Raw genomic sequence first — 56,036 nt, forward strand, 5'->3', positions numbered from 1 at the left:
GCCAAACCAGCTGCCAAGCCAGTCGCTAAAACCGCTGCTGCCAAACCAGCCGCGAAGCCAGCCGCTAAAACCGCTGCTGTCAAACCGGCTGCCAAGCCAGCCGCTAAACCTGCTGCTGCTAAACCAGCCGTGAAGCCAGCCGCCAAGCCAGCGCCCGCAAAGCCAGCCGCTCCAGCAGCACCCACTGCCACCCCGGCAGCCGCCACCGCTCCAACTGCATCGGCCAGCAGCACCCCTGCACCGGTAGCGCCAAGCACCACCCCAACTAGCGCTTCCTAAGTGTTGGTGGCCATGACGCGCAATTGCAGCAGCGCGTCGTGGTCAAGGTTGGCGGCTTCGGTCGCCAGGCCTTCAAGCCAGCCTTGCTGACCCGGCACCTCATTGATCGGCCATGTCTGCGCCAGCGCTTCCAAGCGCGCCAGCAACGTTCTTTCGGCCTCCAGCTCCAGTGTCTTGATCTGCTCGCGTAGCGATGCCAATTGCGCATCCTGCTGGGCCAAGGCTCGCCATTGCACGCGCACTTGTCGTAGCGGTTCGACTACCTGCACCCGCCACGGATGAGCCATCTGTTGCAGTGCCAGAACGCGTTCGGGCTTGTACGCCACACCACGTTGCTCCAGCCAAGCACCACACAACAACAGGCACACGTCTGCCCCTTGCTCCTGCAAGCGCAGGCACGCGGCCTCCACGCCCGGGCGGGCATAGGTCGAAAGGGCAAAGCTCCACAGGTCAGCGCACATATTCACACCCAAGCCAGCGGCCAACGAAGCTGGTAGACTCCGCCGCCATTATGATCCGACTTCAAAGCCTAACATTACAGCGTGGCCCGCAACGTCTTCTTGAAGACGCCGAGCTGACCCTGCACGCCGGTCACAAAGCCGGCCTGATCGGTGCCAACGGCGCCGGCAAATCCACGTTGTTCGCCCTGTTGCTGGGGGAGCTGACCCCGGATTCCGGGGACTGCCTGCTGCCTGCCGACTGGCGCATTGCCCATATGCGCCAGGAGATCGACACCCTGGACCGTATCGCCATCGACTACGTGCTCGATGGCGACCTGCGCCTGCGCCAGGTGCAACACGACCTGGCTGAGGCCGAAAAAGCCCAGGACGGTGCCGCCCAGGCGCGCCTGCACTCGGAGCTGGACAGCGCCGACGGCTACACGGCCGACGCTCGCGCTCGCAAGATGCTCGCTGGCCTTGGGTTTACCAACGAACAGATGGACCGCCCGGTCGCCGACTTCTCCGGTGGCTGGCGCATGCGCCTGAACCTGGCTCAAGCGCTGATGTGCCCCTCTGACCTGCTGCTGCTCGACGAACCGACCAACCACTTGGACCTCGATGCGATCCTGTGGCTGGAAGATTTCCTCAAGAGTTACCAGGGCACCTTGCTGCTGATCTCCCACGACCGGGATTTCCTCGACGCCGTGGTCGATAACATCGCCCATGTCGAACAGAAGAAAATCACCCTTTACCGTGGCGGCTATACCGCGTTCGAACGCGCCCGCGCCGAACGCCTGGCCCAGCAGCAACAGGCCTTTGAAAAGCAACAGGCGCAACGTGCGCACATGGAAAGCTACATCGCTAGGTTCAAGGCCCAGGCTACCAAGGCCCGCCAGGCCCAGAGCCGGATCAAGGCCCTGGAACGCATGGAAGAGCTGTCGGCGGCCCACGTCGATTCGCCGTTCGACTTTGTCTTCCGTGAGTCGGTGAAGATCTCCAGCCCGCTGTTGGACCTCTCGGACGCTCGCCTTGGCTATGGCGACAAAACCATCCTTGAGAAGGTCAAGCTGCAGCTCACGCCGGGCGCACGCATCGGTTTGCTCGGCCCGAACGGCGCAGGCAAGTCGACACTGATCAAGAACCTTTCGGGTGAGCTTGAGCCGCTGGCCGGTCGCCTCACTCGTGGCGAGAACACGGTGGTGGGTTACTTCGCCCAGCATCAACTGGACTCGCTGGACGCCAAGGCAAGCCCGTTGTTGCACCTGCAACGCCTGGCGCCGACCGAGCGCGAGCAGACCCTGCGCGACTTCCTTGGCGGTTTCGACTTCCGTGGCGCGCGCATTGACGAACCTGTGCTGAATTTTTCCGGTGGCGAAAAAGCCCGACTGGCCCTGGCCCTGATCGCGTGGGATCGCCCGAACCTGTTGCTGCTCGACGAGCCGACCAACCACTTGGACCTGGAAATGCGCCTGGCGCTGACCATGGCCCTGCAGGAGTTCAGCGGTGCGGTATTGGTGGTGTCTCACGACCGTCACCTGCTCAAGAGCACCACCGACAACTTCCTGCTGGTGGCCGACGGTAAGGTCGAAGAGTTCGATGGCGACCTGGACGACTACGCGCGCTGGCTGACGGAGTACCGCCTGCGCAATGCGCCGGCCAGCAACACGCCGGTCAACCCGGACAAGACCGACAAGAAAGCCCAGCGCCAGGCCGCCGCCGCGCTGCGCCAGCAGTTGGCGCCGCACAAGCGTGAGGCCGACAAGCTGGAAGCCGAACTGGGCAAGGTGCATGAGCGCCTGGCCAAGATCGAAGCCAGCCTGGGCGACAGCGCCGTGTACGAGGCGGCGCGCAAGGACGAGCTGCGTGACCTGCTGGCCGAACAGGCCAAGCTCAAGGTGCGCGAGGGGCAGTTGGAGGAAACCTGGATGGAGGCCCTCGAATTGCTCGAAACCCTGCAAGCGGAGCTGGAGGCGCTGTCCTGATGGAGGCGTTGCAATTACCGGTACCGGTGCAATGGATCGAACCCATCTGGATCGGCGTGCAAATCCTGCTGATCCTGCTGGCTGGCTACCTGGCTCAGCGCTTCGTCGCAAAAGGCCTTACGCGCCTGGGTGAGCGCTACCCGTTCCCGCCGCAATTGCTGATGCCCCTGCGGGGCGGCTTGCGCTGGCTGATCATGGGCAGTGCGCTGATCTTTGTGCTGGGCCGCCTGGGTGTGTCTGCCACGGTGTTGTGGACGGCCCTGTCGGGGTTTGTCGCGGTGGCGGCCGTGGCGTTCTTCGCCATGTGGTCGGTGCTGTCGAACCTGCTGTGCGCGATCCTGATCTTCACGGTCGGGCCGTTTCGCCTCGGTGATATCGTCGAGTTGGTGGACACCGTCGACAAACCGGGCGTGAAGGGCCGGGTCGTGGCGATCAACTTGCTCTACACCACGCTGATCGAAGTCGAGGAAGCCGGGACCAACAGCGCGATGGTGCAGGTGCCCAATAGTCTGTTCTTCCAGCGTTCGGTACGCCGTTGGCCCGGCTCTGGCACTAATATCCTGTAGGCGCGAGCAAGCTCGCTCCTACAGAAATCTATAGCCAGCCTTTGGTCGCTGGAGTTAGCTTAAGGCACAACCGCTAACTCCCTTACGAGGTGTGCAATGGCTCTCGATACATGGCTGGCCTTTTTCCTGGCCAGTTGGATCATCTCCCTTTCTCCTGGCGCCGGTGCCATCGCCTCGATGTCCAGCGGCCTGCAATACGGTTTTGTGCGTGGCTACTGGAACGCCATCGGTCTGCAACTGGGCCTGGCGATGCAGATTGCGGTGGTCGCCGGTGGTTTGGGTGCCATTCTGGCGGCCTCGTCTACTGCGTTCTATGCGATCAAATGGTTTGGCGTGGCCTACCTCGTGTATCTGGCCATCAAACAATGGCGTGCCCTGCCCATGGACATGACCGATGACGCCGCCGTGCGCCCGATCGGCAAACCGATGGCGATGATGTTCCGCGGCTTCCTGGTTAACGCCAGCAATCCCAAGGCGCTGGTGTTTATGCTGGCGGTGCTGCCGCAGTTCGTGAACCCGCAGGCGCCGTTGTTGATCCAGTACCTGATCCTCGGTGCCACTATGATCAGCGTCGATATGATCGTGATGGCGGGCTACACAGGGTTGGCGTCGAAAGTCTTGCGCCTGTTGCGTACGCCCAAACAACAGAAACGCGTAAACCGCACTTTTGCTGGCTTGTTTGTCGGCGCTGCCGGTTTCCTGGCGAGCCTGCATCGCGCCACGGCCTGACCAAGCGACTGGCTCAAAAATGTGGGAGCGGGCTTGCTCGCGAATACGGTATCAGTCAAAGAAAATAGTGACTGAAGCACCGCGTTCGCGAGCAAGCCCGCTCCCACATTGGTTTTAGGGCGATATGAAATAACACCTTGAGTCGAATCCATTAAAGCTCAACAATAGTGTTACTTCGTATTTCCACTTGAGATTCATTCATGACCGCCCCTTTCCGCTTTCTCGCCTGGCTGCTGTTGCCGGCGTTGCTGTCGTGCAGCTTCAATCTGTTGGCCGCGACCGCCGAGGGCGCGCCGCAAGCCCTGCATTTGCTGGACTACATTGGCGCCGACTACCCACCCACGGTGGAGGCGGGCAAGGTGGTGGATGACTCGGAATACCGTGAACAAGTGGAATTTCTCGGGGTGTTGCAGGGGCTGGTGGCGGATTTGCCAGACAAACCCGAGCGCGCCGAGCTGATAAAGGGCGTTGATGAACTGCTGGCCGCGGTCACTGCCCACCAGGATGGCGCAAGCGTTGCCCGCCAGGCCCGTCAATTGGGTGCCAAGCTGGCCGTGGCGTATGAAGTCAGCCAGGCCCCGGCCATCACGCCGGACCCGACGCGCGGCGCGCCGCTCTACGCCCAGCATTGTTCGGTGTGCCACGGCACAGCAGGTGCCGGCGATGGCCCCGCAGGCATGGGCATGACGCCACCACCCGCTAACCTGCGCGATGCCACGCGCCTGGATCGCCTGAGCCTCTACGCGATCTACAACACCCTCGGCCTGGGCGTGGAGGGCACCGACATGCCGTCGTTCGCTGACCAATTGGACGACCGCCAGCGCTGGGACCTGGCAACCTATATCGCCGGCTTCACGGCCGACCCGGCCGCCGCCAAAGGCGAGCAGACATTCAACCTTGCCGACCTGGCCCGTCAGACCCCCAATGAAGTGCTCGCCGCTGACGGCCCTGGCGCTGCCGCGACATTCCGCGCTCAACGTGCCCAACCGCCGCAGGTTCAGCGTGGCCCCGCGCAGTTGCTCGACTACACCGCCGCCACCTTGGACAAGAGCCTCGCGGCCTTCCGCAACGGCGACCATGAGCAGGCTTACGATCTATCCGTCGCGGCCTATCTGGAAGGCTTCGAACTGGTGGAAAGCTCCCTGGATAACGTCGATGCCAATGTGCGCAAAGACACCGAGAAGGCCCTGATGGCCTATCGGCAATCGTTGCAGGACGGCTTGCCTATCGAGCAGGTGCAGCAGCGCTTGGACTTGGCCAAAGGCAAACTCACTGAATCGGCCGGTTTGCTGGGCGGCGATGGCCTGAGCTGGTCGTTGAGCTATATCTCCGGCTTGCTGATCCTGCTGCGCGAAGGCCTGGAAGCGATTCTGGTGCTGGCAGCGATCCTCGCCTTTCTGCGTAACACCGGCCAGCAATCGGCGGTGCGCAGTGTCAACGTCGGCTGGGGCCTGGCGCTGTTGGCAGGCTTGGGTACCTGGGCTTTGGCGGCCTATGTCATTGACGTCAGCGGTGCCCAGCGTGAGTTGCTTGAAGGCTGCACGGCGTTGTTCGCCAGTGTGATGGTGCTGTGGCTCGGCGTGTGGATGCACGACCGGCGTCACGCGGCAGCCTGGCAGGACTACATCAAGAGCAGCCTGGTGGGCGGCGGTGGGCGTTTCGGTTTTGCCGTGCTGGCGTTCTTCTCGGTGTACCGCGAACTGTTCGAAGTCATCCTGTTCTACGAAACCCTGTGGCTGCAAGCCGGCCCTGCCGGGCACAACGCGGTGCTGGCCGGTGGTGCCACGGCGTTGGTGCTGCTGGTGGGCCTGGCCTGGGTGATCCTGCGCGGTTCGGCGAAGTTGCCCCTGGCGCTGTTCTTCGGCATCAACGCCGCGCTGCTGTGTGCGCTGTCGGTGGTGTTTGCCGGGCACGGTGTGAAAGCCTTGCAGGAAGCAGGCATCTTCGGCACGCGGCCGGTGGCGTTCTTTGACTTCGACTGGCTGGGCATCCACGCCGATGCGTACTCGTTGGGGGCACAGGCCGTGGCGATCCTGGCGATTGTGGTGTTGTATGGCCGTAGCCGCCTGACCGAAAAGCGCCGGGTGGCGGCGTAGCATGCGCGTGTGGATCGACGCCGACGCCTGCCCTCGGGCGGCCAAGGACCAAGTGGTGAAGTTCGCCCTCAAGCGCCAGTTTGAGGTAGTGCTGGTGGCAGGGCAAAGCCAGATCAAACCGAGCTTTGCCTGTGTGAAGCTGATCGTGGTGCCCAGCGGGCCGGATGCCGCCGATGATTACCTGGTGGAGCACGCCGTGCCCGGCGAACTGGTGATTTGCAGCGACGTGCCCTTGGCCGACCGCTTGGTGAAGAAGGGCGTGACGGCCCTTGACCCGCGTGGCAAGGAATTCAGCCCAGCGAACATGAGCGAGCGGTTGGCGGTGCGTAACCTGTTTACCGACCTGCGCGAGCAAGGCCAGATGGGCGGCGGCCCACCGCCCCACAGCGAAAAGGACAAGCAGGCGTTTGCCAATTCGCTGGACCGAATCCTTACCCGCTTGATGAAACCACTGTAGGAGCGAGCAAGCTCGCTCCTACAGAAAGAGGGCGTCAGTCGTTCTCGTGAGTCAACTCCAACACCCGATCCACCAGCTTGTTGATGCCTGACGCCACCTCGCTGATGTTCTTGCCCAGCATGTAGGCCGGCGTACTCACCAGCTTGCGCGCCTGGTCTTCGACGATGTCCTCCACGGTGCATTCGAGGTGGGTGGCGCCCATCTTGTCCAGGGCTGCGGCGGTGCTGGCATCGTTGCCGATGGTGCAGGTCACGCCAGGGCCGTAGATCTTGGCGGCCAGGGCCGGCGAAATGCAGATCAACCCCACCGGCTTGCCCGCTTCGGCAAAGGCTTCAGCCAGTGCCAGCACCTGAGGGTTGATGCTGCAACCGGCGCCTTCCACGGCAAAGTTCGACAGGTTCTTGGCCGCACCAAACCCGCCCGGCACGATCAGCGCGTCAAAGTCTGCGGCGTTGGCTTGGCCTATATCCTTCACGGCGCCGCGGGCGATACGCGCGGATTCCACCAGCACGTTGCGCGACTCGGGCATTTCTTCGCCCGTGAGGTGGTTGATCACGTGCAACTGCGCAACGTCGGGTGCAAAGCATTCCACTTGAGCGCCGCGCTGGTCCAGGCGCAGCAGGGTGATCACGCTTTCATGGATCTCTGCGCCGTCGTACACGCCACAGCCGGAAAGGATCACTGCAATCTTTTTGCTCATGGGCATTTCTCCTGATTCATGGCGTTAAATGTCTACTAATTTGTAACCTGTTGCCAATGGGATCTCACGTCGCTGCACCTAATCTTGATGTAACAAAAATAGACCGGACTAGCCCATGGACTTCGTGCCTTACGCAGTACCGTTTTTTATCGCCCTGATTGTGGTGGAGTTGCTGGCCGACCGTTGGCGCGGCGCGCGCAACTACCGAGTGGCGGATGCCATCAACAGCCTCAGCACCGGTGTGCTGTCCACCACCACCGGCTTGCTCACCAAGGGTGTGGGCCTGCTGACCTACGCCTTCGCCCTCAAGCACCTGGCGTTGTTCGAGTTGCCGACCCAGAGCGTCTGGACCTGGGTATTCGCTTTTGTGTTTTATGATTTCTGCTACTACTGGCTGCACCGCATGGGGCATGAACGCAACATCCTGTGGGCCGCGCATTCGGTGCATCACCAGAGCGAGGACTACAACCTCAGCACTGCCTTGCGCCAGACCAGCACCGGTTTCCTGCTGAGTTGGATCTTCTACTTGCCCCTGGCGGTGGTTGGTGTGCCGCTGGTGGTGTTTATCAGCGTAGCGTCGCTCAACCTGCTGTATCAATTCTGGGTCCATACACGCCATGTTCCCAAGCTCGGCTGGGTCGAATGGTTTTTCGTCACACCGTCCAATCATCGGGCCCACCATGCACAGAACGCTCTCTACATGGATCGCAACTACGGCGGGGTGTTCATTATTTGGGACCGGCTGTTCGGCACCTTCCAAGAGGAAGACGATAACGAACCGGTGATTTTCGGCGTAACCACACCCCTGGCCAGTTGGAATCCGCTGTGGGCCAACCTGCAGTTTTATGCGCAGCTCTGGAGCGACGCCAGGCGTACTGAGCGTTGGTGGGACAAGCTGCGCATCTGGTTCATGCGCACCGGTTGGCGGCCGGCGGACGTCAAGGCCAAGTACCCGATGGCCAAGCCGGACCTGAGCCAGTTCCGCAAATTCGAGGTGCCGCTGGACGTGCGCCACCAGGTCTACATCGCCTTGCAGTTTGCGGCTTATGTGGGGTTTGGCAGCTATCTGATGAATGTGGGTGAGGGCTCGCCCACCTCGGCGCTGGTCCTCGGTTGGGGCGCGATGGCACTGGGATTGTTTACCCTGGGGGTTGCGCTGGAGAATCGCCCATGGGCACTGAAGGCCGAGCTGGCGCGCCTGGTGCTGAATGTTCCCTTGGTATGGCTGGCGCCGCTGGCAGGGTTGTGGCCCGCCAGCAACCTGGGCTGGCTGGGCCTGGCGAGCTACAGCCTGCTCAGCCTCATCGGCCTCTACTGTTGCAGAAGCCGGCTTACTCGGTGGGTGTCTTAGGCGTTTCGATCGGGGCTGGCTCGTTAGCCAGCCGAGCCTTGGCCTCGGCACAGGCTTGGCGGGCGATGCGGGCATTCTTGAAGCGACGGCGCAGCCACAGGCCAAAGCCCAGCACCAGCAAGGCGCCCAGTACCCACAGCTCGTATTTCTTGACGCTGCCGAGCATCCCTTCCAGCACCGCGCCAAAGTGGTAGGCCGCCGCCCCCAGTGCCGCGGCCCAGATCGCCGCGCCAATACCGTTGAGGACCAGGTAGCGCAACGGTGGATAGCCGGACAGGCCAATCGCCACGGGCATCACCGTGCGCAAGCCGTAGACGAAGCGGAAACTCAATACCCAGATATCCGGATGCTTGCGGATATGTTCCAGCGCCTTGTCGCCCATCAATTGCCAGCGCGGCTTGCGCGCCAGCAACTTGCGGCCGTGCTTGCGCCCCATGTAGTACCAGAGCTGGTCGCCGGCGTAGCTGCCAAAAAAGGCAACGACCACCACCAGGTTGATATCCATGTAGCCACGGAACGCCAGGAAGCCTGCGAGTACAAGGATGGTCTCGCCTTCGAAGAACGTGCCGAGAAAGAGGGCAAAGTAGCCGAAGTCATGCAGAAATTGTTGAAGCATGGTCTAGGGTGCTGGCGAAATGAACGCGCAGCCTACGCCTTCACGAAGATTCATGAAAGTATCGAGATGTGTCACGAAGTGAACAATTCCTATGCAAATGACGAATGGGACTACAGGTCGCGTCGATAAGCACAACTGTCATTCATTCGTCATAATGGCCGCTTATAACTGCAACGCTCGCCCGTAAACACGGGCTCAGGAGTCTGTCGTGAGCTTTACCCCTGCCAATCGCCTGTTCCCTGCCACCCGTCTGCGTCGCAATCGTCGTGATGATTTTTCTCGTCGCCTGGTACGTGAAAATGTACTGACCACGAATGATCTGATCCTGCCGGTTTTCGTGCTCGACGGCGAAAATCGCCGGGAAGCGGTGGCGTCGATGCCGGGTGTGGAGCGTCTGACCATTGATTTGTTGCTTGAAGAAGCGGCGAATTGGGTCGAGTTGGGCATTCCGGCGCTGGCGCTGTTTCCGGTGACCCCGGCGGAACTCAAGTCCCTGGACGCCGCTGAAGCCTGGAACCCCGACGGGATTGCCCAGCGCGCCACCCGTGCCTTGCGCGAGCGCTTCCCGGAGCTTGGGGTGATCACTGACGTGGCCCTGGACCCGTTCACCACCCACGGCCAGGATGGCATTCTTGACGAAGACGGTTATGTGCAGAACGACATCACCGTCGATGCACTGGTCAAGCAGGCGTTATCACACGCGGCTGCGGGCGCCCAGGTGGTTGCACCGTCGGACATGATGGACGGGCGCATCCAGGCGATTCGCGAAGCCCTTGAGCTGGCCGGTCACGTCAATGTGCGGATCATGGCCTACTCGGCCAAATACGCCAGCGCCTACTACGGCCCATTCCGCGATGCGGTAGGCTCGGCGCTGAACCTGGGCAAGGCCAACAAGGCCTCGTATCAGATGGACCCGGCCAACAGCCAGGAAGCCCTGCACGAGGTGGCTGCCGACCTGGCCGAAGGCGCCGATATGGTGATGGTCAAGCCGGGGATGCCCTACCTTGACATTCTTTACCGGGTCAAAGAGGAATTCAAAGTGCCGACCTTTGTCTATCAGGTCAGCGGTGAATACGCCATGCACATGGCGGCCATCCAGAATGGTTGGTTGAGTGAAGGGGTGATCCTCGAATCCCTGACTGCCTTTAAACGTGCCGGCGCTGATGGCATTCTGACCTACTTCGCCGCCCGCGCCGCCCAATTGCTTAGAGAGCAACAATAGCCCTCACAGGAACACTCGATGAATACCGAAGGACTCTCAGAAGTTGCCGTAAAAGACGCTCACCCGGTGGTTGAACAAGTCGCCCAGACCCCGCCGGAGCTGGAGCCCGCACCGCCTGCGGTGGTGGCCGAAGCGCCTGCGCCGGCGCCGGTGGCCGTGGTCACCAACCTGGATGACAGCAGCCTGTACATCCACCGCGAGTTGTCACAACTGCAATTCAACATCCGCGTGCTTGAGCAGGCGCTGGATGAGTCCTACCCCTTGCTGGAGCGGCTGAAATTCCTGCTGATCTTCTCCAGTAACCTGGACGAGTTCTTCGAGATCCGTGTTGCCGGCCTCAAGAAGCAGATCACCTTTGCCCGTGAACAAGCCGGTGCCGATGGCCTGCAACCGCACCAGGCCCTGGCGCGTATCAGTGAGCTGGTGCACGGCCATGTAGACCGCCAGTATGCGATCCTCAACGACATCCTGCTGCCGGAGCTGGAAAAGCACCAAGTCCGCTTCATTCGTCGTCGTCACTGGACCGCCAAGATCAAGACCTGGGTGCGCCGTTACTTCCGGGACGAGATTTCGCCGATCATCACGCCTATCGGCCTCGACCCGACGCACCCGTTCCCCTTGCTGGTGAACAAGAGCCTCAACTTCATCGTCGAACTCGAAGGTATCGACGCTTTCGGCCGCGATTCGGGCCTGGCGATCATCCCGGCGCCGCGTCTGTTGCCTCGGATCATCAAGGTACCGGAAGAGGTAGGGGGCGCTGGCGACAACTATGTATTCCTGTCATCGATGATTCACGCGCACGCCGACGACCTGTTCCAGGGCATGAAGGTCAAGGGCTGCTACCAGTTCCGCCTGACCCGTAACGCCGACCTGGCGCTGGACTCCGAAGACGTTGAAGACCTGGCACGTGCCCTGCGCGGCGAACTGTTCTCACGGCGCTATGGCGATGCGGTGCGCCTGGAAGTGGCGGACACCTGCCCGAAACATCTGTCGGACTACCTGCTCAAGCAGTTCAACTTGGCAGAATCGGAGCTGTACCAGGTCAACGGCCCTGTGAACCTCACGCGCCTGTTCAGCATTACCGGCCTGGACAGCCACCCGGAGCTGCAATACAAGCCGTTCACGCCGCAGATCCCGAAACTTTTGCAAAACAGCGAGAACATCTTCAGCGTGGTGAGCAAGCAGGACATCCTGCTGCTGCACCCTTTCGAGTCGTTCACCCCGGTGGTCGACCTGCTGCGCCAGGCTGCCAAGGACCCGCACGTCCTGGCCGTGCGCCAGACCCTGTACCGCAGCGGCGCGAACTCGGAAATCGTCGATGCGCTGGTGGATGCGGCGCGTAATGGCAAAGAAGTCACTGCGGTGATCGAGTTGCGTGCGCGTTTCGACGAAGAGTCCAACCTGCAACTGGCCAGCCGTCTGCAAGCGGCCGGTGCGGTGGTGATCTACGGCGTGGTCGGCTTCAAGACCCACGCCAAGATGATGCTGATCCTGCGCCGTGAAGCCGGTGAGATCGTGCGCTACGCCCACTTGGGTACCGGTAACTATCACGCCGGCAACGCCAAGCTCTACACCGACTACAGCTTGCTGACGTCCGACGACGCGCTGTGCGAAGACGTCGGCAAGTTGTTCAGCCAGTTGATCGGCATGGGCAAGACCCTACGCATGAAGAAGCTGTTGCACGCGCCGTTCACGCTCAAGAAGGGCATGCTCGACATGATTGCCCGCGAGACCCAGTTTGCCCTCGATGGCAAGCCGGCGCACATCATCGCCAAGTTCAACTCGCTGACCGATCCGAAGATCATCCGTGCTCTGTACAAGGCCAGCCAGTCCGGTGTGCGCATCGACCTGGTGGTACGTGGCATGTGCTGCCTGCGCCCCGGCATTGTGGGCGTGTCGCATAACATCCATGTGCGCTCGATCATCGGCCGCTTCCTGGAGCACACCCGCGTGTTCTACTTCCTTAACGGCGGCGAAGAACAGATGTTCCTCTCCAGTGCCGACTGGATGGAGCGCAACCTCGACAAGCGCGTGGAGACCTGCTTCCCGGTGGAAGGCAAGAAGCTGATCATGCGGGTCAAGAAGGAGCTGGAAAGCTACCTCACCGACAACACCCACAGCTGGAGCCTGCAGTCGGATGGTCGCTACGTGCGTAACACCCCGACCGGCAACCAGAACCCGCGCAGCGCGCAGGCGACATTATTGGAGAAGTTGGGTAGCCCGATTCTGACGGTGAACTAGCCCAGGCATACGCAACTCCATGTGGGAGCGGGCAAGCCCGCTCCCACATTTGTTTTGCAGTGGGCTTTAGCGCAGGTTCAGGCTGAACCCCACCCGTGTCAGCCATTCCGCTTCCTGGGCGAAGTCCGCCTGGGTCAGCTGATTTTCATCCAGCCAGCCTTTGGGGAACATCACTTCCAGGCTATCGCCATCGGCGTGCAGTTTGACCTGGGGCATTTCCTGGGTGCCGCGGATGTGGTGGAACAGGATCGCAAAGCGCAGCAGCGCGCACAGGCGGATCAGCTTGATGCCGTCTTTACCGAATTCGGCAAACTTGTCCTTGGGAATATTACGGCGATGGCCGCGTACCAGCAGCGCGAGCATCTGTTGGTCTTCCCGGGAGAAACCGGCCAGGTCCGAGTGTTCGATCAGGTAGGCGCCGTGCTTGTGATAATGGTAGTGGGCGATGTCCAGGCCGACTTCATGCACCTTGGCTGCCCAGCCGAGTAACTCGCGCCAGACGCCGTCTTCCAGGTCCCAGTCCTCGGCCACCTGGTCGAACGCGTGCAGGGCTTTGCGCTCCACGCGTGCGGCTTGTTCCAGGTCAACGTGATAACGCTCCATCAGCGAGCTGAGGGTGCGCTCGCGCACGTCTTCGTGGTGGTGCCGGCCCAGCAGGTCGTAGAGAACGCCTTCGCGCAGGGCGCCGTCACAGTGGTCCATGCGTTGCAGTTCGAGGGCGTCGAAGATGGCTTCGAGAATTGCCAGGCCCGCAGGGAAAATCGCACGGCGGTCGGGCTTGATGCCATCGAAGTCGATTTTCTCTGCATCCCCCAGCTTGAACAACTTGCGCTTGAGCCACGCCAAGCCCTCGGCGTTCACCTCGCCGGTGCCATGGCCACCGGCTTTCAAGGCCAGGCCGATGGCACGGATGGTGCCGGACGAGCCGATGGCTTCATCCCAGGTCAGTCGGTGCAAGGCGTGTTCGATGCTCATGATTTCCAGACGCGCTGCGGTGTAGGCCTGGGCATAGCGCGCCGGAGTGATCTTGCCATCCTTGAAATAACGCTGGGTGAAACTCACGCATCCCATCTGCAGGCTTTCACGCAGCAGCGGTTCGAAACGCTGGCCGATGATGAACTCGGTGCTACCGCCGCCAATGTCTGCCACCAGGCGTTTGCCGGGCGTATCGGCCAGTGTGTGTGACACGCCGAGGTAGATCAGGCGAGCCTCTTCACGGCCCGAGATGACCTCCACCGGATGCCCGAGGATTTCCTCGGCGCGATGGATGAACTCGTTGCGGTTGCGGGCCTCGCGCAAGGCATTGGTGCCAACGATACGCACTGCGCCAGGGGGCATGCCGTTGATCAGTTGCGCAAAACGCTTGAGGCAATCGAGGCCGCGCTGCATGGATTCTTCATTGAGCTTGCGCTCGTCGTCGATCCCGGCGGCCAGTTGCACTTTTTCGCCGAGCCGCTCAAGGATGCGGATCTCACCGTTCTGGGCCTTGGCCACGACCATATGAAAGCTGTTGGAGCCCAGGTCGATGGCGGCGATCAAGGACAGATTCTTGGCTTGGGATTGCGGCATGGTTTGAGGATCTCGGTCGATAACCTTGCCATCGTGCCACGATCGACCGCTGACGCCAACGCGTTGTGCTTCGGTAATTGGACCGATGCTGTCTGTAGGGAAATCTCTGGGAAGTGTAGGGCAGCTTCGCAAGCTTTAAACGAATAGGTAATCCGATACCGTGAGGCGTTTTAACTGTATGTCGTCGTAAGTTGTGTATGACATTGCTTACAGTGATCGGGGCTGTAGATCATGCGATTTCAGTCAGAGGACTACTTTGCTGATCGATTAAAACCGTTGCCTAATTTAATACGGCCCACAGCAAATACCGTGTTGTCTGATTTTTTTGCCAGGCACCAAGGCGCCAGACTGTCATTCGGCAATTCTGCCTGGGTGTTATTTATTTATAGTTTTGTGTTACGGAAGATAAAGCGTTGAGCGACGGAGTCGCTAAAACCAAAATAAAGAACGCCTGTTAATTCCTAATGACAGGACGAGCATGAAAAAAATTATTGGATTAACCGTCGGTATGGTGTGCCTGGCTGCAACCCTCAATGCCCAGGCAACCACCAGTGCGCAGTTGGTCGTCAGGGGCACCATTACACCTGCTGCCTGCAACCTCAGCCTGGCGGGCAGTGGCATCATCGACTACGGCACGATTCGCTCGGGCGAATTGTCCCAAACAGCGTTTAACCCGCGCGAAGAGAGGACCACTTCGCTGGTGATCAATTGCGGCACCACGCCTGCCAGGTTCGGGCTCACGTTTACCGACCTGCAAGCGGGCAGCAAGGTGACGGGCATCCTCGGCGCGGGCTTCACCGAAGCACAGAACTATGGTTTGGGTATGGTAGGCGCCCGGCGTACCGGTGGCTATTCGGTGACTCTCAAGGACCTCAGGTCCTCCGGCACAACGCTGTTTCCGATCATGCGCAGCGGCCTGGGGGCCTGGTACAACAGCGATGGCAAAGTGGCCCAGTCGCCGAGCCAGTACTCTTGGCGTAATGGCACGACGATTACCCCTGCCGCTATCAGCCAATTGACCGGTACGCTCGCGGTGAAAGCGGTAATCAACAAGGCTCGGGATCTGGATTTAAGCCGCGACATTTCCATTGATGGGCGCGCCACGCTTGTATTGAGTTACATCTAAATAACTGAAAGCAGCCGATCAAGAAACTAACCCTTTCTTATTGGCTGTTTTTCTATGGCTGCGCGATTGCCAATCGTCAACGGCATGAGTTGAGGGGAATACTGAGTGCGTGGTTTTTTAATAAGTTGTGTATGGCTGTGGCATCTTTTTTTTAGTGCTGTTGCCACCGCCGACGGTATGTTGCCGGAAACAACAGTGGTGGTGCTTTATGAAGAGGACGGCGAAGCCACCCTGAGTATCAAGAACACCGATGCGGGGCCCGCGCTGCTGCATTCCGTGGTTGAGAATGTGCCTGAAGACCTGGAGCCGCTACTGATTGTCACACCGCCAGTTACCCGTGTTGAGGCAGGCGACACCCAGCTGGTGCGTTTTATCAGCACCCTGAAACAGCCGCTCAAGACCCAGCGGCTCAAGCGCGTGTCGTTTGAGGGCATCCCCCAGGCGCGGGCTGCGGGTGGTGCGACCATTGGCATCACCCTGCGGCAGAATTTGCCGCTTATCCTGCACCCCCAAGGCCTGCCGCGACACCATACGCCGTGGGAATTGTTGACCTGGAAGCGCGTCGGGGACCGGCTCAGCGTCCACAACGACAGCGCCTATGTGGTGCGCCTGGCGCCAGATGTGCAGCTGCTGCCACAAGGCACACTGGCGACATTGCCGCGCACTTACATCTTGCCGGGTGAGGCATTGGTGGCGAAGGGCGAAGGTACTCTGGGCAATGTGGCTCAAGTAGAGGTCCAGCCCGCCACGGTCTACGGGTTTTCGGTAGACAGCTACCGAGCGCCGGTCATCACCGATGAAGGTTGATCGGTTCATGAGGCTTCCTTCGAGGCGCGACATTGCCGGTACTGCCTGGCCCGGTCGATCCACGTTATCCATCGGCTTTGCGGCGCTCTGGAGTCTGCCTGGTATGGCGACCGCGCTGGAACTCGGGGAAGGGTTTGACCTGGCGGCCCTCACAACCCACGGCATAGACCCCAAGGTTGCCGATTACTTTCGCAGTGCGGCGCGCTTTCGCGAAGGTGTCCAGGTGGTGGGGTTGCGGGTCAATGGCAACCCGCTTGGGCGGGTGGATGTCCGGTTTGGTTCGCAGGGTGAGTTGTGTTTCACCTCAGGTTTACTTGAGAAGGCCGGGCTGGTTAAACCCGGCGCAATCCTGCAGCCCGGCGCCAGGCCCGACCAGGCCTGCCATGACTTTCTCGGCGCATTCCCGGCGACGATGGTGCGGCTGCGCCCCGGCAACGACGAAGTGGTGCTGGTGGTGCCGACCCAGGCCTTGCGCGAACCCCAGTGGGAAAGCGGGAATTTTTCCCACGGCGGCGCGGCAGCGTTGTTCAACTATGACGTGCTGGGTTACGACAGCCATTTGCGCAGTGGGCCCAGCCGGTTCGTGTCGGCTTATACAGAGGCGGGCTTCAACCTCGACGACTGGATTGTCCGCAGCCGCCAGTTCTATGTGTCTGACAACGGCCAGACCCGTACCGAACACTTGCACGCTTATGCCCAGCGGGATATCGCCGGGTTGCAGTCGACGTTCCAGGCAGGCCAGATCTCCAGCAATAACCCGTTGTTTGGCGGGATCCAACTGTCGGGCGTGCAGTTCTCCCCCGATGGGCAGGCCAGAACACCCGCAGGCGGCAATAACGCAGTGGTCGAGGGGTTGGCCCAAAGCCAATCGCGGGTCGAAATACGCCAGTCCGGTGTGTTGGTCCACAGTACGTTGGTGCCTGAAGGACCGTTCCGGCTGACGGGCTTGCCCCTGCTTAACACCACCAGCGACCTTGAGGTCAGTGTGATTGACGTGCGGGGTGCCAAGCGCAGTTTCGTGGTGCCGGCGGCATCGTTCGCGGGGGCTACCCCGGCGGCGCCTGGATACTATTTGTCGGTGGGCGAGTTGCGCAGAACGGCGGGTGAGGAAGGGCCTTCACCGGTGATCGCCATGGGCAGTGGTACCTGGGGGCTGGGGAGCCACTCGTCTGCGGGTTTTGGCTTGTTGAGTACCGATGACTATTGGGCGGCAGGGGGCACCCTGAGCAGCGTGTTTTTCCAGCGGGTTTCTGTCAACGCACGCCATAACCTGTCCCGGGACAGCCAGAAAGCCGTGTCCGGCTCACGCAGCAGCCTGTCACTGAGCAGCCCGGTCGGGGCCAATATCGACGTCAACCTCAGCGCCACTACCCAGACGCGTGGTTACCGTGAAGTCACTGAAGTGGGCCAGTCGCTCAGGGCCGATGATCTCGATTCCCACTTTAAAAACCAGTACACCGCGGGCGTGAGCTGGGCCGACCCCACGCTGGGCGTATTTTCTTTGAATTACACCCGCAGCGCTCAGTTTGGCGGGCAAACCAGCGAGCATGTGTTTGCCTCATGGAACAAGTCGTTTGGCCATGCCGATGTGGCGCTGATCGCTGATTCACAGGTAGGGGGTTCACGGGCTGGCCGTGACGCCACCTATACAGGCAGCCGGCGTGATCGTGCCGTGGATAACGATGTGTCCGTGCGGTTGCAGGTCAGCGTGCCGCTGGGCGGCGATCGCCGTGTGAGCAGCTACACCAGCCGCCGTGGGGAGCAATTTACCGCGGGCACTGCACTGAGCGAGCGGGTCAACGAGTATATGAACTACGAAGTGGGAGTTGAGCGTGACATGCGGGCCAGGGAGCAATCGTTGCGTGGGCAAGTGGACTTGTTGCCACGCTATACGCGAGTGGGCCTGGGCGTTAGCCGTGACCCGCTGGGCACCAGCTACACCGGCCAATGGCAGGGTGGTGCGGTGGCTCACGAAGGCGGGCTGACCTTTTCGCCCTACAGCGTGCAGGACACGTTCGGCATCGTCTCGGTCGGCGATATCGGCTCGGCGAAAGTCGAGACGCCACAAGGCCCGGTATGGACCGACTTCAGCGGCCAGGCGGTAATCGCCGGCTTGCCGGCCTACACCAACAGCCGCGTCCAGGTGCAGACCCCTTCCTTGCCCAAACGGGTGGACCTGAAAAACGGCACCCAGGTCCTTGCAGCAGGCCGAGGCTCGTTCAATAACGTGGATTTTGACGTGGTGAAAGTACGCCGGATGCTGGTAACCGCCAACGATCAGCACGGCCGACCATTGCCTCAGGGCGCCTCGGTCTTGGGCAAGGGCAATCGCTTCATCACCAGTGTGGTGGGCGAGGGCATGATTTTCCTCAACGACGTCTCCGAGTCGCAAAGCCTGAAAGTTTCATTGCCGGACTCTTCCACTTGCCTGTTGCACATCGACCCCGAGGCCAAGCCTGACAATGACAAATTCTATGAAGCGGTATCGGCTGTGTGCCAGGGTAGTTAAGCGTGCAAGCCTGCCCTTGGCCCTGTTATGCATGTTGCTGGCAGCACTTGATGCGCAAGCTGAAAACTGTCGGCTATCGCTGAGCCAGTCGCGCATCGACTATGGGCCGATATACCGGGATGCAGTGGTTGAAAATGCCGCTGTGGTGCTGGCTACCCGCACGTTCAGCATGACCGTGCTCTGCGCGGAGCCGGCGGCAATGGCCCTGCGTTTTGTCGCAGCGCCTGCCGATGGGCAAGGGTTTCGGTTTGGTCGTGAGGGGCGTTTGCGCTTGCGTCTCAAGCATGCCCAGGTCGACGGGCGAGCAGTCGGCTGGTCGTCTGCTCAAGCACCTGATGAGTCGGCCAGCGGCCAGTTGTTACCCGGCCAGGCCTTGATTGCGCGAGTCTCAGGTGTGCCGGTGACAGGGCGCAGGCTCACCGCCCAGGTCGATATCGACACCGAACTGCCCTTCGACGCGTTGATGGTACGCACGCAGGCCCACCTTGAAGGGCAGGGCCGTTTCGAACTGGTTAGCCCGGCTGTTCCACCGAGCCAATGAAGTTAGCCAGCTCGGCCGTTTTCGGGTTGGCGAACAATACCTTCGGGTCACCGGTTTCATGTACCTTGCCCTGGTGCATGAACACGAGCTTGTCGCCGACCTCACGGGCAAAACGCATTTCGTGAGTCACCATGATCAGGGTCATGCCGTCCTGAGCCAGTTGGCGCACCACGCTCAGCACTTCATTGACCAGTTCGGGGTCCAGGGCTGAAGTGATCTCGTCGCACAGCAGCACCTTGGGCGACATGGCCAGGGCGCGGGCAATGGCGACGCGCTGTTGCTGGCCGCCGGACAGGCGATCGGGAAAGGCGTCGAATTTTTCGCCCAGCCCGACCCGGTCCAGCATCTGCCTGGCCAGTTGGGCGGCCTTGGCCTTGGGCACTTTCTGCACCACTTGCGGCGCCAGCATCACGTTCTCGCCCACGGTCAGGTGCGGGAACAGATTGAATTGCTGGAACACCATGCCGACCTTCTGCCGCAGGCTGCGCAGGTCGGCGCGGGCGGCGTCGAGGTATTCGCCATCGACTTCGATTACACCGTCGTTGATCGACTCCAGGCCATTGAGGGTGCGCAGCAAGGTGGACTTGCCCGAGCCGCTGCGGCCGATGATCGCGACCACCTGGCCTTCGTCCACCGTCAAGTCGATGCCCTTGAGTACGTGGTGATCGCCGTAATACTTATGCAGGGCAGAAATTCTAAGCAGAGGCATGCAGTCTCCTTTCCAGGTAGCGCGCACTGAGGGACAAGGGGTAACAGAGCAAAAAGTAACCGAGGGCCACCAGGCCGTAGACCATGAAGGGTTCAAAGGTGGCGTTGGCGAGCATGCCGCCCGTCTTGGTCAGTTCGGTGAAGCCGATGATCGAGGTCACGGCGGTGCCTTTGACCACCTGCACCGAAAAGCCCACCGTCGGCGCGACAGCAATGCGCAGCGCCTGGGGCAGGATCACATAGCGCAGTTGTTCAAGCGGGTTGAGGGCCAGGCTGGCCGAGGCTTCCCATTGGCCGTGGGCAATGGAATCGACGCAACCGCGCCATATTTCAGCCAGGTAGGCACTGGTAAACAGGGTCAAGGCAATTGCCGCTGCCAGCCAGGGCGATATGTCCACGCCAAGCAGGGCAACGCCGAAAAACACCAGGAACAGCTGCATCAGCAGTGGCGTGCCCTGGAACAGTTCGATATAGGTGCGGGCCATATTGCGTGGGAACGCTTTGCGGCTGATGCGCAGGGTCATCACCAATAAGCCGATCAGGCCGCCGCCCACAAACGCCACCAATGACAGCAACAGCGTCCATTGCAGGCCGGTCAGCAGGTTGCGCACAATGTCCCAGAACGAAAAATCACTCATCGGCTGTTCCTCATGACAAACCGTCGGCCGATCCAGTTGAGCAATTGGCGAATCATCAGCGCCATGCACAGGTACACCAGGGTGGTCAGGGCATAGGTTTCAAAGGCACGGAAATTACGCGACTGGATAAAGTTGGCGGCAAAGCTCAATTCTTCAGTCGCAATCTGCGAACACACCGCCGAACCGAGCATCACGATGATGATCTGGCTGCTCAGGGCGGGCCACACCTTGCCCAGGGCCGGCAGCAGCACCACATGGCGAAACGCTTCAAAGCGCGTCATTGCCAGTGCCGCGGCCGCCTCCAGTTGCCCCCGTGGGATGGCCTGGATGCCGGCACGGATGATCTCGGTGGAGTAGGCCCCCAGGTTGATCACCATCGCCAGCACGGCGGCTTGCCACTCGGTAATTTTCAACCCGAGGGATGGCAGGCCGAAGAAGATGAAGAACAGTTGCACCAGGAACGGCGTGTTGCGGATCAACTCGACATACACACCAAAGACCCACGCAAACGGTTGGATCTTCCACGCCCGTACCACGGCGCCGACAGTGCCCAGGGCCACGCCGAGGATGGCGCCAATGGCCGTCAGCTCAAGGGTGAACAGCGCGCCACGCAGGAGCAGGTCGGTATTGGCCAGCACCGGCACAAAGTCGAATTGATAGGCCATCTTTGAGCTCCGCGTCAGAGGTCGGCAGGCAGCGGTTCTTTGAGCCACTGCATCGCGTTTTTCCCAAGGCTGCCGTCAGCCTTGGCTGCCACCAGGATCTGGTTGACCTTTTCCAGCAGCGCCGGCTCGTTCTTGTTCACGCCTACGTACACCGGCGAATCCTTGAGTTTCACCTTCAGTGCCGGTACGCGCTTGGGGTTGCGTTCGCTGATGGCCACCATGACCACGTTGCCACTGGCGATCAGGTCGACCTGGCCGGCCAGGTAGGCGGCGATGGTGGAGTTGTTGTCTTCAAAACGCTTGATCGTGGCTTCCTTGGGCGCTACCGCGGTCAGCTCGATGTCTTCGATGGCGCCACGGGTCACGCTGATGGTCTTGCCCTTGAGGTCGTCGAGGCTGGCGATGGCGGCATCAGGCGGCCCAAACACGGCAAGGTAGAACGGCGCGTAGGCGTTGGAGAAGTCGATGACCTTTGCGCGCTCGGGGTTCTTGCCCAGGCTGGAAATAACCAGGTCGACTTTGCCAGTGGTGAGGAACGGTATGCGGTTGGTGCTGTTGACCGGCGTCAGTTCCAGCTTGACCTTGAGTTGGTCGGCCAGCAGCTTGGCGGTGTCGATGTCCAGGCCCCGGGGTTGCATGTCAGGGCCGACCGAACCAAACGGCGGGAAGTCCTGGGGGACGGCAACCTTCAGGGTGCCACGGGCGACGATGTCATCCAGACCACTCGCCTGGGCGGGTGCCTGGCTCAGCATCAGGCTGGCAAACAGGGCAGTGAGCAGGGCGCTGTAGCGCTTGGTCATGGCAACTCTCCGAAAAAGGCGAAGGAATTTTCTGAGTTTGCCCAGTGCACAGCCCATGCCAGCACCGTTCGGATCGTCTGCAAGGCTGATGTTTGTTGAGGTGCAGTGGTCTTACTGGTCTGAACAGTGGTCAGGTTTCCCGCACCCTTTTCGAGCGTTTGCAAAAAGCCGCGAGCGCCTTTGGGGCGTGGCTTGCAGCCAGCTATGAATAGTTTTACAACGGGTCACACACGCTATCGGGAACCCTGAGCTTTTTATGAATTCCATTGCCCAAGCCGTACCGGAAGCGGCCTTGCAGGCCATCCGCAAACTGATCAAGGAGCAAGGCTTTGGGCCGGGCGACGCGCTGCCATCCCAGCGCGACCTGGCCCTGCAATTGGGGGTGAGCCGGGCGTCGTTGCGTGAGGCGCTGTCGTCCCTCAGCGCTTTGGGCGTGGTCAACGTGCAGCCGGGCAAGGGCGTGTTCGTGCAGGACGTGCAAGAGGCACCGGGGTTCGCCTGGCCCTTCGCGGCGCAGGCCACGCCGCCGGATATCTTCCAGCTGCGCTACGCCTTGGAGGGGTTTGCGGCGGGGTTGGCAGCAGTGACACTGACCCTCGATGCACTGGACAGCCTGCAAGACAACGTCCAAGCCATGCGCAAAGTGCTCAAGGCGGGCGACTTCGAAGCGGCCGCCCGCCTGGACTTCGAATTTCATCAGCGTATTCTGCTGGCCAGCGGTAACCAGGCCATGGTGAGCATCCTGAGCGCCAGCGCCGAGGTGTTTCTGGAAAGTCAGAAGCTACCGTTCATCCGGCCGGAACGGGCCATGGAAACCTGGCAGGAACATCGCAGAATCCTGCGCGCCCTGGCCCGCCGCAACAGTACGGCGGCGCAGAAAACCATGCAGGAACATATACGTAATGCAGCGTTGCGTACGGGCATTGCGTTCATGACGCCCGCCACGCCGTGACAGAGTCATACCCACGCTCATTCAACCTCATAGCAAGACTCAATCAGACGCGGCTTCCTGAACAGGGGAAGGGCGGCTATGATGGGCAACGTTTTTTTTGCTTACAATCCGGAGACATCCATGAGCAGCGATCTTATCAAGCACGTCACCGACGCGACCTTTGAAGCCGAAGTCCTCAAGGCTGACGGCCCGGTGCTGGTTGACTACTGGGCTGAATGGTGCGGCCCTTGCAAAATGATCGCTCCGGTCCTGGACGACATTGCAACCACCTACGCAGGCAAGCTGACCATTGCCAAGCTGAACATCGACGAGAACCAGGGCACCCCGGCCAAGCATGGCGTGCGTGGTATCCCGACCCTGATGCTGTTCAAGAACGGCAATGTCGAAGCGACTAAAGTGGGTGCTCTGTCGAAGTCCCAGTTGCAAGCTTTCCTCGACGCGAGCCTCTAAGCGTCGTCAAAAAAGCCCCGCAAATTGCGGGGCTTTTTCGTAAAACAGGGCTAGACGCTCCGAAATCCAGGTGGTACATTCGGCCCCGCAGTGGTTTCTCCACTGCCCCCTGCAAGCCGTCGCCGACGCATTCCTTTTCGATTAGTACGCGATCCTGTCGCCTTCTCTGCGGCGCGGCCTCATTAAGCCAAAAGCTTAATTTCCCCCCTCCATAAATGATTACGTCATTCCTATATGAATCTGACTGAACTCAAGCAAAAGCCGATTACCGACCTGCTCCAACTGGCCGAAGAAATGGGCATAGAAAATATGGCCCGTTCGCGCAAGCAGGACGTGATTTTCTCCCTGCTCAAGAAGCACGCGAAAAGCGGCGAGGAAATCTCCGGTGATGGCGTGCTGGAGATTCTCCAGGACGGCTTCGGCTTCCTCCGCTCTGCAGATGCGTCCTATCTCGCCGGCCCAGATGATATCTACGTCTCGCCGAGCCAGATCCGTCGCTTCAACTTGCGCACCGGTGACACCATCGTTGGCAAGATCCGTCCTCCGAAGGAAGGCGAGCGTTACTTCGCCCTGCTCAAGGTCGACACGATCAACTTCGATCGCCCCGAGAACGCGAAAAACAAGATTCTCTTCGAGAACCTGACGCCGCTGTTCCCGACCGTGCGCATGAAGATGGAAGCCGGTAACGGCTCCACCGAAGACTTGACCGGTCGTGTGATTGACCTCTGCGCTCCAATCGGCAAAGGCCAGCGTGGCCTGATCGTCGCACCGCCGAAAGCCGGTAAAACGATCATGCTGCAGAACATTGCAGCGAACATCGCACGTAACAACCCTGAAGTTCACCTGATCGTACTGTTGATCGATGAGCGTCCGGAAGAAGTGACCGAGATGCAGCGCACCGTGCGCGGCGAAGTGGTTGCCTCGACGTTCGATGAGCCGCCAACCCGCCACGTGCAGGTTGCCGAAATGGTGATCGAGAAGGCCAAGCGCCTAGTCGAACACAAGAAAGACGTGGTGATCCTGCTCGACTCCATCACCCGTCTGGCCCGCGCCTACAACACCGTGATCCCGAGCTCCGGCAAGGTGCTGACCGGTGGTGTCGATGCCCACGCCCTGGAAAAACCAAAGCGTTTCTTCGGCGCTGCGCGCAACATCGAAGAAGGCGGCTCGCTGACCATTATCGCCACCGCGCTGGTTGAAACCGGCTCGAAGATGGACGAAGTGATCTACGAAGAGTTCAAGGGTACCGGCAACATGGAACTGCCTTTGGACCGTCGCATCGCTGAAAAGCGTGTGTTCCCTGCGATCAACATCAACCGCTCCGGCACCCGCCGCGAAGAGCTGCTGACCGCAGACGACGAACTGCAGCGTATGTGGATCCTGCGCAAGCTGCTGCACCCGATGGACGAAGTCGCTGCCATCGAGTTTCTGATCGACAAGCTGAAAACCACCAAGACCAACGACGAGTTCTTCCTGTCGATGAAACGCAAGTAATACAGCGTTTCAGGTCCAAAAAAATGGCGCCCTTAATGGGGCGCCATTTTTTTTGCGTCGAGATTCTGCGATTTTTGTGGCATAAGTATCCGTTAAGTAACAAAAATTGACGCGTGACTTCGCTCATCCCTTTCGTCGCAGACTGACCACATTCTTATGACCACCCTTGCTTACCGCAGAGACATCGATGGCCTGCGTGCCATCGCTGTCCTTGCAGTCGTGTTGTTCCACTTTGGTGTCCCTGGCATTACTGGCGGTTTTGTTGGCGTTGACGTCTTTTTCGTCATCTCGGGCTTCCTGATTACGTCAATTATCTGGCGTGAGCGTCAAGCCGGACGCTTCAGCTTCATGGACTTCTGGGCTCGCCGTGCCCGGCGTATATTGCCGGCCCTGTTTGTGATGATCGCGGCGACACTGGCAGTGGGTTGGTTTCTGTTGGCGCCCAAGGACTATGAAGAGTTGGGGCGGTCTGCGCATTATCAGGTGACTTTTACCTCGAACCTGTTGTTCTCGCGCCAGCACGGCTATTTCGATGCTTCATCAGACATCAAACCCCTGTTGCATACCTGGTCATTGGCGGTAGAAGAGCAGTTCTATATTTTCTTCCCATTGCTATTGACCTTGCTTTCCAGCCGTTTGAAGCACTGGCGCCTGGCATTGTTCGCGGTGCTGCTGGCGTCGTTTGGCATGAGCGTCTGGGCGGTTCAGCATGAGCCACAGAAAGCTTTCTTCCTGTTGCATCTACGGGCCTGGGAGCTACTGGCCGGTGCGATGCTGGCGGTGCAGCCCAAGCGTGAGTGGCGCGCGTCGCGGGCCTTGGCGCAAGGGATCAGCCTGGCTTCCCTGGCATTGATCCTCATCGCTGTGCTGGGCTACGACGCGAAAACGCCGTTCCCAGGCGCGACTGCGTTGTTGCCTGTGCTGGGTGTGGTCGGGTTGATCTGGGCCAACGGCCAGCAACAGACTTGGGTCGCTCGCCTGTTGGGCACGCGGATCATGGTGGGTATCGGGCTGATCTCTTATTCCTGGTACCTCTGGCACTGGCCGGTATTCGTGTACGCCAACTACGCCGCGGTGGATGGCTTGAGCGCGCTGGAACTGGGGGGGCTGATGCTGCTTTCGCTGGTGCTGGGCTATCTGTCCTGGCGCTTCGTGGAAACGCCGTTCCGAGAAAAACGTTTGCTGGCTTCGCGTAAGGCGATTCTGGCGTCAGCCATGGTCGGCATTCTGGGGCTGGGCTTCACTGGCCTTGCGATACGCGAAGCTGACGGCGTGCCTTCGCGCTTGTCCGAACAGGCGTTGCGTTTTGCCCAGGCCAAGAAGTGGAGCCCTGACCTGCTGGCGTGCATGGCCGACAAAGATACGCCCGATGAACGCTTGTTCTGCCATTTCGGCCCGAAAGACCAATCGGTTTCGGCGTTGGTATGGGGTGACAGTCACGCTACCGCGCTGATACCGGCACTCAAAGAGGGCGCTGATCGTCACGATATCAGCCTGGTCGAAGCCAGTTTTGCCGGCTGTATTCCCCTCGATGGCCTGGAAAATATTGCCCGCTGCGCGCATTTCAACCGGCGCGTCGAGAAGGCCATGGCCGAGCAGACGTTCAGCGATGTGGTGTTGGCCGCCCGCTGGAGCCTGTATGTGTATGGGCAAATGTCCGGTGACAAGGAGCATGCACTCAAAGATCCTGGCACCGGCCAGTATGTGCGTGCCGTCGCCGAACAACGCTTTGCCCAGGGCCTGCGCGAGCGCATTCGGGACTTGCGCGCTGCCGGCCACAAGGTCTGGTTGGTTAAGGAAGTGCCGCTGCAGGAAATCATCGTGCCTTACCGTCTCAGCCGCCTGGCCATGATGAACCGGCCCGTGGACGGTGAAGGGCTCGCCGTGGCCGAGCATGTGAAGCGCCAGGCCTTTATCACGCAGTTGTTTGATGAATTGGCGGCTGCCGACAGCGGTGTCGCGGTGCTGGACCCCGCGCCATTACTGTGCGGCGCCGATGGGTTGTGCCGGGTCGAACTCAATGGCCGCGCGTTGTATACCGACGATAACCATCTTTCGGACGTCGGCGCGCGACACATCGAAGCCTTCCTGGAACCGTTGTTCAGTTCGTTGCAATCACGTGGATTGACGGCCAATTAAGCTGCCAGCCGCCCTCAGAGCAGGTAGGATGTACGCCTATTTTACGGGTGGCATGGTTAATGAAATTCAAGGATCTTCGGGATTTCGTGCAGCAACTTGAGCAGCGCGGAGAGTTGAAACGTATCCAGATGCCGATTTCTCCGGTGCTGGAAATGACTGAGATTTGCGACCGCACCTTGCGCAACAAGGGCCCGGCGCTGTTGTTCGAAAACCCGACCGGCTTTGATATCCCGGTGCTGGGCAACCTGTTCGGTACTCCCGAGCGCGTGGCCTTTGGCATGGGCGCCGAGTCTGTCAGCGAACTGCGCGAGATCGGCAAGCTGCTGGCCTTTCTCAAGGAGCCCGAGCCGCCCAAGGGCTTGAAGGACGCCTGGTCCAAACTGCCGATCTTCCGCAAGATCATCGCCATGGCCCCCAAGGTGGTCAAGGACGCGGTCTGCCAGGAAGTGGTCATTGAAGGCGATGATGTCGACCTGGCCATGCTCCCGGTGCAAACCTGCTGGCCCGGCGACGTCGGCCCGTTGATCACCTGGGGCCTGACTGTCACCAAGGGCCCGAACAAGGATCGCCAGAACCTCGGTATCTACCGTCAGCAAGTCATTGGCCGTAACAAAGTGATCATGCGCTGGCTCAGCCACCGTGGCGGAGCCCTCGACTTCCGTGAGTGGTGCGAGAAGCATCCCGGCAAGCCGTTCCCGGTGTCCGTGGCCCTGGGTGCCGACCCGGCGACCATTCTCGGTGCCGTCACTCCCGTACCTGACAGCCTCTCCGAGTACGCCTTCGCCGGCTTGTTGCGCGGTAATCGCACGGAGCTGGTGAAGTGCCGCGGTAACGACCTGCAAGTGCCGGCTACCGCCGAAATCATCCTTGAAGGCGTGATTCACCCAGGTGAAATGGCCGATGAAGGCCCGTACGGCGACCACACCGGTTACTACAACGAAGTCGACAGCTTTCCGGTGTTCACCGTCGAGCGCATCACCCATCGGGTCAAGCCGATCTACCACAGTACCTACACAGGCCGTCCGCCCGATGAGCCGGCCATCCTCGGTGTGGCGCTCAACGAAGTGTTCGTGCCGATCCTGCAAAAGCAATTCCCTGAGATCACCGACTTCTACCTGCCGCCCGAGGGCTGTTCGTATCGCATGGCCATCGTCACCATGAAGAAGTCGTATCCGGGGCATGCCAAGCGGGTAATGCTCGGTGTGTGGTCGTTTTTGCGACAGTTCATGTACACCAAGTTCGTTATCGTCACCGACGACGACATCAATGCCCGGGACTGGAACGACGTGATCTGGGCCATCACCACGCGCATGGATCCCAAGCGCGACACGGTGATGATCGACAACACGCCTATCGACTACCTCGACTTCGCGTCGCCGGTATCGGGCCTTGGCTCAAAGATGGGCCTGGATGCCACGCACAAATGGCCGGGCGAAACCACGCGTGAGTGGGGCCGGGTGATCGTCAAGGATGAAGCCGTCACGGCGCGGGTCGATGCGATCTGGAAAGAATTGGGAATAGATTGATGCGTGTAACCCTGCAACCTTCCGGTGCTGTGCTGGAACTGGCCCCTGGCGAGCGAATCCTCGAGGGCGCCCGTCGCCTGGGCTATGAGTGCCCTCAGGCCTGTCGCAATGGCGTGTGCCATGTCTGCGCGGCGTTGCTGGTGGAGGGCCGGGTACGCCAAGCCGGGGAAGTGCGCGATCATGGTGAGTTCTACACCTGCATCGCCGAGCCCCTGGAAGACTGCATTGTGTTGTGGGATGGCGTACTGGCGCCAGGAGAGTTGCCGTTGCGCAAATTGTCATGCCAATTGATCGAGTGCGTGGAAGTCGGCGGCGATGTCTGGCGTGTGCGCCTGCGCGCCCCGGCCGGTAAGGCGGTGCGTTACCACGCCGGGCAATACTTGATGCTCGAACGGGAGAACGGCGAAAAGTCGGCGTTTTCTCTGGCTTCTGCGCCCCATGCCGGGCGTGAGTTGGAGCTGCATGTGCTGGTGCGCGAAGACAGTGCGCGCAACCTGATCGAACAATTGCAGCGCAACCAGATGGCTCGTGTGGAACTGCCGTTCGGTGACACCCACCTGGCCGAGTTGCCGGACGGGCCGCTGGTGCTGATGGCCGCCGGTACCGGTATGGCGCAGATGCACAGCCTGATCGAGCACTGCCGCGCTTCGGGTTTCAAGCACCCGGTGCACCTGTATTGGGGCGTACGGCGCCCGGAAGATTTCTACCAGATCGAGCACTGGGATCAGTGGCTGCAATTGCCCAATCTGTTCCTGCACAAAGTGGTCAGCGACCTGTGTGGCTGGGAAGGGCGCTGCGGTTTGCTGCATGAGGTGGTGTGCGAAGACATTGCCGACCTCAACACGGTACATGTCTACGCCAGCGGCTCACCGGCGATGATTTATGGCACCTTGGATGCATTGGTCGACGCCGGTATGGATGCTCACCGGATGCGCGCTGACGTGTTTGCCTACGCCCCAAGGCCCTAACACCTTGCGCTGAATAAGGTGGGAGCAGGCAAGCCAGCTCCCACCCGCGACCGTGCTGTGTCAGAAGCGCACTCCAGTCGTCACCATTGCCGCGTTGAACCCGAGCAATACCAGCTCAGCCGCCACCGGCCCGTAATGCGTTCCCACCGATGGAATGATCACTGGCGCTACGCCAAAACGATTCAATGGGATCTTGTCGCGATACTCGCCGCGATAGCCCTGGATCAGCCCACCGGTCAACTTCGCATACACCGGATAGTCGGCCATGTCATAGCGCTTGCCCGCATAGGCGTAGTACGAGCGTTGGCGGAACGAGTTGCGAAAGGTCACCCCGCCATACACCAGGCCCGACGCCTCATTGCGCTCCAGGCCGATCAAGTCCTGCTTGTTGTTGTGTTGCGGGTCGGGTGCAAAGTGCCGGGTGTAGATGCTGGTCTGGGCGTACCAGAAGCCTTTGTCGTCAGTGACCGTTGGCGTTTCGCTAGCCAGTGCTGTGGTGGCCTGGGCAAGCAATAGCAGGCCAGGCAATCGAAATTTTTTCATGGGCGACCTCGGTAGTCGATTTGATGAACGGCTAAGTGGGTCGTTATAGGCGCGTCAGTTTGACGGCTTGGCACCCGCCCAGGCTGAACCGGGGCTGAAAGTACCGGGATTAGCCGCGTGGATCCTGACGAATGGGCGAGTGTGCTTATGCTTTCGCTTATTCTTTTAAGGTATTTATTCTGGTTGATGAATATCTTTAAGCTATATCGCAACGGACTACCGACTTCATCGACCATAACCAGATACTGACCGCCACCGCCCGCCAGCCGGATCGATCGTACGAACTTCGCGCATTGCAGTTCTATTTTTGATTCAAAGGGGAGCGGTATGGGCAGCTACAGGAAACACGCGCTATGCACGGCGATTTTGTCGGCAAATTTGCTGACGGTTGTGGGATTCAATCCAGTTCTTGCAGACGAAACATCTGCGGTTGATGCACCTAAACTCGACACCGTGATCGTCACCGGCACCCGCGCCCAAGAGCGCACCGCCAGTGCATCGCTGTCGCCAATCGACGTAATCTCCGGTGAAACCCTGCGCAGCACCGGCTCCGATGAGCTGGGTGCCGTATTAGCGCGCCTGATTCCGTCGATCAACTTCCCCCGACCAAGCCTGGTGGACGGCGCCGAACTCGTGCGTCCGGCGCAGTTGCGCGGCTTGTCGCCGGACCAGGTATTGGTACTGGTCAACGGCAAGCGTCGCCATACCAGTGCCTTCGTCAATCTGGGCGGTGCGGTTGGGCGCGGTTCGGCTCCGGCAGACTTGAATGCCATCCCGCTGTCGGCGGTGGACCATATCGAGGTGCTGCGCGACGGCGCTTCTGCCCGTTACGGCTCCGATGCGATCGCCGGGGTGATCAACGTGATCCTCAAGCACGCCGACCATGGCGGCTCGGTTTCCAGCAAGTTTGGCGAGTACAAAAAGGGTGACGGCATCCAGCGTAATGTCAGCGGTAATACGGGCCTGGCATTGGGCGACAATGGCTTTATCAACCTGTCTGCCGAAGGCGCCGACAACGATTACACCAACCGCGCCGGCAACGACTACCGCCCCGGCAGCATCGGCTCTACTACTTACGGCCAGCGTGTGTTCCGCCAAGGTGAGCCGGCCACCAATGAAGGCAAATTCCAGTTCAACTCGGAGTATGCCTTCAACGACGCCGCCGAGTTCTACACCTTCGGTGGCTACAGCAAGCGGCGCGGTGAAACGGCAGCCTTCTACCGGGCAAGCAACGCGTCCAACAACATCAAGGCGCTCAACCCCAACGGCTACCTGCCACTGATCAAAGGCAACCTGGAAGACACCTCGCTGGTAGTGGGCTTGCGCGGCCTGCTGGCCTACGACTGGCATTACGACTTGTCGGCCAACTACGGCAAGAACCAGTACGAATTGGGGACTGAAACCATCAACACCTCACTGGGCCTCGCGACGCCGCGTAAATTCAATAACGGCACACTGAGCAACGATCAGAAGCAAGTCAGCCTGGACCTGTCCCGTGAATTCGATGTGGGCTTTCTTCCGTATCCGGTCTCTGTGGCGTTCGGCGGTGAGTACCTGCATCAGGGCTATGAAATCGAGGCGGGCGAGCCCGCGTCCTATTACCAGACCGGCAGCTCCGGCCTGGGTGGTTTCCGCGATGCCGATGCCGGTACCAGCACGCGGCATAACTGGGCGCAGTACCTGGACCTGGAAACCAACTTCACCGAAAAGCTCAGCGCCTCGGCTGCCGTGCGCCATGAGGATTACAGTGACTTTGGTTCCAACGTCAGCGGCTCGCTGTCGGCCCGCTATGACTTCACCCCCCAGGTGGCCGTGCGCGGCAGCATCTCCAACGGTTTCCGTGCGCCGTCCCTGGCCCAGCAGAATTTTGCCTACACCTCATCGCAGTTGATCGGTAGCACCATCCAGGAAGCCGGCACTTTCCCGGCCAACAGTCAGGTCGCGCGCCTGCTGGGTGCCGAAGACCTCAAGGCCGAAAAGTCGCGCAACTACAGCCTCGGCCTGGTGCTCGAGCCGGCCGATGACCTGACCGTCACGCTCGATGTGTACCGCATCGACATCCGCGACCGCATCAGCCTGTCGTCCAACCTCAATCTCAACCCGGCCACGGTGGCCTACCTGCAAGCCAATGGCGTCGGCAATATCAACTACACCACGGCCCGTTACTTTACCAACGCCACGGACACCAGCACCGATGGCGTCGATCTGGTAGCCAACTATCGCTACCAGCTCGATAACGGCATTCGCTGGAACAGTACCGTGGGCTACAACTACAACCACACCAAAGTCACCGACGTGAAAGCCAACCCCGCGATTCTCGACAGCCTGGGGGCCAACCTGGTGCGGGTGGACCGCCGCGAGCGTATCGGTTTGCTGGGCGATACCACGCCCCAGCACAAGCTGAGCCTGGGCAATGACTTCACCTTCGGTAATTGGGCGCTGCACACTAACCTGGTGCGCTATGGTGAGTTCACCAGTTATCAGACGGACAAGGTCAACGATCAGACCTTCAAGGCCGCCTGGGTGCTGGACCTGTCGGCGGATTACAAGTTGAAGAACTGGACCTTCACCCTGGGTGGCGACAACGTCACCGATAAGTACCCGGAGAAGGTTAACGCCTTCGCCAGCAGCGGCGGCAACCTCGCCTACAGCACTTTTTCGCCGTACGGTTACAGCGGCGCGTTCTATTACGGTAAAGTCGCTTACAACTGGTAACACACAGGAGGCGCACCGCTTTTCGCCATGACCGCCATTGAAACCGATCTTCTGCAATTGGCTTACCCTCCGCGGCTCGATCTGGGGCCGCAACTCACTCACGAACAATTGATGAGCTCGATGCAAGCCACCATGGCTCGGCACAAGGGTGGGCCGGTGTGGCTGTTTGCGTATGGTTCGCTGATCTGGCGCCCTGAATGCTCGTCGACCGAGCGGGTACGTGCACGGGTTCACGGTTATCACCGTGGCTTGTATTTGTGGTCACACGAGCATCGCGGTACGCCGGAGCTGCCGGGGCTGGTGTTTGGGTTGGATCGCGGTGGTTCCTGCAGCGGGTTTGCCTACCGCTTGCCGGAGGACCAGTTGGAGGCCTCGCTTTACGCCCTGTGGCAGCGTGAGATGCCTTACCCCTCGTACCGGCCGCACTGGCTCAGTTGCCGATTGGAAGATGGCAGCACCGTCCAGGCGTTGGGGTTTGTGTTGGAGCGGCATTTGCCCAGCTATGCCGGCAACTTGCCCGATATCGTGCTTAATCATGTACTGCAAAGCGCTTGCGGGCGTTACGGTACGACTCGCGATTATGTCGAGCAGACCGTGAACGCCCTGCGTAGCCACGCCATGCCAGATAAAAACCTGGAGGCGCGGCTCAAGCGTTGTGCCAAGGATTGCCTGGGCGGTTAACGCGCCGAGCTGACACTGTTGGTGTGCCACAGCGTAGGGATCAGGAACGCGATCGCCAGTACGCAGGCGCTGATCAGCAGTACAAAGCCGCCGTCCCAGCCGAAATGGTCAACCGTATAGCCCATGGCGGCACTTGCCGCTACCGAACCGCCCAGGTAACCGAACAAGCCGGTGAAGCCCGCTGCGGTACCGGCGGCCTTCTTCGGAGCCAGTTCCAGTGCCTGCAGGCCGATCAGCATCACCGGGCCGTAGATCAGGAAGCCGATGGAGAACAGCGCAATCATGTCGATCATCGGATTGCCCGGCGGGTTGAGCCAGTAAACCAGGGTTGCCACTGTCACCAGGGCCATGAACACGATGCCGGTCAGGCCGCGGTTGCCACGGAAGATCTTGTCCGACATCCAGCCGCATAGCAGCGTGCCCGGGATACCTGCCCACTCGTAGAAGAAGTACGCCCAGGACGACTTATCGACCGTGAAGTGCTTGGCTTCTTTCAAGTAGGTCGGCGCCCAGTCCAGTACGCCGTAACGCAACAGATAGACGAACACGTTGGCGAAGGCGATGTACCAGAGCATTTTGTTGCGCAGCACGTACTTGACGAAGATTTCCTTGGCGCTGAATTCGTCTTCGTGGCTGGCGTCGTAACCTTCCGGATAGTCGTTCTTGTACTGCTCGATAGGCGGCAGGCCCACCGATTGCGGGGTGTCGCGCATGGTGATGAAGGCAAACGCCGCCACCGCCAGGGCCACGGTGGCCGGCACGTAGAACGCCGCATGCCAGTCGTTGAACCACGCCATGCCGAGCAGGAACAGCGGGCCGATCAAGCCACCCCCGACGTTATGCGCCACGTTCCACACGGACACCACGCCGCCGCGTTCTTTCTGCGACCACCAGTGCACCATGGTCCGCCCACTTGGCGGCCAGCCCATGCCCTGGGCCCAGCCGTTGATGAACAGCAAAATGAACATCATGGTCACGCTGGAGGTTGCCCAAGGCGCGAAACCGAAAATGAACATCACCCCCGCCGAAACCAGCAGGCCGAAGGGCAGGAAGTAACGTGGGTTGGAGCGGTCGGACACCAGGCCCATCAGGAACTTGGACAAGCCGTAGGCAATCGCGATCGCCGACATTGCCAGGCCCAGTTCACCACGGGTGTAACCCTCGTCGATCAGGTAGGGCATGGCCAGGGAGAAGTTTTTACGCAGCAGGTAGTAGCCGGCGTAACCAAAGAAAATACCCGCGAAGATCTGCCAGCGCAGCCGTCGGTAGGTACTGTCTATTTTTTCTTCAGGCAGGGGCGCCTGGTGTGCGGCAGGACGAAAGAAAGCAAACATTCAAGAGCTCCAAATTTCTTGTTTTGACTGCGGATGCGAATGTTACAGTTTCGTTACCGAAAATAGCATCGCCTCTTATCCGCAAACACAGGAAACGAGAGCAATTGCATGTTCTTTTACGAACATGTCGCCTATAGATAAGTGATGGTCGTGGTTAGGTCCTAAGACCGCGAAGTAACTACTGTGGGAGCTGGCTTGCCTGCGATAGCGGTGGGTCAGCTTCATCTGTAGCAGCTGACCCACCGCTATCGCAGGCAAGCCAGCTCCCACATGGATTGCATTTCAGGTGTGTTATCGGGTTTGGACAACTATTTTACCCACCGCCTTGCGCTGTCCCAGATCATTGATCGCCTGGGCGGCCTGTTCCAGCGGATACACCTGCGACACCAACGGCTTGAGCTTGCCCTCGCCATACCAGGTGAACAGCTGCTGGAAATTCGCTGCATTGTCCTGCGGTTGGCGCTGGGCAAACGAACCCCAGAACACCCCGACCACCGCTGCGCCCTTGAGCAACGCCAGGTTCACCGGCAGTTCAGGAATACGCCCGCTGGCGAAACCCACCACCAACAGGCGCCCATTCCAGGCGATCGAACGAATGGCCTGGTCAAACAGGTCACCCCCCACCGGGTCGTAAATCACGTCAGCGCCATTGCCATCGGTCAGGCGCTTGACCTCATCCTTGAGGCTGGCTTCGCTGTAGTTGATCAGCTCATCGGCGCCGGCCGCCTTGGCCACTGCGAGCTTGTCGGCGCTGCTGGCGGCGGCAATCACCCGGGCGCCCATGGCCTTGCCGATCTCCACGGCGGCCAGGCCCACGCCGCCGGACGCGCCAAGCACCAGCAGGGTCTCGCCAGGTTGCAGGTTGGCGCGTTGTTTCAGCGCATGCATGGAGGTGCCGTAGGTCATGCTGAAGGCGGCGGCGGTGTTGAAATCCATGCTCGGCGGGATCGGCAGCACGTTATAGCCGGGCACCGCGACCTGCTCGGCAAAGCTGCCCCAGCCGGTCAGCGCCATCACACGGTCACCGACTTTCAGATGGCTGACTTTCTCACCCACTTCACTGACCACGCCTGCCGCTTCACCACCGGGTGAGAACGGAAAGGGCGGCTTGAACTGGTATTTGCCTTCGATGATCAGCGTGTCCGGGAAATTCACCCCGGCCGCGTGCACATCCAACAGGATTTCGTTCTTCTTGATCGCGGGGCCGGCGATCTCTTCCAGCACCAGGGTTTCGGCGGGGCCGAAGGCTTTGCACAGCACAGCTTTCATCGGACTATTCCTTTTGGCGTCGTGGCCGATAAGTGTAGGAGGGTACGCCCGTGGGTCAACGAGCATGCCCGCGCCTGATAAGCCCCCATAAGCTTGTGCTCAGCCTTGCTAGCGTTATGCTACCCGGCAACCGAATTCGAGGAATGAACTGTGAAAGCGTGGATCCTGTTGATGCTGGCCCTGACCTTGCCGATGGCAGCCCAGGCCGAAGAGGCCAAAGAGGGCGAGGCGCCGAAGGTCAGCTATATCAGCCTGAGCCCGCCGTTCGTGGGCAATTACGGCCTGGATGGCACCGCCAAGCTCAAGGTCTACAAAGCCGACATTGCACTGCGCGTGACGGGTGATGAGGCGGCGAAGTTGGTCAAGGCCAACGACCCGTTGATTCGCAACCAACTGGTGGCGCTGTTTACCCAGCAGACCAACGAGACCATGAGCAGTGTGGAAGGCAAGGAAAAGCTGCGTCAGGAAGCGTTGAAGCAAACGCAGCAGGTGATGAATGATGAAACCGGCAAGCCAGTGGTAGAAGACCTGCTGTTCAACAACCTGATCATCCAGTAAGTCGCTGCGCGACTATCGCGGGCAAGCCCGCTCCCAGAGGGGTTCGCATTTCCAGTGTGGGAGCGGGCTTGCCCGCGAAGAGGCCCTGACAGGCACCGCAAGAAGCCAGTTTCAATTAAAGCAACTGGAGGACCGCTGCCCACTGCTCCGGTGTGACCGCCATGACCGAAAGCCGACTGCCCTTTTGCACCAGCGGCATTTCAGCCAGTGCAGTTTGCTGTTTTAGATAGCCGAGCCCCAGCACCTTGGAGAAGGTTTGCACATGTGCGACATCGATCGCGCTCCACGGGTTTTTCTCCGGGGTGGCCTTGGCGTCGAAATAGTGGCTTTCTGGTTCCAGCGCAGTGGGGTCCGGATAGGCGGCCCGGATGATTTTGCCGATGCCGGCAATCCCTGGCTCCGGGCAACTGGAGTGATAGAAAAAAAACTCGTCGCCCACGGCCATGGCGCGCAAAAAGTTGCGCGCCTGATAGTTGCGTACCCCGTCCCAGCGCGCTTCGCCGAGCTTTTCCAGGCCGTTGATGGAGAGTTCGTCGGGCTCGGATTTCATCAGCCAGTAGGCCATGGTTGGGCTCCTGAAAAAGGCATTGGGTAAGTTGTCGGGCAATTGCATGACAAACCGACAGTCGGTTGGCGTCAAGGTTTGCGTGTTGGTTCACGTTACCGCAGAATGCGCGCTTTTAAGCTTGACGCAGCTGCAACGGACTACTTTGGAACGTTGTTGTCATCGTGTACGAGGTGCCTGAAAGGGGGGCAATCGATGCAACGTAAGCCGGATTTACTATGGATTTTGGTTATTTTGTTTGGTCTGGGCGTCGTGACCACCGGTTATGCCCAGAGCCTGTGGTCGAACAAGACCGATGCACCGGTTGAACTGGCTCAGCAGCAGCCACAACCGTTCAAGCGTTAACTCAAGCATTCACCAAGGCGCCGCTGTTTCCAGCGGCGTTTGTGCGACATACCACTGCTTATCAGTCACCGTCCCCGCCAACGGCACATCCCAGCTTGCCTGCGCCAGGCGTTCGACTTTCTGGCATTCATGGGCCAGCCCCAGCAGCGTTGGCTTGCGCCAGCTCTGGCGGCGGGCAAGATAGGCCAGGCTGCGATCGTAGAACCCGCCGCCCATGCCCAGGCGCCCACCCACATCATCGAACCCCACCAACGGCAACAATACCAGGTCCAGCGCCCAGACTTGGCGCTGGTGATGGGCATTGACCCGTGGCTCAAGGATGCGAAAGCGGTTGGGCAACAACCTATCCCCAGGGCGTACGCGCTGGAACACCATCTTGGTGCGCGGCCAGGCGCTGAGCACCGGCAGGTAAGTGGCTTTGCCGCGACGCTGGGCCGCACGCAGCAGCAGGCGCGGATCGATTTCACCGTCCGTGGGCAGATATAAAGAGATATGTTTGGCCCGGCGAAACAGCGGGTGCTGTGCCAGTTGCCGGTACAGACCCTGAGCGGCCTGGCGCTGCTCGCTTGGCGTGAGCGCGCGGCGGGCCTTGCGCAACATGCGTCGAAGTTGCGGACGGGAAAGCGGCGCAGGTTCGGTCATGATTTTTCGGCTCATAAAACAATGCCAGTCCGGGGACTGGCATTGAGTTTGGGAATTCAGGCTCCCCGACAGAGCCGCTGTCGACTTAGCCCTTGAACCCGAAAGTTCAAGGTGGAAGAAGCAGTAGGCTTTAAGGCTTTCCGTCTAGCGGACATGCACACCAGCCCAACGTGCAACTTCCAGGGTAGTGCGAATCGGCTCAGGGACATCGCCGACTGGCAAACACGCCAGGGAGTGGGGCGAGTATACCTTAAACCTGCTCGGCAATCAGCCCTTGGGTGTGTCTGAATCGGTGGAAAGCACCAGATCCACGCGATCGAGCAGGTCACGCACCTGCTCGCGCGTCGAGCCGCTGGCCTGTACGTCAGGGCGCTCCTGCTTATGCAGCAGGTCATGGGTGATATTCAGCGCGGCCATCACGGCGATGCGGTCGGCGCCGATCACTTTGCCGCTGCTGCGGATTTCGCGCATCTTGCCGTCCAGGTAGCGGGCAGCGCTCACCAGGTTGCTGCGTTCTTCCTGGGGGCAGATGATCGAATATTCTTTGTCGAGGATCTGCACGGTAACGCTATTGCTTGAACTCATGAGTCTTGCTCCAGGGCCTTCAGGCGCGAAATCATCGATTCGACCTTACGCCGGGCGATTTCGTTTTTTTCAATGAGGTGAGCGCGTTCCTCGCGCCAGGTCTTTTCCCGAGCTAATAGGAGTCCGTTTTGACTCTTAAGTTGCTCGACCCGATCAATTAGCCGTTCGAGTCTGGCCATCAGCGCTTGCAGGTCGGTGTCTTCCATTGGGTTCCACTGGATTTGTCTGATGAATGGCAACTGCAGGATAAACGATCTGACGCCCTCGATAGTCTTGGTGCGTCTGCCGGTGCTAGGATACAGCGCTCCATTCTAGACATTGCGCCGTCTGGCGCCTAGCTCACCATGCCCATTCAGAACTCCCCGTACGATGCTTTTTCCAAACTGCTGAGCGCCAGCGGCCATCCATGCTCGCCTGCTGAACTGCACGGCGTGCTGTTGGGCCGCAGTTGCACCGGTGTCGGCTTTGATGCCGACAACTGGCTGGCCGATGTGGCCGAGCTGCTGGAAACCGAACCCACCGACAATGTGCGCAACGCATTGATCGGCCTGCAAGAAATGGTCAAGGGCGAACTGACCGGTGATGACGTCACCGTGGTCCTGCTGCTGCCCACCGACGACGCCCCGCTGGCCGATCGCGCTGCCGCGCTGGGCCAATGGTGCCAGGGTTTCCTCCACGGTTTCGGCGTGAATGCCGGCGGCCTGGAGCTGAGCACCGACGCCAAGGAAGTGCTGCAGGACCTGGCGGCCATCTCCCAGGTGCAAGATGCCCTGGAAGAATCCGAAGACGGCGAAGGCGACTACATGGAAGTCATGGAGTACCTGCGCGTCGCGCCGCTGCTGCTGTTCACCGAGACCCGCAAGTCCGCTGAGCCCGCTGCTCCCAAGCCGTCGTTGCACTGAGAAAGGACACCCATCTGCCCATGATCCATATCCCCAAAGCGGAATACACCCGGCGCCGCAAAGCGCTCATGGCGCAGATGGAACCCAACAGCATCGCGATCCTGCCGGCCGCCGCCGTGGCCATCCGCAACCGCGATGTCGAGCATGTTTACCGCCAGGACAGCGATTTCCAGTACCTGAGCGGTTTCCCCGAGCCCGAAGCGGTGATCGTGCTGATGCCCGGTCGCCAGCACGGCGAGTACGTGCTGTTCTGCCGCGAGCGCAATGCCGAGCGCGAATTGTGGGACGGCCTGCGTGCGGGCACCGAGGGCGCGATTCGCGACTTTGGCGCGGATGACGCCTTCCCCATTACCGATATCGACGACATCCTGCCCGGCCTGATCGAAGGTCGCGACCGCGTGTACTCGGCCATGGGCAGCAATGCCGAGTTCGACCGGCACGTGATGGAGTGGATCAACGTGATCCGTTCCAAAGCACACCTGGGCGCCCAGCCGCCGAACGAATTCGTTGCCCTGGATCATTTGCTCCACGATATGCGCCTGTATAAATCGGCGGCAGAAGTGAAGGTGATGCGCGAGGCGGCGCGAATTTCCTGTGCGGCCCATGTGCGGGCGATGCAGGCCAGCCGTGCCGGCCTGCATGAGTTCAGCCTGGAAGCCGAGCTGGATTACGAGTTTCGCAAAGGCGGTGCGAAGATGCCGGCCTATGGCTCCATCGTCGCTGCTGGGCGCAACAGCTGCATCCTGCATTACCAGCAGAATGACGCGGTGCTCAAGGACGGCGACCTGGTGCTGATCGACGCCGGGTGTGAGATCGATTGCTACGCCAGCGATATCACCCGTACCTGGCCGGTCAACGGCAAGTTTTCGCCCGAGCAAAAGGCGATCTACGAGATTGTGCTGGCCTCCCAGGAAGCCGCCTTCAAGCAGATCGCGCCGAACAAACATTGGAACCAGGCCCACGAGGCGACCGTGCAGGTCATCACCGCCGGCCTGGTGAAGCTGGGGTTGTTGCAAGGTGACGTTGACGAACTGATCGCCAGCGAAGCCTACCGCGCCTTCTACATGCACCGTGCCGGCCACTGGCTGGGCATGGATGTGCATGATGTGGGCGAGTACAAAGTGGGCGGTGAATGGCGCGTGCTGGAAGTGGGCATGGCCTTGACCGTGGAGCCGGGTATCTATATTTCCCCGGACAACCAGACTGTGGCAAAGAAATGGCGTGGCATTGGCGTGCGCATCGAGGACGACGTGGTAGTGACCAAGCAAGGCTGTGAAATCCTGACCGGCGGCGTGCCCAAGACCGTTGCCGAGATCGAAGCGTTGATGGCGGCTGCCCGATGAGCCGGGTCAACCTGGCGATTGTCGGCGGCGGCCTGGTGGGGGCCAGCCTGGCCCTGGCATTGCAAGCCGGGGCCAAGGCTCGGGGTTGGAAGATCGTACTGATCGAACCCTTTGCACCGGGCGACAGCTACCAGCCGAGCTACGATGCGCGATCTTCCGCGCTGTCGTTTGGCGCGCGCCAGATTTACCAGCGTCTGGGCCTGTGGCAGGCCATTTCCCGACGGGCGGAGCCGATCAAGCAGATCCATGTATCGGACCGTGGGCGCTTCTCCACCGCGCGTTTGTCCGCGATGGAGGAGGGCGTGCCAGCCCTGGGTTATGTGGTGGAAAACGCCTGGCTCGGCCAATGCCTGTGGCAAGGCTTGGACAAGGACGTGGTGAGCTGGCGTTGCCCGGCAGAAGTCACGCGCATGGAGCCTCTGCCCGGTGGCTATCGCCTGACCCTCAACGATGAAACCGTGCTGGAATGCGACCTTGCGGTACTGGCCGATGGCGGCCGTTCCGGCTTGCGTGAGCAGCTGGGCATCGGCGTGAAAACCCGGCCCTACAACCAGAGCGCGCTGATCGCCAACATCACGCCGAGCGAAGCGCACAATGGCGAGGCGTTCGAGCGCTTTACCGATGAAGGCCCCATGGCCTTGCTGCCGCTGCCGGACAACCGTTGCGCGCTGGTCTGGACCCGCATCGGCATGGACGCCCAGCGCTTGGCCAGCCTCGACGAGCGTAGCTTCCTGAGCGAACTTCAGGGTGTGTTCGGGTATCGCCTGGGCACCCTCAAGCAAGTGGGCGCCCGCCACCTGTACCCGTTGACCCTGGTGGAAGCCGAAGAGCAAGTGCGTTCGCACCTGGTGGTCCTCGGCAATGCCGCCCACAGCCTGCACCCGATTGCCGGGCAGGGGTTCAACCTGTCCCTGCGCGATGCCAATGCCTTGGCCGGAGCCCTGTTGGCCGGGCCTGCTGTGCCGGGTGACCTGGCGACCTTGCAAGGCTATCGCGAGCGCCAGCGCCTGGACCAGCAACTCACCGTAGGCTTCTCCGACCAGGTCACGCGCCTGTTTGGCAGTGCCCAACCGTTGATGGCGCTGGGCCGCAATATGGGCTTGCTTGGCCTCGACCTGTTACCACCGGCCAAACGCTGGTTCGCCCGTCAGGCCATGGGCCTGGGTACGCGTTCCGATGCGTAAGTGGCTAACCCAACGAGTGGGCAAGGCGCGGCTGTTGCGCTGGTTCCTCACCCTGTACCCGCCGTACCTCGGCGCCGGGGTGCGGGTGCAGGCATTGAGTGCCGATTTCCGACATGCCAAGGTGCGCATGGGCCTGGGTTGGTACAACCGCAATTACGTCGGTACGCAATTTGGCGGCAGCCTGTATTCGATGGTCGATCCGTTCTACATGTTGCTGTTGATCGAGAACCTGGGCCGCGACTACATCGTGTGGGACAAGGCTGCGAGTATCGACTTCATCTCGCCGGGCAAAGGCCCGGTGTATGCCGAATTCTCCATCGACGACGCTTTGCTCGATCAGATCCGGCGCCAGACTGAAGGTGGCGAGAAATATCTGCCCCACCTCAAAGTCGAGATTCATGACGGCTCCGGCACTCTGGTGGCGCGGGTCGACAAAACCCTTTATGTGCGGCGCAAGCCGCCAGCGAGACAGGCTTGAATATGGACATGCGCGCAGATGTGCTGATTGTCGGGGCCGGAATGGTCGGAAGCGCCCTGGCGCTGGCGTTGCAGGGCAGTGGCTTGCAAGTACTGCTGCTCGACGGCAGCCCGTTGAGCGTCAAGCCATTTGACCCGGCTGCGGCGTTTGAACCGCGGGTGAGCGCGTTGTCGGCGGCCAGCCAGCGCATTCTTGAGCGCCTGGGCGTGTGGGACGGTATCGTAGAGCGGCGTGCCAGCCCCTATGGCGAAATGCAGGTATGGGACGGCAGCGGCACCGGGCAGATCCACTTCTCGGCGGCCAGTGTGCATGCCGAGGTGCTTGGGCATATCGTCGAGAACCGCGTGGTGCAGGATGCCTTGCTCGATCGCCTGCATGACTGCGACCTCGGCCTGCTTGCCGGTGCGCGCCTGGAACAGATGCGCCGCTCCGGCGATGACTGGTTGCTGACCCTGGCCGACGGCCGCAAGCTGCGCGCGCCGCTGGTGGTGGCCGCCGACGGTGCCAACTCCGCCGTACGCCGCCTGACCGGTACACCTACCCGTGAATGGGATTACCTGCATAACGCCATCGTCACCAGCGTGCGCAGCAGTCAGCCGCACCAGCGTACCGCGTGGCAACGCTTCACCGACACCGGTCCGCTGGCGTTCCTGCCGCTGGTGCGCGATGGGCAGGAAGACTGGTGTTCGATAGTCTGGTCGACCACGCCCGCCGAATCCGAGCGTTTGATGGCGCTGGATGACGAAGGCTTCTGCCGTGAGCTGGAGCGTGCTTTCGAGGGGCGCCTGGGCACCGTGCTCAGTGCTGACCCGCGTGTGTGCGTACCGTTGCGCCAGCGCCATGCCAAACGCTATGTGGCCGAAGGCCTGGCATTGATCGGCGACGCCGCTCACGTCATCCACCCGTTGGCGGGGCAGGGCGTCAACCTGGGTTTGCTCGATGCAGCCGTGCTGGCCGAAGTGCTGTTGGCGGCGACCGAGCGCGGCGAGCGCCTGGCCGATGTGAAAGTGCTGAGCCGTTACGAGCGGCGCCGCATGCCCCATAACCTGGCGCTGATGGCGGCGATGGAAGGCTTTGAGCGCTTGTTCCAGGCCGATCAACTGCCGCTGCGCTGGTTGCGCAACGCGGGTTTGAAAATCGTCGACCAGATGCCCGAAGCCAAAGCCGTGTTTGTGCGCCAGGCACTCGGATTGACTGGCGATCTCCCCGAGCTCGCCAAACCCTGACGCTGAAATGCGTCCGTTCGGGCTTGTGTGTGCGGGCTTGCTCGCGAAAGCGGCGTGTCAGTGATAGAACTACTGACTGACCCACTGCATTCGCGAGCAAGCCCGCTCCCACAAAGGCGAATAAAAGCACCTGCAACATCTGGTAACGCCTCCACCAAGCGTTACCAAATGTGAGTCCTTATCATTTGCCCTCCATTTGCAAATGAGAGACCGCACCCATGTTGGCACCCAAGCGCCTCCTGACTGCCCTGGCACTCACCCTGATCGGCAGCACCACCGTGCAGGCGGCCGACGAAGTCGTGGTCTACTCCTCGCGTATCGACGAACTGATCAAGCCTGTGTTCGACGCCTACACCAAAAAGACCGGCGTACAGGTCAAGTTCATCACCGACAAGGAAGCCCCGTTGATGCAGCGCATCAAGGCCGAGGGCGAGAACGCCACCGCCGACCTGCTGCTCACCGTTGACGCCGGCAACCTCTGGCAGGCCGAGCAGATGGGCATCCTGCAACCGTTCACCTCTCCTGTGATCGACAAGAATATTCCTCTGCAATACCGCTCATCGGCCCACGCCTGGACCGGTTTGAGCCTGCGGGCGCGAACGATCGCCTATTCCACCGACCGGGTAAAACCGGGCGACCTGACCACCTACGAAGCCCTGGCCGACAAGCAGTGGGAAGGCCGCCTGTGCCTGCGCACGGCGAAAAAAGTTTACAACCAGTCGCTGACCGCCACGTTGATCGAGACCCATGGCGCGGCCAAGACCGAAGAAATCATCAAGGGTTGGGTGAATAACCTCTCCACCGACGTGTTCTCCGATGACATCGCCGTGCTGGAGGCCATCAACGCCGGGCAGTGCGACGTGGGTATCGTCAACACCTATTACTACGGTCGCCTGCACAAGCAGAAGCCAGACCTGGCAGTGAAGTTGTTCTGGCCGAACCAGGGCGACCGCGGCGTGCATGTGAACCTCTCCGGCATCGGCCTGACCCAGCACGCACCACACCCGGAAGCGGCCAAGGCGCTGGTGGAGTGGATGACCACGCCTGAGGCGCAGAAGATCTTCGCCGACGTCAACCAGGAGTTCCCGGCCAACCCGGCGGTACCGCCATCGGCGGAAGTGGCGACCTGGGGCAAGTTCGTGGCCGATACCTTGCCAGTGGAAGTGGCAGGCAAGCGCCAGGCCGAAGCGATTCGCCTGATGGATCGTGCTGGCTGGAACTGAAGCTGCGCCGCTCGACTGTGGGAGCTGGCTTGCCCGCGATTGCATCACGTCGGTATCACTGATACACCGGGGTGCTTGTATCGCAGGCAAGCCAGCTCCCACATTGGTTAGTGGCCGCTTCAACATCTTTATTTTTCTGAGAGCTTTTCCTTGGCCCACCCCGCCCAACGTCGCTGGTACCTGCCGGTTTTCAGCGTCGCCGCCCTGGTGCTGTTGCCGCTGAGCGTGCTGCTGCTGTCCTGGCAAAGCATCGACCCGCAGATCTGGTCGCACCTCTGGGACACTCAGATGCCCCGCTTGCTGGGCAACACCTTGACCCTGGTGCTCGGTGTCGGCCTGGGCGTGACGCTGCTGGGCGTCAGTCTGGCCTGGCTGACCAGCCTGTGCGAGTTCCCCGGGCGGCGCTGGCTCGACTGGGCATTGATGTTGCCCTTTGCAATCCCTGCCTATGTGCTGGCCTTCGTGTTTGTGGGCCTGCTGGATTTCGCCGGCCCGGTGCAAACCCTGCTGCGCGAGTGGTTCGGCACCGGGTTGCGCTTGCCGCGGGTACGCTCTACCAGCGGCGTGGTCATCGTGTTGGTGCTGGTGTTCTATCCCTATGTCTACCTGCTGGCGCGCAGCGCGTTCCTGGCTCAGGGCAAAGGCTTGATGGAAGCGGCGCGGGTGCTGGGGCAATCGCCATGGCAAGCGTTCTGGTGTGTGGCATTGCCAATGGCGCGGCCAGCGATTGGTGCCGGTGTGGCCTTGGCGTTGATGGAGACACTCGCGGATTTTGGCGCGGTCTCGGTGTTCAATTTCGACACCTTCACCACCGCTATCTATAAAACCTGGTACGGCTTTTTCAGCCTGTCCAGTGCCGCGCAACTGGCGAGTCTGCTGCTGCTGGTAGTGATGTTGGTGCTATATGGCGAGCGACGTGCGCGCGGGGCCAGTCGACCGAGCAATGAGCGCCCGCGGGGCAAGGCGTTGTACCACTTGCGCGGGTTCAAAGCCGTGGCGGCCAGTGCGTGGTGCAGCCTGGTTTTCGCCTGTGCGTTCGTGATTCCGATGCTGCAACTGGTGGCGTGGTTCTGGCAGCGTGGCCGCTTCGACCTGGATGAACGTTACACCGGGCTGATCGTGCATACCCTCTACCTGGGCGGTATCGCAGCGCTGATCACCGTCAGCGTCGCGCTGATACTGGCCTTTGCCAACCGTCTGGCGCCCACCCGGGCGATTCGTTCCGGTATCAGCCTGGCCAATGTCGGCTATGCCTTGCCAGGCTCGGTGCTGGCGGTGTCGATCATGCTGGCGTTCAGTTACCTGGACCGCGAGTTGGTGGTGCCGCTCTCCGGATGGCTGGGCGGGGCGGGCAAGCCTTTGCTGCTGGGCAGCCTGTCGGCACTGGTGCTGGCGTATTTGGTGCGGTTCCTGGCGGTGGCCTACGGGCCGCTGGAAAACAGCCTGGCGCGAATCCGTCCGTCTTTGCCCGAAGCGGCACGCAGCCTTGGGGTGAGTGGCCCACGACTGTTTTGCAAAGTGTATCTGCCGTTATTGCTGCCGGGCACGTTGAGCGCAGCGCTGCTGGTGTTTGTAGATGTGCTCAAGGAAATGCCGGCCACCTTGCTGATGCGCCCGTTTGGCTGGGACACCCTGGCGGTCCGCATCTTTGAAATGACCAGTGAAGGCGAATGGGCACGGGCGTCTTTGCCGGCGCTGACCCTTGTGCTGGTCGGCTTGTTGCCGGTCATCGGGCTGATTCGTCGCTCGGCTCGGCAAATCGGTTAGGTGCCAGTCCTACGGCTTGAGGCTACAATGCGCGGCATTCGGTGCGCTCCGTCTTTCGGATCGACCTGCTGTATGTGGCTGCGGGCCTTGTAGTACAAGGTGTTCGGCGCACGTGGCAGCTCTGCGCGCCTTCGCCAAGCCCGGAAGGAGAAACCCATGGGACAGCGTACGCCTCTGTATGACCTGCATCTCGCCCTCGGCGCGAAAATGGTCGATTTTGGCGGTTGGGATATGCCTTTGCATTACGGCTCGCAAGTTGAAGAACACCACCAGGTGCGACGCGACTGCGGGGTCTTCGATGTATCTCATATGACCGTGATCGATGTCACCGGCCCCCAGGCCAAGGAATGGCTCCAGTACCTGCTGGCCAATGATGTCGACCGACTGCACGGCTGTGGCCGTGCGTTATACAGCGCCATGCTCAACGAGCAGGGCGGGGTGGTGGACGACATGATCGTCTACCGCACCGAAACCGGTTACCGCCTGGTGGTCAACGCCGCCACGCGCGATCAGGACATGGCCTGGATGCAGGCGCAACTGGGCAGCTACTCAGTGCAACTGCATGAGCGCTCCGAGTTGGCCATGCTCGCCATCCAAGGCCCCCACGCCCGGCAGAAAATCGCCGAACTGGTGACCCAGTCCCGTGGCATCCTGATCCATCAGCTCAAACCGTTCGAAGGCCGGGCCGATGGCGACTGGTATATCGCCCGCACCGGCTATACCGGCGAAGACGGCCTCGAAATCGTGCTGCCGGCCGATCAGGCACCGGGCTTTTTCAACGACCTGGTGGGCGCTGGCATTTCCCCCATCGGCCTCGGTGCGCGCGATACCTTGCGCCTGGAGGCCGGCATGAACCTGTATGGCCAGGATATTCACCAGGCCGTCTCGCCGCTGGCGGCCAACATGGCCTGGAGCATCGCCTGGGAACCTGTCGAGCGTAACTTCATTGGCCGCGCTGCGCTGGAAGCAGAAAAAGCAGCCGGCGTGCAGTTCAAACTGGTCGGGCTCGTCCTTGAAGAGCGTGGTGTGCTGCGTGCTCACCAAGTGGTTCGTATCGCCAATGTTGGCGAAGGAGAGATCACCAGTGGTAGTTTCTCGCCTACGCTAAGCAAATCCATTGCGCTGGCGCGTGTGCCGACGGCGACTGCCGACCGGGCCGAAGTGGAAATCCGCGGCAAGTGGTATCCGGTTCGAGTGGTCAAGCCGACCTTCGTGCGTCATGGCAAAACCCTGATCTAACAAATTCCGGCAGGCCAATGGCCGCTGACATTTCATCTTGAGGACACAGACTATGAGCAATATCCCTGCCGACCTGCGTTTTGCCGAAAGTCACGAATGGGCCCGTCTGGAAGCTGACGGCACCGTGACCGTCGGGATCTCCGACCATGCACAGGAAGCTTTGGGTGATGTGGTGTTTGTTGAGTTGGCGGAAGTGGGTGCCAATTTTGAAGCGCAAGGCCAGGCGGGTGTGGTTGAGTCGGTGAAAGCAGCCTCGGATATCTACTCGCCGGTTGCCGGCGAAGTGATTGCTGTCAACGAAGAGCTGAGTGGCAGCCCTGAGTTGCTGAACTCTGACCCGTACGGCGCCTGGATCTTCAAGCTCAAGCCAAGCGACAAGGCCGAGCTGGACAAACTGCTGGATGCCGCCGGCTACAAAGCCGCGATCGGCGAATAAACGCAACAGCTGCAACAGCACACCTCAATGTGGGAGCTGGCTTGCCTGCGATTGGATCACCCGGGTATCACCGATACACCGAGGTGCCAGCATCGCAGGCAAGCCAGCTCCCACAGTTGATTTGTTGTGATCAGTCTTTTTTCAGTACGGCTTTAACCGCCGCTACAGCCCGCTCCACATCCGCCTCTGTCATCGCCGTGAACATCGGCAACGACACGATCAAACGCCCAACACGTTCGGCCACCGGGAACATGCCTTCCTTGAAACCCTGTGCCCGATAGAGGCTCAGCAGGTGGATCGGCGGGTAGTGATAGCCGATACCCACGCCGTGGGCCTGCATCTGCTCCATGAACGTCGCACGGGCTGGCAGGCCATCCTGGCGCTCCGGCAATACCAGTTGGAACAGGTGCCAGTTGCTGTTTTCGAAGTCGGCCGGCGGCAGTTGCGCGCCGTATTGGGCTTCGAAATTGCTGCCGAAGCATTTGAAGTAGTGCCGTGCCAGGTTCTGACGATGGGCGGTGATTTTCTCGATGTGCGCAAATTGCCCCAGGCCGATGGCGGCGGCAATGTCGGTCATGTTGAACTTCCCACCCAGCACATCCACATCCAGGCCATCGAAGCCGCTGCGGGTGACGCCTTGCAGGCGGTACTTCTCTGCCAGACGGGCCTCCTCGGCATTGTTCAACACCAGGCAGCCGCCTTCGGACGACGTAATGTTCTTGTTCGCCTGGAAGCTGAAGGACACGAAGTCGCCAGTTGCGCCGATGCGTTCTCCATCCCAGCTGGACCCCAGGGCCTGGGCAGCATCTTCGACAATGCGCAGGTTGTACTTGTTGGCCAGCGCGTAGAGCATCGGCATATCCAGGGGCAAGCCGGCCAGGTACACCGGGATGATCGCCTTGGTGCGCGGAGTAATGGCGGCTTCCACCTGGGCCAGGTCGATATTGCGGGTCACCGGGTCGATGTCGGCGAAGACGGGAGTGGCGCCCACTTCGAGAATCACGTTGGCCGTGGCAACCCAGGAGATTGGCGTGGTGATGACTTCATCCCCAGGCCCGATCCCGGCGATGCGCAAGGCGATCTCCATGGTGCAGGTGCCCGAGTTGAAGGTGCGCACCGGACGTCCGCCAAAATAGTCTGACAACTGTGCTTCGAACGCCTGCACCTTTGGCCCGCTGGTGATCCAGCCGGAACGCAGAACATCGCCGACCGCCGCGATGGTGGCTTCATCAATGGTCGGTTTGGAAAACGGCAGGAAGGGCTGTTGGCTCATGACGAAGAAGGCATCCGTTTCAGGTAGGCAATGAAAAATAGACGTGTCAGTAGGGCATGGTTGCACGCTGAGACTGAATATAGCCTGTCATCCATGAACGATTCGTCATGCAGCAGGCAAAAAAATGCCGCTTGAAAAAGCGGCATTTTTTATGAGGGCAGTTGTTACTCGGTTACAGCATTCTTCGCCAGGATGGCGTTAGCCAGTTCCATGTCGGTGGCTTGGAGGCCAGGGTTGTCGGCGCGGACCTTCTGCATGGCCGCTTCCAGGTACGGGCCGCGAATGCCGCCGTCGCTGGCGACGAAGCTGCCTGCGTCGTCCTGGGCGGCGACCACCAGCTTGTGGTCCTTGAACGTCAGGTAAGTCGAGCCAGTGGTGGCGCCCGACGAGATGACATTACGCCAGAAGCTATCGGCCATGGCTGAGCCGACAGGTAGGGAAAGCACAGCGAGGGTTGCGACAGCATATTTGAGACGCATGATGGGTGACTCCGGTGGGTTATCTGTACGTTTTGATTGTAGTTAACCCGATCCAGTTCCATCACTGACTAAACAGTTTCAACCTTTAAAATCACCCCATCCTGCCCAACCACGCGGACTTGAGCGCCCACGGGGGCGTCTGCACCGGTGACCATCCACACGCCATCGCCGACTTTGACCTTGCCGCGGCCATCCACTATGGCTTGATGCACCACGAAAGTGCGCCCGACCAACTCTGAACCGCGCTCGTTCAACCCCGGTTGATCGCTGGCCTTGGCACTGCTGCGTTGGCGTTTCCACCAGTACACGGCGGTCAGTATCGACAACACCGCAAACAGCAGCAGTTGCCATTCCAGCCCCAGCGGCGGGAACAGGAACTTGATCACGCCCACGGCTGCGGCGGCGATGCCCATCCAGAGCAGGTAGCCTCCGGTACCGAACACCTCGAGAATCAACAGCACGGTGCCTAGGGCTAACCAGTCCCAAAACGACAAATGCAGCAAAAAGTCCCACATGGTGTTGGCCTCAGCCTTTCTGGTTGCCGAAGGTTGCCTTGACGATTTCGCCGATACCGCCCACGGCGCCAATCACCTGGCTGGCTTCCAGCGGCATCAGGATGACCTTGCTGTTGTTGGCAGACGCAAGCTTGCCCAGGGCGTCGATGTATTTTTGCGCGACGAAGTAGTTCACCGCCTGCACGTTGCCCGACGCAATGGCTTCGGACACCACTTGTGTCGCCCGCGCTTCGGCTTCGGCCTGGCGCTCGCGGGCCTCGGACTCCAGGAACGCTGCCTGGCGGCTGCCTTCGGCTTCAAGGATTTGCGCCTGCTTTTTGCCTTCCGCTGTCAGGATCGCCGACGCCCGCAGGCCTTCGGCTTCGAGGATCTGTGCGCGCTTGATCCGTTCGGCTTTCATTTGGCCGGACATGGCGGCCATCAGGTCGGCAGGCGGGCTGATATCCTTGATCTCGATACGGGTGATCTTGATGCCCCATGGCGCAGTGGCTTCATCCACGGTGCGCAGGAGTTTTTCGTTGATGCCGTCGCGCTGGCTCAGCATGGCGTCCAGTTCCATGGAGCCGAGTACGGTACGGATATTGGTCTGCAGCAGGTTGCGGATAGCATGTTCGAGGTTGTTGACCTCATAGGCGGCCTGGGCGGTGTTGACCACCTGGAAGAAGCACACGGCATCGATCTGCACGGTGGCATTGTCGGCGGTGATGACTTCTTGAGGCGGGATATCCAGCACGCTTTCCATCACGTTGATCTTGCGACCGATGCGGTCCATGACCGGGATGATGATATTCAGGCCGGGCTTGAGGGTGTTGGTGTAGCGGCCGAAACGCTCGACGGTCCATTGGTAGCCCTGGGGCACCACTTTGAACCCCATGAACAGGATGGCGATGGCCAAGCCCACGAAAAGAAGCAGTACGGTTCCGATCTGCATAGCGATTCCCTATCTGAAGGTGTCAGTGAATGACATTAGGCCGATTGTAACGGTCTGGTCACGGATAAGGACGGTTTCATGGCCCAACAAACAAAGGATTTGTTTCTGAATCCCCTGGCGTGACCCGCAACACCTCCGTCATCGTGGTCAGCCCGGCCTTCACTTTCTCGATGCCGGCCATGCGCAGGCTGCTCATGCCCTGCGCCAGTGCCCCACGGCGCAGGGCTTGTACGTCCGCGCCTGGAGTGACCAGCGCCTGGAGTGCCGGGCCCATGAGCATGATTTCATACAGTCCGGCCCGGCCTCGATAACCGCTGTCACGGCAGTGTGCACAGCCGACAGCTTCGTAGCCGCCATCGTCCTCCAGGCCCGCGGGGTGCTTGCAGTGGCTGCACAGAAGCCGCACCAGGCGCTGCGCCATCACACCTATGAGCGTGGCTTTGATCAAATAGTGAGCAATGCCCAGTTCCTGCAGACGGCTGATGGCACTGGGTGCATCGTTGGTGTGCAGGGTCGAGAGCACCAGGTGCCCGGTCAGCGCGGCCTGGATAGCCATCTCTGCGGTTTCCTCGTCGCGGATTTCGCCGATCATGATGATGTCCGGGTCCTGGCGCAGCAGGGCGCGGATGCCACTTGCGAACGTGAGGTCGATGTTGTGCTGGACCTGCATCTGGTTGAAGGCCGGCTCGACCATTTCAATCGGGTCTTCCACCGTGCACAGGTTGACCTCGCGGGTCGCCAGTTGCCTGAGGGTGGTGTAGAGGGTGCTGGTCTTGCCTGAGCCGGTCGGGCCTGTGACGAGGATGATGCCGTGGGTGCGTCGCGTCATGGCGTGCCAGCGTTGCTGGTCGGCGCTGGACAAACCCAACTGGTCGAAATCCTTGAGCAGCACCTGTGGGTCGAAAATTCGCATCACCAGTTTTTCGCCGAATGCCGTGGGCAGGGTCGAAAGCCGCAATTCCACTTCGACACCCGCAGGGTTCCGGGTCTTGACGCGGCCATCCTGGGGCTTGCGTTTTTCGGCCACGTTCATTCGCCCCAGGCTTTTCAGGCGGCTGACCACGGCCATGGTGACCTGCGGGGGAAATTGATAGACGTCATGCAGCAGCCCATCAATGCGAAAGCGCACCCGACCCTGGTCGCGGCAGGGCTCGATATGGATGTCGCTGGCTCGTTGGCCAAAGGCGTATTGCAGCAGCCAGTCGACGATGTTGACGATATGCGCGTCGTTGGCGTCCGGCTCCTTGTCGCTGGCGCCGAGGCTGAGCAAGTCGACATTGCCAGGCGCCGTCATTTTTTGATCCGCACCGCTGACGGACTTGGCCAAGCGGTAAAACTCGTTGATACAGCGCTGAATATCCTGAGGGTTGGCAACCACGCGCTTGATCGTGCGTTTGAGTACCTGGGACAGCCCGGCTTCCCAAGTGGTGATATGGGGTTGGGCACTGGCGACCGTCACGCTGTGGGCATCCACCGCGACTGCAAGAATGCCGTGGCGCTGAGCAAAGGCGTGGGACATCAAGGGCACCACGGCCGCCACATCAATCTTCAATGGGTCGATGCGCAGGTAAGGCTGGCCGACCTGCCGGGCCAGCCATTGAATCAAGGTCTCCAGACAAGGGCCCTGGGCTGCGATGCATTCCAAGGGATGCTGGCTGCCGGACGCTGGCGCTACCTTTTGCGCCGCCTGCGCCGTGATCAACCCTTGCTCGACCAGCGCCGGCAACAATTGCTGCAGTTCCAAGAGGTGATCGTGAGCGGCGACGGGCATGCAGGTTTTCCTGGGGCGTGGGGGTAATCCCAGGCTAGCCAGCCGCTGAAGGTCCTGCTGGCGCGTGTGTTGCCGGTTTTTACTGCGCCATCGCCGCCAGCGCTTGAGGCCGCTCGGAATCAGCCGACCACAGCTCCAGGGTGCAGACGCTGATCAGGTTTCGAATCTTTTCACCGATCACCTGGGCGCGGTGCCAGCTCAGGCCGGTCATCACGATATCGATGCTCAGCAGGTCGGCTTCCCGGTTCATGCTGACCTGGGTGGGCGTGAGCAATTGCAGCGCGAAGTAGTTCAGCACCCGGCACAGCACGTCCGGTTCAGCCTCGGCGACGATGCGATAGTGCGCCTGGCAGTGGCTGCTATTGGCGGCCCACGCATCGACGCGGGTGGCGGGGTAGGCGGTTTCGACGGCATGCATGCTGACTCTCCAGTTTAGACTGGAGAAATTTTTACATTCGCCTCGGGAGATTTCTTATCTAAAATAAGCCTGCTTGGCGATAAATCGACCAGAACAATTCAAGATAAGCCTATTCATGGGTACGTTTATGCACAGTGAGTTGGACGCCTACGACCGCCGTATCCTGGCCTTGCTGCAAGAGGATGCCTCGCTCTCCAGTGCACAGATTGCCGAACAGGTCGGCCTGTCGCAGTCGCCATGCTGGCGGCGTATTCAGCGGCTCAAGGAGGAGGGGGTGATCCGCGGCCAGGTCACCCTGCTGGACCGCAAGAAAATCGGGCTCAACACGCAGATTTTCGCCGAGGTCAAACTCAACGCCCACGGTCGCTCCAATTTCACTGAGTTCACCGAGGCGATTCGCGGTTTTCCGGAAGTGTTGGAGTGCTACGTGCTGATGGGGGCGGTGGATTTTCTGCTGCGTATCGTCACCTCGGATATCGAGGCGTACGAGCGGTTTTTCTTCGAGAAGTTGTCGATGGTGCCGGGGATCCAGGAGGTCAACTCGATTGTGGCGCTGTCGGAGATCAAGTCCACCACCAGCCTGCCAGTCTTGCGCTGACAGGGAGGGCCTCATCGCGGGCAAGCCCGCTCCCACAGCAAATGTGGGAGCGGGCTTGCCCGCGATAGCGATTACAGGCGCAGAAGGGTCTTCCAGGCACGATTCTGATACACCGCAATCGCCTGATGCATACGCGCATCCAGGGATTCATCGGTAATCGGCTGGTTGGCCAGGTGCGCCAGCTTGTTCAGTTCGCCGTACAAGCGGTCCAGCTCAGGAATGTCCACCACATGGCGCGCATGGTGCAGCCAGGCCTGGATGCGTTCGATACGCGGCAGTTGCTCGGCCAGATCTTCCGGCTGTTGCTGGTAGCGCTGCAGTTGCAGGGCGACGGCGTCGTCGGCCAGCAGGCGTGGCAGCCAGTTGGTGATTTGCGCAGCGCCCTGGCGGTTGCCACGCACATTACGCTCGGCCGTCCAGGTGCGGGCCAGCAGCCAGCGCGAGAGGTTGAGTGAGAACAGGCCCCAGCGCACGTCTTGCAGCTCTTCGATGAACTGCTCGGGCGCGGCTTTGCGAATGTCTTCATCGTCGTCACCGGCCTGGACCAGCGGGCGCCAGTCTTCCAGCAACGCATCCAGGGCGCTGCGCAGTTCGCTGGTGGATTGGCGCGGCGCGGCCTGACCGAGGCTGCCGATCAGGGCGCGCAACTCGCCGAGGTTCTCGACCCAGTCCTGCAGCAGGCGCCAGTGGCCATTGAAGCGGTATTGCTCAGCCAGGCGCTGGCTGCTGCCCAGCAGGTGCCACAGGATCGCGGCGAAGGCGTCGTCCAATGGCATTTCGGCGTGGATCTGTGGCGCCGGCAGGCTCAGGGAGTAGCTGCTGGCGTCATACAGGCGATAGCCGCGTTCGGCCTTGCTGATGTCGCACGGCATCAGGGCCAGGGTTGCGGCCAGCTCGGCGGCCAGTTCCAGCAGGGCCGCCGGTTCGCCTTCGCGCAGTTCCAGTTCCAGCTCGCAGATTTCTTCTTTCTGCTTGCCGACCACCACATGGCCCAGGTCCAGGGCGGCTTCGATCACCACCTTGGCCTTGCCACGGCCCCAGGCGATCTCGGCGCGTTCACGCACGAAGTCGGTGGTGAAGATCGGCTTGAGGGTCTTTTTGTCCAGCTCGGCCAGTTGCTCGGGCCAGCACTCGCCATCGAGTTTCTTCACGTCGAGCTTGGCTTTGGGCAGGTCCCAGTTGTATTCGTTGCGTTCCGACAGGCCGGCGACGCTTTGGCCGCGGGTCTTGAGGGTCTGGATGATGTCGTCACCGTCCTTGCGCAGGCGCAGGGCAACCTTGGCCTGGGCCAGGTCGCGCTCGGGGGTGTCGAAGTACTGGTTCATCAACTCACGGCGTTCCCAGCCACTTTTGTTGCGTTTTTTCAGTAACGGGTGCTCACGCAGCGCGGCGAGTGTTTCGCGGCTGACGCGTAGCTTGATTTCGGTTTCTTTCTGCATGGCCGG

At 60.7% G+C, this 56,036-nt stretch carries 54 protein-coding genes and 1 other RNA gene; 32 read left to right on the forward strand and 23 right to left on the reverse strand.

Annotated features, from left to right (window positions below; translation table 11 throughout):
- Positions 1–275 precede the first annotated feature (275 nt).
- Complete coding sequence (locus BT199_RS19880) at positions 276–740, reverse strand: TIGR02444 family protein (RefSeq protein ID WP_175556217.1); 465 nt, start codon at positions 738–740, stop codon at positions 276–278.
- A gap of 50 nt (positions 741–790) precedes the next feature.
- Between BT199_RS19880 and abc-f the strand changes: the two genes are divergently transcribed.
- The 5 genes from abc-f to BT199_RS19905 all read left to right on the forward strand — a co-directional run bounded on the left by abc-f (position 791) and on the right by BT199_RS19905 (position 6,549).
- A complete protein-coding gene (gene abc-f, locus BT199_RS19885) occupies positions 791–2,701 on the forward strand; it encodes a ribosomal protection-like ABC-F family protein (protein WP_014720438.1) in 1,911 nt (636 codons plus the stop codon).
- Positions 2,701–3,267: a mechanosensitive ion channel family protein gene (locus BT199_RS19890; protein ID WP_003195372.1), complete on the forward strand. Its 567-nt coding sequence runs from the start codon at positions 2,701–2,703 to the stop codon at positions 3,265–3,267. Before abc-f ends, BT199_RS19890 begins: the two co-directional genes overlap by 1 nt.
- A 96-nt stretch (positions 3,268–3,363) precedes the next feature.
- Positions 3,364–3,996: a LysE family transporter gene (locus BT199_RS19895; protein ID WP_005792425.1), complete on the forward strand. Its 633-nt coding sequence runs from the start codon at positions 3,364–3,366 to the stop codon at positions 3,994–3,996.
- A 200-nt stretch (positions 3,997–4,196) separates the two neighbouring features.
- Positions 4,197–6,092 carry an FTR1 family protein gene (locus BT199_RS19900; RefSeq protein ID WP_014720437.1) on the forward strand — a complete coding sequence of 632 codons (1,896 nt, stop codon included), beginning with the start codon at positions 4,197–4,199 and terminating at the stop codon, positions 6,090–6,092.
- 1 nt (position 6,093) lies between these two features.
- Positions 6,094–6,549: a YaiI/YqxD family protein gene (locus tag BT199_RS19905; RefSeq protein WP_032902238.1), complete on the forward strand. Its 456-nt coding sequence runs from the start codon at positions 6,094–6,096 to the stop codon at positions 6,547–6,549.
- Positions 6,550–6,583: 34 nt separating this feature from the next.
- Here BT199_RS19905 and elbB read toward each other — a convergent pair whose 3' ends face one another.
- Complete coding sequence (elbB, locus tag BT199_RS19910) at positions 6,584–7,249, reverse strand: isoprenoid biosynthesis glyoxalase ElbB (protein ID WP_032902239.1); 666 nt, start codon at positions 7,247–7,249, stop codon at positions 6,584–6,586.
- 115 nt (positions 7,250–7,364) lie between these two features.
- On the opposite strand from elbB, the gene BT199_RS19915 reads away from it, so the two are divergent.
- Entirely contained in the window at positions 7,365–8,600 is a 1,236-nt protein-coding gene (locus BT199_RS19915; RefSeq protein ID WP_014720434.1) for a sterol desaturase family protein, read from the forward strand.
- Here BT199_RS19915 and BT199_RS19920 read toward each other — a convergent pair.
- Positions 8,581–9,216 carry a DedA family protein gene (locus BT199_RS19920; protein ID WP_014720433.1) on the reverse strand — a complete coding sequence of 212 codons (636 nt, stop codon included), beginning with the start codon at positions 9,214–9,216 and terminating at the stop codon, positions 8,581–8,583. The two genes, BT199_RS19915 and BT199_RS19920, sit on opposite strands and share 20 nt — an antisense overlap.
- Before the next feature lie 208 nt (positions 9,217–9,424).
- Here BT199_RS19920 and hemB point away from each other — a divergent pair, with 208 nt between their 5' ends.
- Both hemB and ppk1 read left to right on the forward strand, forming a co-directional pair.
- Positions 9,425–10,438, forward strand: a complete 1,014-nt coding sequence (gene hemB, locus BT199_RS19925; protein WP_019819828.1) for a porphobilinogen synthase — start codon at positions 9,425–9,427, stop codon at positions 10,436–10,438.
- A gap of 18 nt (positions 10,439–10,456) precedes the next feature.
- Positions 10,457–12,679, forward strand: coding sequence for a polyphosphate kinase 1 (gene ppk1 / locus BT199_RS19930; RefSeq protein ID WP_014720431.1), 2,223 nt, complete (start codon positions 10,457–10,459; stop codon positions 12,677–12,679).
- 66 nt (positions 12,680–12,745) lie between these two features.
- Here ppk1 and ppx read toward each other — a convergent pair whose 3' ends face one another.
- Positions 12,746–14,248, reverse strand: a complete 1,503-nt coding sequence (ppx, locus tag BT199_RS19935) for an exopolyphosphatase (RefSeq protein ID WP_003195352.1) — start codon at positions 14,246–14,248, stop codon at positions 12,746–12,748.
- A 478-nt stretch (positions 14,249–14,726) separates the two neighbouring features.
- Here ppx and BT199_RS19940 point away from each other — a divergent pair, with 478 nt between their 5' ends.
- The 4 genes from BT199_RS19940 to BT199_RS19955 all read left to right on the forward strand — a co-directional run bounded on the left by BT199_RS19940 (position 14,727) and on the right by BT199_RS19955 (position 19,231).
- Positions 14,727–15,374, forward strand: coding sequence for a DUF1120 domain-containing protein (locus BT199_RS19940; RefSeq protein WP_014720430.1), 648 nt, complete (start codon positions 14,727–14,729; stop codon positions 15,372–15,374).
- A 120-nt stretch (positions 15,375–15,494) separates the two neighbouring features.
- On the forward strand, positions 15,495–16,181 hold the full coding sequence (locus BT199_RS19945; RefSeq protein WP_139271621.1) for a fimbria/pilus chaperone family protein: 687 nt from the start codon (positions 15,495–15,497) through the stop codon (positions 16,179–16,181).
- Positions 16,182–16,188: 7 nt separating this feature from the next.
- The gene (locus BT199_RS19950) at positions 16,189–18,690 is read left to right on the forward strand and encodes a fimbria/pilus outer membrane usher protein (protein ID WP_175556218.1); all 2,502 of its coding nucleotides are present in this window, start codon (positions 16,189–16,191) and stop codon (positions 18,688–18,690) included.
- Between the two features lie 31 nt (positions 18,691–18,721).
- A complete protein-coding gene (locus BT199_RS19955) occupies positions 18,722–19,231 on the forward strand; it encodes a DUF1120 domain-containing protein (RefSeq protein WP_050587221.1) in 510 nt (169 codons plus the stop codon).
- Here BT199_RS19955 and BT199_RS19960 read toward each other — a convergent pair.
- From BT199_RS19960 to BT199_RS19975, 4 genes are read right to left on the reverse strand one after another with little or no spacing between them, the layout of a single operon-like run.
- Positions 19,203–19,940 carry an amino acid ABC transporter ATP-binding protein gene (locus BT199_RS19960; RefSeq protein WP_032902243.1) on the reverse strand — a complete coding sequence of 246 codons (738 nt, stop codon included), beginning with the start codon at positions 19,938–19,940 and terminating at the stop codon, positions 19,203–19,205. The two genes, BT199_RS19955 and BT199_RS19960, sit on opposite strands and share 29 nt — an antisense overlap.
- A complete protein-coding gene (locus tag BT199_RS19965; RefSeq protein ID WP_032894590.1) occupies positions 19,927–20,577 on the reverse strand; it encodes an amino acid ABC transporter permease in 651 nt (216 codons plus the stop codon). Before BT199_RS19965 ends, BT199_RS19960 begins: the two co-directional genes overlap by 14 nt.
- Positions 20,574–21,242, reverse strand: coding sequence for an amino acid ABC transporter permease (locus tag BT199_RS19970; protein WP_014720424.1), 669 nt, complete (start codon positions 21,240–21,242; stop codon positions 20,574–20,576). The genes BT199_RS19965 and BT199_RS19970 overlap by 4 nt, the downstream gene beginning before the upstream one ends.
- 14 nt (positions 21,243–21,256) lie before the next feature.
- Complete coding sequence (locus tag BT199_RS19975; protein ID WP_014720423.1) at positions 21,257–22,042, reverse strand: transporter substrate-binding domain-containing protein; 786 nt, start codon at positions 22,040–22,042, stop codon at positions 21,257–21,259.
- A 256-nt stretch (positions 22,043–22,298) separates the two neighbouring features.
- Here BT199_RS19975 and BT199_RS19980 point away from each other — a divergent pair, with 256 nt between their 5' ends.
- The 6 genes from BT199_RS19980 to BT199_RS20005 all read left to right on the forward strand — a co-directional run bounded on the left by BT199_RS19980 (position 22,299) and on the right by BT199_RS20005 (position 29,571).
- Entirely contained in the window at positions 22,299–22,994 is a 696-nt protein-coding gene (locus BT199_RS19980) for a FadR/GntR family transcriptional regulator (protein ID WP_014720422.1), read from the forward strand.
- Between the two features lie 120 nt (positions 22,995–23,114).
- Positions 23,115–23,444, forward strand: a complete 330-nt coding sequence (gene trxA, locus BT199_RS19985; RefSeq protein WP_072435338.1) for a thioredoxin TrxA — start codon at positions 23,115–23,117, stop codon at positions 23,442–23,444.
- A gap of 234 nt (positions 23,445–23,678) precedes the next feature.
- Positions 23,679–24,938 carry a transcription termination factor Rho gene (gene rho, locus BT199_RS19990; protein ID WP_003176825.1) on the forward strand — a complete coding sequence of 420 codons (1,260 nt, stop codon included), beginning with the start codon at positions 23,679–23,681 and terminating at the stop codon, positions 24,936–24,938.
- 156 nt (positions 24,939–25,094) lie between these two features.
- A complete protein-coding gene (locus tag BT199_RS19995; protein WP_072435339.1) occupies positions 25,095–27,077 on the forward strand; it encodes an acyltransferase family protein in 1,983 nt (660 codons plus the stop codon).
- Between the two features lie 59 nt (positions 27,078–27,136).
- Positions 27,137–28,603, forward strand: a complete 1,467-nt coding sequence (gene ubiD / locus BT199_RS20000) for a 4-hydroxy-3-polyprenylbenzoate decarboxylase (protein ID WP_003195329.1) — start codon at positions 27,137–27,139, stop codon at positions 28,601–28,603.
- On the forward strand, positions 28,603–29,571 hold the full coding sequence (locus BT199_RS20005) for a CDP-6-deoxy-delta-3,4-glucoseen reductase (RefSeq protein WP_003195327.1): 969 nt from the start codon (positions 28,603–28,605) through the stop codon (positions 29,569–29,571). The genes ubiD and BT199_RS20005 overlap by 1 nt, the downstream gene beginning before the upstream one ends.
- Before the next feature lie 60 nt (positions 29,572–29,631).
- Here the strand turns inward: BT199_RS20005 and BT199_RS20010 are convergent, their stop codons facing one another.
- Complete coding sequence (locus tag BT199_RS20010) at positions 29,632–30,114, reverse strand: serine/threonine-protein phosphatase 2A activator family protein (protein WP_014720418.1); 483 nt, start codon at positions 30,112–30,114, stop codon at positions 29,632–29,634.
- Between the two features lie 327 nt (positions 30,115–30,441).
- Between BT199_RS20010 and BT199_RS20015 the strand changes: the two genes are divergently transcribed.
- Together BT199_RS20015 and BT199_RS20020 are read left to right on the forward strand one after the other, a co-directional pair.
- The gene (locus BT199_RS20015; protein ID WP_072435340.1) at positions 30,442–32,829 is read left to right on the forward strand and encodes a TonB-dependent receptor plug domain-containing protein; all 2,388 of its coding nucleotides are present in this window, start codon (positions 30,442–30,444) and stop codon (positions 32,827–32,829) included.
- 27 nt (positions 32,830–32,856) lie between these two features.
- Positions 32,857–33,510 (forward strand): gamma-glutamylcyclotransferase, encoded by a 654-nt coding sequence (locus BT199_RS20020; RefSeq protein ID WP_014720416.1) that lies wholly within the window; start codon positions 32,857–32,859, stop codon positions 33,508–33,510.
- Here the strand turns inward: BT199_RS20020 and glpT are convergent.
- Positions 33,507–34,844 (reverse strand): glycerol-3-phosphate transporter, encoded by a 1,338-nt coding sequence (glpT, locus tag BT199_RS20025; protein WP_014720415.1) that lies wholly within the window; start codon positions 34,842–34,844, stop codon positions 33,507–33,509. The two genes, BT199_RS20020 and glpT, sit on opposite strands and share 4 nt — an antisense overlap.
- Before the next feature lie 291 nt (positions 34,845–35,135).
- Positions 35,136–36,113, reverse strand: a complete 978-nt coding sequence (locus BT199_RS20030; RefSeq protein ID WP_014720414.1) for an NADPH:quinone oxidoreductase family protein — start codon at positions 36,111–36,113, stop codon at positions 35,136–35,138.
- A gap of 150 nt (positions 36,114–36,263) precedes the next feature.
- Between BT199_RS20030 and BT199_RS20035 the strand changes: the two genes are divergently transcribed.
- Positions 36,264–36,671 carry a flagellar basal body-associated protein FliL gene (locus BT199_RS20035; RefSeq protein WP_014720413.1) on the forward strand — a complete coding sequence of 136 codons (408 nt, stop codon included), beginning with the start codon at positions 36,264–36,266 and terminating at the stop codon, positions 36,669–36,671.
- 115 nt (positions 36,672–36,786) lie between these two features.
- Here the strand turns inward: BT199_RS20035 and BT199_RS20040 are convergent, their stop codons facing one another.
- Positions 36,787–37,236 carry an EVE domain-containing protein gene (locus BT199_RS20040; RefSeq protein WP_014720412.1) on the reverse strand — a complete coding sequence of 150 codons (450 nt, stop codon included), beginning with the start codon at positions 37,234–37,236 and terminating at the stop codon, positions 36,787–36,789.
- A 195-nt stretch (positions 37,237–37,431) separates the two neighbouring features.
- On the opposite strand from BT199_RS20040, the gene BT199_RS27270 reads away from it, so the two are divergent.
- A complete protein-coding gene (locus BT199_RS27270; RefSeq protein WP_010207387.1) occupies positions 37,432–37,581 on the forward strand; it encodes a hypothetical protein in 150 nt (49 codons plus the stop codon).
- Between the two features lie 9 nt (positions 37,582–37,590).
- On the opposite strand, the gene BT199_RS20045 is transcribed toward BT199_RS27270, so the two are convergent.
- The 4 genes from BT199_RS20045 to BT199_RS20060 form a co-directional block, all read right to left on the reverse strand.
- Entirely contained in the window at positions 37,591–38,223 is a 633-nt protein-coding gene (locus BT199_RS20045; protein ID WP_014720411.1) for a 5-formyltetrahydrofolate cyclo-ligase, read from the reverse strand.
- Between the two features lie 58 nt (positions 38,224–38,281).
- Positions 38,282–38,460, reverse strand: a non-coding RNA gene (gene ssrS / locus BT199_RS20050) — 6S RNA.
- Positions 38,461–38,490: 30 nt separating this feature from the next.
- The gene (locus BT199_RS20055; RefSeq protein ID WP_014720410.1) at positions 38,491–38,808 is read right to left on the reverse strand and encodes a cell division protein ZapA; all 318 of its coding nucleotides are present in this window, start codon (positions 38,806–38,808) and stop codon (positions 38,491–38,493) included.
- A complete protein-coding gene (locus BT199_RS20060; protein ID WP_072435341.1) occupies positions 38,805–39,014 on the reverse strand; it encodes a TIGR02449 family protein in 210 nt (69 codons plus the stop codon). The genes BT199_RS20055 and BT199_RS20060 overlap by 4 nt, the downstream gene beginning before the upstream one ends.
- Positions 39,015–39,152: 138 nt before the next feature.
- Here BT199_RS20060 and BT199_RS20065 point away from each other — a divergent pair, with 138 nt between their 5' ends.
- The 9 genes from BT199_RS20065 (at position 39,153) to gcvH (ending at position 48,606) form a co-directional block, all read left to right on the forward strand.
- The gene (locus BT199_RS20065) at positions 39,153–39,710 is read left to right on the forward strand and encodes a YecA/YgfB family protein (protein ID WP_014720409.1); all 558 of its coding nucleotides are present in this window, start codon (positions 39,153–39,155) and stop codon (positions 39,708–39,710) included.
- A gap of 20 nt (positions 39,711–39,730) precedes the next feature.
- Entirely contained in the window at positions 39,731–41,053 is a 1,323-nt protein-coding gene (gene pepP / locus BT199_RS20070; protein ID WP_014720408.1) for a Xaa-Pro aminopeptidase, read from the forward strand.
- Positions 41,050–42,237 carry a 2-octaprenyl-6-methoxyphenyl hydroxylase gene (gene ubiH / locus BT199_RS20075; RefSeq protein WP_072435342.1) on the forward strand — a complete coding sequence of 396 codons (1,188 nt, stop codon included), beginning with the start codon at positions 41,050–41,052 and terminating at the stop codon, positions 42,235–42,237. Before pepP ends, ubiH begins: the two co-directional genes overlap by 4 nt.
- Entirely contained in the window at positions 42,230–42,715 is a 486-nt protein-coding gene (locus BT199_RS20080) for a DUF4442 domain-containing protein (protein WP_019817788.1), read from the forward strand. The genes ubiH and BT199_RS20080 overlap by 8 nt, the downstream gene beginning before the upstream one ends.
- Positions 42,716–42,723: 8 nt before the next feature.
- On the forward strand, positions 42,724–43,941 hold the full coding sequence (locus BT199_RS20085) for a 2-octaprenyl-3-methyl-6-methoxy-1,4-benzoquinol hydroxylase (protein ID WP_175556219.1): 1,218 nt from the start codon (positions 42,724–42,726) through the stop codon (positions 43,939–43,941).
- A 218-nt stretch (positions 43,942–44,159) separates the two neighbouring features.
- Positions 44,160–45,164 carry an extracellular solute-binding protein gene (locus BT199_RS20090; RefSeq protein WP_014720404.1) on the forward strand — a complete coding sequence of 335 codons (1,005 nt, stop codon included), beginning with the start codon at positions 44,160–44,162 and terminating at the stop codon, positions 45,162–45,164.
- 150 nt (positions 45,165–45,314) lie between these two features.
- The gene (locus BT199_RS20095; protein ID WP_072435344.1) at positions 45,315–46,931 is read left to right on the forward strand and encodes an ABC transporter permease; all 1,617 of its coding nucleotides are present in this window, start codon (positions 45,315–45,317) and stop codon (positions 46,929–46,931) included.
- A 156-nt stretch (positions 46,932–47,087) separates the two neighbouring features.
- Complete coding sequence (gene gcvT, locus BT199_RS20100; protein WP_003195295.1) at positions 47,088–48,170, forward strand: glycine cleavage system aminomethyltransferase GcvT; 1,083 nt, start codon at positions 47,088–47,090, stop codon at positions 48,168–48,170.
- Between the two features lie 52 nt (positions 48,171–48,222).
- A complete protein-coding gene (gene gcvH / locus BT199_RS20105) occupies positions 48,223–48,606 on the forward strand; it encodes a glycine cleavage system protein GcvH (RefSeq protein ID WP_003195293.1) in 384 nt (127 codons plus the stop codon).
- 130 nt (positions 48,607–48,736) lie between these two features.
- Here the strand turns inward: gcvH and BT199_RS20110 are convergent, their stop codons facing one another.
- The 6 genes from BT199_RS20110 to BT199_RS20135 all read right to left on the reverse strand — a co-directional run bounded on the left by BT199_RS20110 (position 48,737) and on the right by BT199_RS20135 (position 53,993).
- Positions 48,737–49,879, reverse strand: coding sequence for a DegT/DnrJ/EryC1/StrS family aminotransferase (locus BT199_RS20110; protein ID WP_014720401.1), 1,143 nt, complete (start codon positions 49,877–49,879; stop codon positions 48,737–48,739).
- Between the two features lie 164 nt (positions 49,880–50,043).
- Positions 50,044–50,358, reverse strand: coding sequence for a DUF2388 domain-containing protein (locus BT199_RS20115; protein WP_003176799.1), 315 nt, complete (start codon positions 50,356–50,358; stop codon positions 50,044–50,046).
- Between the two features lie 68 nt (positions 50,359–50,426).
- Positions 50,427–50,873 carry an NfeD family protein gene (locus BT199_RS20120; RefSeq protein ID WP_072435345.1) on the reverse strand — a complete coding sequence of 149 codons (447 nt, stop codon included), beginning with the start codon at positions 50,871–50,873 and terminating at the stop codon, positions 50,427–50,429.
- Between the two features lie 10 nt (positions 50,874–50,883).
- Positions 50,884–51,804: an SPFH domain-containing protein gene (locus BT199_RS20125; protein ID WP_003195285.1), complete on the reverse strand. Its 921-nt coding sequence runs from the start codon at positions 51,802–51,804 to the stop codon at positions 50,884–50,886.
- Positions 51,805–51,880: 76 nt separating this feature from the next.
- The gene (locus BT199_RS20130; protein ID WP_072435346.1) at positions 51,881–53,575 is read right to left on the reverse strand and encodes a GspE/PulE family protein; all 1,695 of its coding nucleotides are present in this window, start codon (positions 53,573–53,575) and stop codon (positions 51,881–51,883) included.
- 79 nt (positions 53,576–53,654) lie between these two features.
- Positions 53,655–53,993, reverse strand: coding sequence for a hypothetical protein (locus BT199_RS20135; protein WP_014720398.1), 339 nt, complete (start codon positions 53,991–53,993; stop codon positions 53,655–53,657).
- Positions 53,994–54,120: 127 nt separating this feature from the next.
- Between BT199_RS20135 and BT199_RS20140 the strand changes: the two genes are divergently transcribed.
- Complete coding sequence (locus tag BT199_RS20140) at positions 54,121–54,591, forward strand: Lrp/AsnC family transcriptional regulator (RefSeq protein ID WP_003195279.1); 471 nt, start codon at positions 54,121–54,123, stop codon at positions 54,589–54,591.
- Between the two features lie 71 nt (positions 54,592–54,662).
- Here BT199_RS20140 and BT199_RS20145 read toward each other — a convergent pair whose 3' ends face one another.
- On the reverse strand, positions 54,663–56,030 hold the full coding sequence (locus BT199_RS20145) for a CYTH domain-containing protein (protein ID WP_020301821.1): 1,368 nt from the start codon (positions 56,028–56,030) through the stop codon (positions 54,663–54,665).
- Between the last annotated feature and the right edge of the window lie 6 nt (positions 56,031–56,036).

Source organism: Pseudomonas sp. NFR02, from assembly GCF_900119375.1.
Lineage (GTDB): Bacteria > Pseudomonadota > Gammaproteobacteria > Pseudomonadales > Pseudomonadaceae > Aquipseudomonas > Aquipseudomonas paracarnis.

Bases quoted from the DNA above. Each gene is read 5' to 3' on its own strand.
- BT199_RS19880 (WP_175556217.1), bottom strand. From the start codon at position 740: ATGTGCGCTGACCTGTGGAGCTTTGCCCTTTCGACCTATGCCCGCCCG.
- abc-f (WP_014720438.1), top strand. From the start codon at position 791: ATGATCCGACTTCAAAGCCTAACATTACAGCGTGGCCCGCAACGTCTT.
- BT199_RS19890 (WP_003195372.1), top strand. From the start codon at position 2,701: ATGGAGGCGTTGCAATTACCGGTACCGGTGCAATGGATCGAACCCATC.
- BT199_RS19895 (WP_005792425.1), top strand. From the start codon at position 3,364: ATGGCTCTCGATACATGGCTGGCCTTTTTCCTGGCCAGTTGGATCATC.
- BT199_RS19900 (WP_014720437.1), top strand. From the start codon at position 4,197: ATGACCGCCCCTTTCCGCTTTCTCGCCTGGCTGCTGTTGCCGGCGTTG.
- BT199_RS19905 (WP_032902238.1), top strand. From the start codon at position 6,094: ATGCGCGTGTGGATCGACGCCGACGCCTGCCCTCGGGCGGCCAAGGAC.
- elbB (WP_032902239.1), bottom strand. From the start codon at position 7,249: ATGAGCAAAAAGATTGCAGTGATCCTTTCCGGCTGTGGCGTGTACGAC.
- BT199_RS19915 (WP_014720434.1), top strand. From the start codon at position 7,365: ATGGACTTCGTGCCTTACGCAGTACCGTTTTTTATCGCCCTGATTGTG.
- BT199_RS19920 (WP_014720433.1), bottom strand. From the start codon at position 9,216: ATGCTTCAACAATTTCTGCATGACTTCGGCTACTTTGCCCTCTTTCTC.
- ppk1 (WP_014720431.1), top strand. From the start codon at position 10,457: ATGAATACCGAAGGACTCTCAGAAGTTGCCGTAAAAGACGCTCACCCG.
- ppx (WP_003195352.1), bottom strand. From the start codon at position 14,248: ATGCCGCAATCCCAAGCCAAGAATCTGTCCTTGATCGCCGCCATCGAC.
- BT199_RS19940 (WP_014720430.1), top strand. From the start codon at position 14,727: ATGAAAAAAATTATTGGATTAACCGTCGGTATGGTGTGCCTGGCTGCA.
- BT199_RS19950 (WP_175556218.1), top strand. From the start codon at position 16,189: ATGAGGCTTCCTTCGAGGCGCGACATTGCCGGTACTGCCTGGCCCGGT.
- BT199_RS19955 (WP_050587221.1), top strand. From the start codon at position 18,722: ATGTTGCTGGCAGCACTTGATGCGCAAGCTGAAAACTGTCGGCTATCG.
- BT199_RS19960 (WP_032902243.1), bottom strand. From the start codon at position 19,940: ATGCCTCTGCTTAGAATTTCTGCCCTGCATAAGTATTACGGCGATCAC.
- BT199_RS19965 (WP_032894590.1), bottom strand. From the start codon at position 20,577: ATGAGTGATTTTTCGTTCTGGGACATTGTGCGCAACCTGCTGACCGGC.
- BT199_RS19970 (WP_014720424.1), bottom strand. From the start codon at position 21,242: ATGGCCTATCAATTCGACTTTGTGCCGGTGCTGGCCAATACCGACCTG.
- BT199_RS19975 (WP_014720423.1), bottom strand. From the start codon at position 22,042: ATGACCAAGCGCTACAGCGCCCTGCTCACTGCCCTGTTTGCCAGCCTG.
- BT199_RS19980 (WP_014720422.1), top strand. From the start codon at position 22,299: ATGAATTCCATTGCCCAAGCCGTACCGGAAGCGGCCTTGCAGGCCATC.
- trxA (WP_072435338.1), top strand. From the start codon at position 23,115: ATGAGCAGCGATCTTATCAAGCACGTCACCGACGCGACCTTTGAAGCC.
- rho (WP_003176825.1), top strand. From the start codon at position 23,679: ATGAATCTGACTGAACTCAAGCAAAAGCCGATTACCGACCTGCTCCAA.
- BT199_RS19995 (WP_072435339.1), top strand. From the start codon at position 25,095: ATGACCACCCTTGCTTACCGCAGAGACATCGATGGCCTGCGTGCCATC.
- ubiD (WP_003195329.1), top strand. From the start codon at position 27,137: ATGAAATTCAAGGATCTTCGGGATTTCGTGCAGCAACTTGAGCAGCGC.
- BT199_RS20005 (WP_003195327.1), top strand. From the start codon at position 28,603: ATGCGTGTAACCCTGCAACCTTCCGGTGCTGTGCTGGAACTGGCCCCT.
- BT199_RS20010 (WP_014720418.1), bottom strand. From the start codon at position 30,114: ATGAAAAAATTTCGATTGCCTGGCCTGCTATTGCTTGCCCAGGCCACC.
- BT199_RS20015 (WP_072435340.1), top strand. From the start codon at position 30,442: ATGGGCAGCTACAGGAAACACGCGCTATGCACGGCGATTTTGTCGGCA.
- BT199_RS20020 (WP_014720416.1), top strand. From the start codon at position 32,857: ATGACCGCCATTGAAACCGATCTTCTGCAATTGGCTTACCCTCCGCGG.
- glpT (WP_014720415.1), bottom strand. From the start codon at position 34,844: ATGTTTGCTTTCTTTCGTCCTGCCGCACACCAGGCGCCCCTGCCTGAA.
- BT199_RS20030 (WP_014720414.1), bottom strand. From the start codon at position 36,113: ATGAAAGCTGTGCTGTGCAAAGCCTTCGGCCCCGCCGAAACCCTGGTG.
- BT199_RS20040 (WP_014720412.1), bottom strand. From the start codon at position 37,236: ATGGCCTACTGGCTGATGAAATCCGAGCCCGACGAACTCTCCATCAAC.
- BT199_RS27270 (WP_010207387.1), top strand. From the start codon at position 37,432: ATGCAACGTAAGCCGGATTTACTATGGATTTTGGTTATTTTGTTTGGT.
- BT199_RS20045 (WP_014720411.1), bottom strand. From the start codon at position 38,223: ATGACCGAACCTGCGCCGCTTTCCCGTCCGCAACTTCGACGCATGTTG.
- BT199_RS20055 (WP_014720410.1), bottom strand. From the start codon at position 38,808: ATGAGTTCAAGCAATAGCGTTACCGTGCAGATCCTCGACAAAGAATAT.
- BT199_RS20060 (WP_072435341.1), bottom strand. From the start codon at position 39,014: ATGGAAGACACCGACCTGCAAGCGCTGATGGCCAGACTCGAACGGCTA.
- BT199_RS20065 (WP_014720409.1), top strand. From the start codon at position 39,153: ATGCCCATTCAGAACTCCCCGTACGATGCTTTTTCCAAACTGCTGAGC.
- pepP (WP_014720408.1), top strand. From the start codon at position 39,731: ATGATCCATATCCCCAAAGCGGAATACACCCGGCGCCGCAAAGCGCTC.
- ubiH (WP_072435342.1), top strand. From the start codon at position 41,050: ATGAGCCGGGTCAACCTGGCGATTGTCGGCGGCGGCCTGGTGGGGGCC.
- BT199_RS20080 (WP_019817788.1), top strand. From the start codon at position 42,230: ATGCGTAAGTGGCTAACCCAACGAGTGGGCAAGGCGCGGCTGTTGCGC.
- BT199_RS20085 (WP_175556219.1), top strand. From the start codon at position 42,724: ATGCGCGCAGATGTGCTGATTGTCGGGGCCGGAATGGTCGGAAGCGCC.
- BT199_RS20090 (WP_014720404.1), top strand. From the start codon at position 44,160: ATGTTGGCACCCAAGCGCCTCCTGACTGCCCTGGCACTCACCCTGATC.
- gcvT (WP_003195295.1), top strand. From the start codon at position 47,088: ATGGGACAGCGTACGCCTCTGTATGACCTGCATCTCGCCCTCGGCGCG.
- gcvH (WP_003195293.1), top strand. From the start codon at position 48,223: ATGAGCAATATCCCTGCCGACCTGCGTTTTGCCGAAAGTCACGAATGG.
- BT199_RS20110 (WP_014720401.1), bottom strand. From the start codon at position 49,879: ATGAGCCAACAGCCCTTCCTGCCGTTTTCCAAACCGACCATTGATGAA.
- BT199_RS20115 (WP_003176799.1), bottom strand. From the start codon at position 50,358: ATGCGTCTCAAATATGCTGTCGCAACCCTCGCTGTGCTTTCCCTACCT.
- BT199_RS20120 (WP_072435345.1), bottom strand. From the start codon at position 50,873: ATGTGGGACTTTTTGCTGCATTTGTCGTTTTGGGACTGGTTAGCCCTA.
- BT199_RS20125 (WP_003195285.1), bottom strand. From the start codon at position 51,804: ATGCAGATCGGAACCGTACTGCTTCTTTTCGTGGGCTTGGCCATCGCC.
- BT199_RS20130 (WP_072435346.1), bottom strand. From the start codon at position 53,575: ATGCCCGTCGCCGCTCACGATCACCTCTTGGAACTGCAGCAATTGTTG.
- BT199_RS20135 (WP_014720398.1), bottom strand. From the start codon at position 53,993: ATGCATGCCGTCGAAACCGCCTACCCCGCCACCCGCGTCGATGCGTGG.
- BT199_RS20140 (WP_003195279.1), top strand. From the start codon at position 54,121: ATGCACAGTGAGTTGGACGCCTACGACCGCCGTATCCTGGCCTTGCTG.
- BT199_RS20145 (WP_020301821.1), bottom strand. From the start codon at position 56,030: ATGCAGAAAGAAACCGAAATCAAGCTACGCGTCAGCCGCGAAACACTC.